We start from the raw sequence: 57,671 nt of genomic DNA on the forward strand, positions 1-57,671 counted from the left end.
ATAGTAAGCGACTTTAATCCCGTTTGCTTTGGCAAATTCTGCGATTTTAAGGTTGAAGCCCGGAAAATCGATCAGGATCAATACATCCGGATGGTAAGCCAGTACATCTGCTTTACAGGCTTTCATGTTCCTGAAAATGGTCCTCAGGTTCATCAACACCTCGGTAAAGCCCATAAAGGCCATTTCTGAGTAGTGCTTTTTCAACTCCCCACCTTCGGATTTCATTTTATCACCCCCATAATAGCGAAACTCCGCAGCTGGATCTTCTTCTTTTAACGCTTTCATTAAGTTGGCGCCATGTAAATCTCCGGAGGCTTCTCCAGCTACTAAATAATATCTCATTATTGGTTGATTTTATAAAAAAAGAAGAGGAAAGCCCATAGGAAAGTGGCACTGATGATACCCCTACCGGTATTTTCCTTGTTTATTTTAAAGAAGTATTGGAGTAATAAAGCGTTAACGGCAATGGAGGCGATCAGCAATAAATCGGCCTTAGCCAAAAAAGCAAAACGGTGCATCAGGTACCAGGAGATGCTAATCAGGATACCGGGAGCCAGTATGCCGACTCCCAGTCCTATAAATACCGAATCTTTAACCCGTTTAAACATCAAATGTCCAGCTGTTCAATATAGGGATGGCATGGTGTGCCGTTAAATCGAATTGTACCGGGACAACAGATACGAAACCGTGTTCTAATGCCCATACGTCTGTATCTTCGCCTTTATCGTTGTTCTGGAAAACTCCCGTTAACCAGTAATATGGACGTTGGTAAGGATCTTTACGTTCATCGAAATCTTCTGCCCATTTGGCATTTGCCTGACGGCATATTTTTATTCCTTTTAAATCAGCTCCTTTTGGGAAGTTTACATTGAGTAAGGTTGCTTGTGGCAGACCGTTTTTCAAAACTTCTTCAGAGATGACTTTAATAAATTTCTTGCAGTGACTGAAATCGGCACCTTCCGAAAAATCATCCAGTGAAAATCCGATAGATGGAATTCCTTCAATCGCTCCTTCTACCGCAGCAGACATCGTTCCTGAATAAATCACATTGATAGAGTTGTTTAAACCGTGGTTGATTCCTGATACACATAAATCTGGTTTCTGACCTTTAAAGATCTTATTTACCGCCAGTTTTACGCAATCTACAGGCGTTCCCGAACATTTGTACATTTCTACGCCTTCATAAAGATCAACGCGGTCAAAACGTAATGGTTTTCCGATAGTAATGGCATGTCCCATTCCAGATTGTGGTCCGTCTGGTGCAACGACCACTACATTCCCCAATTCTTTCATCACTTCAATCAGGTTTTTAATTCCTGGTGCAGTGATTCCATCATCATTTACCACTAATATATTAGGTTTTGAATCTTGCTTCTTCATAATACAAAAATACGAGATTTAGATAGAATGTTGAGGAATAATCTACTTTCCGACTATATTTGAGTTATAACTTATTAAACATGAAGAACAAACTAATGCTACTCGCCTGTTTTTTGATTGCAGGAACGAGTTTAATGGCTCAGTCCGGTTTTCAATGGAAAACGGCAAGTTCGGGTGGATATACGTATAAGTATGTGACCAACGACCCGACAAAATCACGGTTCTACACCTTAAAAAATGGGCTGACCGTAATTTTATCGCCAAATACAAAAGAACCAACTATTGAATTCCGCATGAGTGTAAGAGCGGGAAGTAATACAGATCCACGCTCTGCAACCGGACTGGCGCATTACCTGGAGCATTTGTTATTTAAAGGAACTGACAAATTTGGTACGCTTGACTTCGCCAAAGAGAAACCTTTACTGGATAAGATTGATGCGCTTTATGAGCAATACAATAAGACCACTGATCCGGCAAAACGTAAAGAAATCTATGCGCAGATTGATAAAACTTCCGGTGAAGCTTCTCATTTTTCTATCGCAAATGAATACGATAAGATGATGAAATCTATTGGCGGACAATCTACCAATGCGCATACCTGGTATGAGGAAACGGTTTACAATGAAGATTTCCCTTCCAATGCAACAGATAAATTCCTGGCTTTACAGGCAGAACGTTTCCGTAACCCGATTTTCCGTATTTTCCATACGGAACTGGAAGCTGTTTATGAGGAGAAAAACAGAGGCTTAGATGATGATTCCTGGAAAATTAATGAGAAGACAGCTGAGTTGTTATTCCCTACCCATAATTATGGTCAGCAGACTACGATTGGTACGGTAGAGCATTTAAAAAACCCTTCTTTAGTCGAAATCAGAAAGTATTATAACAAATACTATGTGCCAAATAATATGGCGATCGCCATGGCCGGAGATTTCAATCCGGATGAAATGATCAAAAAAGTTGATCAGGCTTTCTCTTTTATGCAGGCAAAACCAGTTGAGTTATACAACCCGGCCCCGGAAAAACCATTAACGAAAGTTCAGAAACTGGATATCTATGGTCCAAGTGCAGAAAGCGTACGATTGTCTTACAGAGGTTTCGCTGAGAATACGCCACAAAGTTTAATGCTTGACCTGATTTCGAGTATTCTTTCCAATGGCAAAGCTGGTTTACTAGACATCAACTTAAATAAACAACAAAAAGTACTTCGTGCATCCGCAGGTTATCAGCAGATGAAAGATTACGGCATTTTCTTCTTGGTGGCACAGCCTAAACAAGGACAGACTTTAGCCCAGGCGCAACAATTGTTGTTGGATCAGCTGAATATCCTTAAAAAAGGAGATTTTGATGAAAGCTTGATTAAAGCGACTGTTGCCAATCAAAAACTGAGTTTATTACAGTCATTTGATGACAATGCTTTCCGTGTGGAAGCCGTTACCAATGAGTTTATCCTGAACCGTGCTACGAAATGGGATAAGTCCTTGAACGGACAGGATGCGATGGCAAAAATCACTAAAAAACAAGTAATTGACTTCGCTAATCAGTTTTTCAAAGACAATTATGTGGTAACCTACAAGCATAAAGGAGAAGATAAAAGTATTGCGAAAGTGGAGAAACCAACCATTACTCCGGTAGAAACCAATGCTACAGAAACGTCTCCATTCGCTAAAAACTTATTGGCAAAGCCATCTGCGCCAATTGCACCTAAGTTCTTAGATTTCCAGAAAGATCTTAATTTCGGTAAAGATGGTATCGCTGAGGTGATCACGGTAGAGAATAAAGAAAACAGTATTTTCCGTATGTCTTACCGCTTTGATATGGGTGCGTATAACAATCAATTGATGCCTTACGCAGCTCAATATCTTGCATTCTTAGCTACAGATAAATATACCGCTGAACAAATCAGTAAGGAGTTCTATAACATTGCTTGTAATTACACTTTTAATGTGAGCAATGAAGTTGCTACCATTAACATCAGTGGCTTACAGGAGAATTTTGATAAAGCTGTGAGCTTAGTAGAGCATATTTTAACGAATTGCAAAGCAAATGAGCAGGCTTTAACGGAATTGAAAAGCAGAATCCTTAAATCAAGAGACAACAATAAATTAAACAAAGCGGCAATTTTAGGTGGTTTGATGAGTTATGCTCAGTATGGTGCAACTAACCCAACCAATTTCACTTTAACAAATCAAGAGGTTAACAATATGACTTCGGCTGATTTATTGTCGATTTTACATAACCTGAGAAACTATAAGCATGTGATCACTTATTACGGTCCTGAGAACTTAAGTACTTTCAGTGCGAACATCAGTAAGCTACATAAACTGCCTGCAGAATTTACAGCTACCCCAGCGGCAAAGAAATTCGTTTACACAGAAAATGCAAAAAGTGAAGTTTATTTTGCAGACTATGATATGGTTCAATCTGAGGTTAGATGGGTAAGAAATGCTGGCAAATACGAGGCTGATCTTACCGGAAAAGTAACGCTTTTTAACAGTTATTTTGGTGGCGGTATGGGTTCTATTGTGTTCCAGACCATCAGAGAGTCTAAAGCACTGGCTTACTCTACTTTCGCAATTTTCTCTTCTCCTGATCGTGCAGACAAACAATATGCAATGGTTGCCTATGTGGGTAGTCAGGCAGATAAAATGAATGATGCGGTGACAGGAATGAATGAGCTGTTAAATGATCTGCCGAAATCGGAGAAGTCATTTGAAGCTTCAAAATCTAATGCCATGAATGCAATTGAAACCAGCAGAATTACTAAAGATGGGATCATTGCTGCCTATTTTGCGAATAAAAAACTAGGTATCGACCATGATGGTAGAATTGATGAATACAATGAGTTGAAACCTTTGACTTTTACAGATATCAAAACTTTCCATGATACACGCGTGGCCAATAAGCCATACAATTACTGTATCGTTGCTTCTGATAAAAAGGTGAAATTAGAGGATATGGAGAAATTTGGTAAGTTCAACAAATTGACCTTAGAGCAGATTTTCGGTTACTAATCTTTTTAAGTGAGTTACTAACCTTAAAAGCCAGCTTCCTATGAAAAAAAAACGCCGGATCATGAATTGATCCGGCGTTTTTAGTTTTTATATTGCTGACAGCGAATTGCCAGCTGAACTATTTACAGGGATTTTATCCAGGTGACTAGTTCATCACGGGTTTTTCCGGTTTTCTGTTGTAGTTTACCATACATTTCATCTTCTTTACCTTCTTCGTATTTCAGATCATCTTCGGTTAGATCGGCATAAGCTTGTTTCACTTTTCCTTTAATCTCATTCCATTTTCCTTTTAGTTCTAACGAATCCATAGTCTCTTTTTTTAAATGATTAACAATAAATAGATACCTAAAGAACAGCCCCAAAAACTTTTTGTTTGATTTTCTGTAACCTTTTACCCTTTTTGATCATCCTTATTAAAGGAGCTTCCCCGAAAAGGGCTGACCAAAAAGAAACCACAATCAAGACCTGAACCTAACCTGAATCAAATGAAAAAGCTACTCTATTTATTATTATTTACGATCTGTATTTCGCAGTCTTCCTGTACGATGTTCATCAAAGGAGTAAGTAAAAGCATCGTTAAAAAATACGATGACCACACCGACATGAATGTATCCTCTTTTCAGGTGATGGATAACAAAGGAAAAGTACATTCCTTTTCGGATTTATATGCCGGAAAAACTGTTTACTTATATACCTGGGAAAATACAAATGGCGGCCCTCCCCATGATAAAAACTATGATGATCTGAAGGCTCGTTTTGCTCAGTATCCAGATGTAGTTTTCGCGGATTTATACATTGGAGCAGATGAAAAAGCATGGCTTGAATTCGTTAAAAAACATCCGGTCAGCAATTCACTGTTGTTGGTTAAAGATGCGGCTTCGAACCGATTCCTGACTGCATTGGAAGGTTCTACAGAAGTTCCTTGCATCATTAGTAAAGACGGTGAAATACTTTCTTTCAAAGGACCAAAACCACAGGATAAGATCGTGGTAGATTATATTCTCTTCCAGGCCAGAAATGGTGTGGATGGTACGACCTCCGGAAAAAAACTGATCAAAGGTGTGAATAGTAAAGAAAAATTCAAGACGGAAGAATTGAACGATTGGTATAAAAAACATTATAAGGTAAATGAGATCAAGGATTTGTCTTTTGGCATTTCTTCTACGCAGTAAACATCCCTAAGAAAAGATTTTTACCCTAAAAAAAAGGCAGCCAGAGTAAATTACTCCGGCTGCCTTTTTGTATTTGCAATTATTTATTTCTCAGAACGCTGTTCTATTTCTGATTTTTAGCCTTTTCGATGATCTCTTCTACAACCGTTGGATCAAGCAATGTGCTGATATCGCCAAGATTGGAGATGTCACCCTCTGCGATTTTCCTTAAAATACGTCTCATGATTTTTCCTGAACGTGTTTTAGGTAATCCGGTTACGAAAAGAATTTTATCTGGTTTAGCAATAGCACCGATTACACGGGTTACCGTTTGCAGGATATCCTTGCGGGTAAGGTCGGCATCGTTATGGATATTCGGGAAAATTACGAAAGCATAAATACCTTGTCCTTTTACCTCATGCGGGAAGCCTACTACAGCACTTTCTACTACACCTGCGTGCATGTTGATGGCATTTTCTACTTCCGCAGTACCGATACGGTGACCGGATACATTGATCACATCATCTACCCTTCCGGTGATTCTATAATAGCCGTCTTCGTCTCTTAAACAACCATCACCAGTAAAGTAAAGGTTTTCATAAGTAGAGAAGTAGGTCTGCTTGCAACGCTCATGATCGCCATAAGTGGTGCGCAGCATGCCCGGCCATGGGAATTTGATACAAAGGTTACCGTTTACACCATTACCTTCAATCTCTACACCCTTTTCATCCACCAGAATTGGCTGAATACCCGGTAAAGGCAAGGTTGCGAAACTAGGTTTTGTTGGCGTTACAAAGGCAATTGGCGAAATCATGATTCCACCCGTTTCTGTTTGCCACCAGGTATCCACGATTGGACATTCTCCTTTTCCGATGTTTTCATCAAACCAGTGCCATGCTTCTTCATTGATCGGTTCTCCTACGGAGCCTAATACGCGAAGTGAGCTCATATCGATACCGTTTAATGGCTCTAATCCAAAGCTCATTAGCGAGCGAATCGCCGTTGGTGCAGTATATAAGATGTTTACTTTATGTTTTTCTACCACCTGCCACATTCTGGATGCATCAGGATAAGTAGGGATACCTTCGAACATCAAGGTGGTTGCTCCCTGAGAAAGCGGGCCATATACGATATAAGAGTGACCGGTAATCCAGCCAATATCAGCGGTACAGAAGAATACTTCGTCTTTCTGATAGTTAAATACGTTAGAGAAAGTATATCCTGCATATACCATATAGCCACCAATGGTATGTACTACCCCTTTTGGCTTACCGGTAGAACCGGAGGTATATAAGATGAACAACAGGTCTTCGGCGTCCATTTCTTCTGCCGGACAGTTGGTATCTACTAATTTAATTTCATCTTCCCACCAGATATCACGGCCTTTCAGCATAGAAACCGGTGTTCTGGTATGCGTTAAAACGATCACACGTTCTACGGTTGGGCAACCGATCAAAGCATCATCAATTACTTCTTTCAATTGAATCTGTTTATTCCCTCTGAATGCACCATCGGCAGTGATCACCACTTTACATTCGGCATCATTGATTCTATCGGCAATAGATTTGGCAGAAAATCCACCAAAAACCACAGAGTGTACGGCACCAATACGGGCACAGGCCAATACGGCAACGGCAAGTTCAGGAACCATCGGCATGTAAATACATACACGGTCGCCTTTTTTAACGCCATTTTTCTTCAGCACATTTGCGAAACGGCAAACCTGCTCATGTAATATTTTATAACTTAGGGTAATGCTGTCTTTTGTAGGATCATTTGGCTCCCAGATGATGGCAGGCTTATCGCCATTCTCCGCCAGATGACGATCCAGACAGTTTTCCGTGATATTTAATTTAGCTCCTTCGAACCACTTGATGTTTGGCTCTGAGAAGTTCCAGGATAATACTTTATCCCATTTCTTTCTCCACAAGAAATTATCAGCGATACCTGCCCAGAATTGTTCAGGTTGGTCCACGCTCAACTTATAAGTTTCTTGATACTCTTCAATAGAATTAATTTGCATGATTTGGTTTATGTCAACAACTAAAACTCAAATATAACTTTATTCAGTCCCTATCAAAATTTTAATCCGAGGTTTTACTGTTGTTTTAGCCCCGGATTTTAAGAAAAAACCAGAAGATCAGTGTTTTTATTGTCATTTATCAGGTATAAAAGGGAAATCTTTGCGCTTTTTACATACGCTTTGCCCGATTTATCGGACTTGCTATAGGAGATCATTGCAAGTTCTAGCTAAATCACTGGTTTACTGAGAATTTACCTGGATTCTTTTTCTGTCCCGAACCAGCAGATTACTATACTATATATTGATTAGTTACAAAATATTTTTAAACCAAAGCGGATACTCAGGTGTCTATTCTATATCAGTAATACATCAAATCTTTAGCAAACTTTAAATCATCACCAATCTCTTCAGCGATGAGTAAACAACTATACGATCAGATTGCCTCTATATTAAGAAGGGCGGAACTAGCCAACCAGCATTACCAGACGGAATCTTTAAAGTGGAACCTTGATCCACACAAAGCGGAGCATCGGGAAATGAGGGAGGCGCTGAAAGAAATTTATGAGGTACGGATTCCGCTTACAATAGTAATGATGATGAAAGCGATTGCTATTCCAGGCATAAATAATCTGATTTTACATGAAGTATTGCATCCTGATCTCCAGATTGTTCAGCAAGCCTATGGTGTTACCCCTACTTTATACCACATGGAAGAAAATAAATCCGTTTGGTTACAGCAGCTGGAGAAGGAAAAAAAACCGGAGCTGGTACATTACATCAACGATTTCCGGAGATTTGTCTTACAATTTGAAAACCTATTGGGTGATTTAGAAGAATCTGTGGCCTTGTAATCCGTATAAATGTTGTATATTGCGCCCCGAGAGCATCCACGGTAGGGATCTGGGCAGCAGTCCGTAACACGCTGTAAATAAATTCAAAATATTTTAGATACCTACTTGATGATTACAAATATTTTATTGATATTTGCACACTCTTAAAAAAATTAAGAAAACATAATTAACACTATATTTAAAGGCATGTCTAGAGTTTGTGATTTAACCGGAAAAATGGCAATGACAGGTTTTAATGTTTCTCACTCAAACGTTAAAACTAAGCGTAAGTTTTATCCCAACTTACAACTTCAGAAATTTTATATTCCTGATGAGGATCGTTGGATAACACTGAAAGTTTCTACTTCAGCTATCAAAACCATTAATAAAATTGGTATTACTGAGGCGATTAATCGCTTCATGAAAAAAGGATATTTGTAAATAACATTGGTTGATGTGAATCGACCTTAAGATTAATAAAATGGCAAAAAAAGGTAACAGAGTACAAGTTATTCTAGAGTGTACGGAGCATAAAACTAGTGGCATGCCTGGTATGTCTAGATATATCTCTACTAAAAACCGTAAAAACACTACTGAGAGATTAGAATTGAAAAAATTCAATCCAGTTTTGAAAAAGGTAACTGTACATAAAGAAATTAAGTAATACATTTAGTATTTAACTAAATACAATCTATTTAGATCATGGCAAAAAAGGTAGTTGCAACCCTTAAAACGGGAAAAGGTAAAGAATATTCGAAAGTTATTACAATGACTAAATCACCAAGAACTGGTGCTTATTCTTTCAAAGAAGTTATTGTTCACAACGATCACGTTCAAGATGCTATTGCATCCAAAAAATAATTTTAATATTTAATTATATTAAAGCCGTCCCTTTTAAATGGGAGGGCTTTTTTTGTTTAGTTAGACATTGTATGGGTTTATTTGATTTTTTCAAGAAAAAGGAAACTGCTCCCGAGGCGCAGGTAGCGCTGGACAAGGGTTTAGAGAAAACTAAAGAGGGCTTTTTGAGTAAAATCACGAAGGCCGTTGCTGGTAAATCGACAGTTGATGATGATGTGCTCGATAATCTTGAGGAGGTTTTAGTGACTTCCGATGTTGGTGTTACCACCACACTAAAAATTATTGACCGTATACAAGCTCGTGTAGCTAAGGATAAGTATTTATCAACATCAGAATTGCATCGCCTGTTGCGTGATGAAATACAACTGATGCTTTCTGAAAACAACAGCAATGATTTCCGCAAGTTTGAATATGGACAACATAAGCCTTATGTAATTATGGTGGTTGGTGTAAATGGTGTTGGTAAAACGACTACCATTGGTAAGCTGGCACATAAACTGAAAGCGGAAGGACTAAGCGTAGTTTTAGGCGCCGCCGATACTTTCAGAGCAGCAGCTGTTGAACAGATCAAATTATGGGGAGAACGTGTTGGTGTACGCGTAGTGGCACAGGCAATGGGTTCAGATCCTGCTTCTGTTGCTTACGACACTTTGCAATCTGCTGTCGCCAATGGCGAAGATGTAGTGATCATTGATACTGCCGGACGTTTACACAACAAAATTGGCCTGATGAATGAATTGGGTAAAATTAAAAATGTGATGGAAAAGGTAATCCCTTCTGCCCCACATGAAATATTATTGGTATTGGATGGTTCGACAGGGCAAAATGCCTTCGAACAATGTAAACAGTTTACTGAGGCTACCGACGTAAATGCATTGGCCATTACCAAACTGGATGGTACCGCTAAAGGTGGTGTCGTGATCGGAATCTCTGATCAGTTTAAAATTCCGGTAAAATATATAGGCGTTGGCGAAAGCGTAAACGACCTGCAATTATTTGACAAAAAAGCATTTGTAGACAGCTTGTTTAACTAGTTTTTAGTTCAACAGAAGAATTCTACTCCAAATAAAAAATCATGAATACAAAACCCACATCTAAAATCATCCCCCTTAAAAAACCTAAAATCAATGTAATTACTTTGGGTTGTTCCAAAAACCTTTACGATTCAGAAGTTTTGATGGGTCAGCTGCGTGGCAATAGCATGGATGTGGTCCATGAATCTGATAAAATGGGGAAAGATGATATTGTAGTCATCAATACCTGCGGTTTTATCGATAATGCCAAGCAAGAATCAATTGATACGATCTTACAGTACAGTGAGCTTAAAGACGCTGGTAAAATTGCAAAAGTAATTGTGACCGGTTGTCTATCGGAAAGATATAAGCCTGAACTGGAAGCGGAAATCACCAATGTTGATGCTTTCTTTGGTACCAACGATTTGACTAACATCTTACACTCACTAGGTGCAAATTATAAGCATGAACTGATTGGGGAAAGGTTATTGACCACTCCTTCTCATTACGCTTATTTTAAAATTGCAGAAGGCTGTAATCGCCCTTGCTCTTTCTGTGCCATTCCTTTGATGCGTGGTAAACACGTTTCCAGAGATATGAATGAGTTGGTAAATGAAGCAAAAATTCTGGCCGCTAACGGTACTAAAGAATTAATTCTGATTGCACAGGATCTGACTTATTACGGTTTAGACATTTACGGAAAACGTAACCTGGATGAATTGTTAAGACGTCTTTCTGATGTAAATGGTATTGAATGGATCAGATTACAATATGCTTACCCTTCCGGTTTCCCGATGGAAATTCTGGATGCAATGAACGAACGTGATAACATCTGTAAATATCTGGATATGCCTTTACAGCACATCACGGATAACATGTTGAAATCTATGCGTCGTGGTATTACGAAACAAAAGACCATTGATATCGTTAATCAGATCAGAGATAAAGTGCCTAATATCGCTATGCGTACTACTTTAATTTGTGGTTACCCTGGTGAAACAGAAGCTGATTTCGAAGAGATGATGAGCTGGGTTGAAGAAACTAAATTCGATAGATTAGGCTGTTTCACTTACTCTCATGAAGAAAAAACTCATGCCCATGATTTAGTGGATGATGTACCTGCGGAAGTAAAACAGGAACGTGTAGATGCCATCATGGAATTACAACAAGGGATCTCTTATGAGATTAACCAGGAAAAAATCGGTCATACTTATAAAGTACTGGTAGATAGAAAAGAAGGTGATTTCTTCATCGGAAGAACTGAATTTGACTCTCCTGAGGTTGATAATGAGGTTTTAATTGACGCTTCAACAGGTTATGCTGCCAATGGAAGCTTCGTAAATGTGAAGATTGACAGAGCTGAGGATTTCGATCTATATGGACAAATTGTAAAATAAATTTGTGATGTATTGACTTCTGGTTTATTAACTTAAATTCGTAGCAATGCAGGCCAGATACATCTCTTACCAGGAAACCAATGCCTTCTCCAGCGCTGTACTCGATTACATCGACGGAAAGGATCAGTTAAGTGCTTTTTATAAGTACACACCGGACTTTGAAGGCTTTGCTAAAGCCATCGAAAACCGCCATTTTAAAGGAAACAGGGCTGTATTGACCCGAATCCTCAAAAAGCAATATGCGACCATTAAGGCTCCCGCTTTAGTGGAACAAAATATACATCTTTTAGCTGATGACCGGACTTTTACCATTACCACCGGTCATCAGCTTAATATCTTTACCGGCCCACTTTATTTCATTTATAAGATCGTTACTGCCATTAACCTTGCAAAAGAGTTAAAGGAGAAGTTTCCGAATGAAAACTTTGTGCCTGTCTATTGGATGGCTACGGAAGATCATGATTTTGAAGAGATCAACCATGTGAAAATCGAGGATAAAAAACTCAGCTGGAATAAAAAAGCAGCCGGAGCTACCGGAAGATTAAGCACCAAAGACATCACAGAAACCTTGTTGGCTTATAAAGGCTATCTCGGTATTACCGAAAATGGCTTACAACTAGCTGCCCTGGTAGAAAAAGCGTATACACAACATGAAAAACTTTCTGATGCCACCAGAGAACTGGTAAACGGTTTATTTGGGAAGTACGGATTAGTCTGCGTAGATGCCGACGAGCCTGAATTAAAAAAGGAATTTGCACCTATTATGGAGGCCGATATTATTGGTCAGCATAGCTTTGAGCACATTTCGGAGAGCAATGCCGCGCTGGAAGCGAAAGGTTATAAAACGCAGGTAAACCCAAGAGAAATTAACTTCTTTTACATGACAGACCAATTGAGGGAACGTATTGTAGAAGAGGATAACGTCTACAAGGTGATGCATACGTCTATTCAGTTTACGGAAGCGGAATTGAAACAGGAAATCGCTGATTTTCCGGAACGTTTTAGTCCGAATGTAGTGATGCGTCCGGTTTATCAGGAGCTGATCCTGCCAAACCTTGCCTATATTGGTGGTGGTGCAGAACTGACCTACTGGTTGCAATTAAAAGCAAATTTCGACTATTATCAGGTTGATTTCCCTGTTTTGTTGCTTAGAAACTCGGCTTTAGTGATCGATAAACGTTCTGAGCTGAAAATGCAGATTCTCGGTATTAGTCATATAGACCTCTTTAAAGATACAGAAACGCTTAAAAACGACTGGATCAAAGCGCATGTCAATTTACAGCTGACTTTAAGCGATGAACAGCGTACTTTGAGTGCTATATTTGATCAGATCAAGCTTAATGCTTACAAGATCGACAAAACCCTTTCTCAATCAGCTGATGCTGCTAAAACTAAGGCTTTAAAACTGATTGTTAATTTAGAGAAGAAAATGCTTAGAGCTGAAAAGCGAAAGCATGATACTTCCTTATCACAAATTGACAATTTAAAAGGGAAACTTTTCCCGACAGGGGTATTACAGGAAAGAGTGCTCAATATCGCGCCTTTGTATGTTGCCTATGGCGAGGATTTCATTGATTCCCTGATTTTAACTTTCAAACCATTGGACCACCAGTTTACGGTTCTATTTGCTTCATAAAAAATGACTTTTCATACTTTTACAGAACAAAATTTACGTCAGTTTACGGAAAGCGTATTCCTGAAAATGGGCTGTCCGGTAGCGGATGCGCAGTTGGCAGCAGATGTTTTGCTGAAATCTGATTTACGTGGAATAGATTCTCATGGGGTAGCCCGGTTAAGTGGCTATGTCAGATTATGGGAAAAAGAACGCATCAATGCGACACCGAATGTACGTGTGGTTCATGAAACACCAACAACAGCTACTGTTGACGGCGATGCCGGATTAGGTTTAGTGGTTGCTCCTTTTGCCATGAAAGTAGCTATTGAAAAGGCGAAGATTTATGGTAGTGGCTGGGTAGCCGTTAAAAACTCTAATCATTTTGGAATTGCCGGATACCATGCTTTAATGGCGGTAGAACAAGATATGATCGGTGTAAGTATGACGAATGCGAGTCCGCTGGTTGCTCCTACTTATTCAAATGAAAGATTATTGGGCACCAACCCGATGTGTTATGCTTTTCCTGCCGGAAAATACCCACCTGTAGTGGTGGATATGGCTACCGCAGCAGCGGCAAACGGAAAATTGGAGATTGCACAAAGAGCCAATCTACCTGTTCCTGAAGGTTGGGTACAGGATAAGGATGGAAATTCTTCTACGAACCCACATCAATTGAAAGATGGCGGTTCTCTTTTGCCTTTAGGTAGCGATAAAGACCACGGCAGTCATAAAGGTTATGGCTTAAGTGCGACAGTAGATATACTATCGGCTGTGCTTTCAGGTGCCAATTATGGCCCATGGGTCCCTCCTTTTGTGGCTTTTCTGGAACCTTCTGCAAACCCGGTAGGTGAAGGATTAGGGCATTTCTTTGGTGCGATGCGGATTGATGGCTTCCGCCCTGCGGAAGATTTCAAGAATCATCTGGACAACTGGATCGAAAGATTTCAGTCGGCCCGCACAGTTGATCCGGGTAAAAAAGTAATCATTCCAGGTGAACCGGAATATGCTTTTGAGCAGGAAAGAAAAGTTAAAGGCATTCCAATTATTGATGTGGTAGTCAATGATCTGAACGAACTGGCAAAAAAATTAGGAATAACAGGTCTTGTTTAAGGCCTGTTATTTTATTTACTAATTAAAATTGCAATTCTCAACTACCAGAGTTGCTGCACCAAGGAGTGCCGGATCAATTGCCAGTTCAGAGACTTTTATATCAGTATGTTCGGATAACATCGGAATACAGAACTCATTTATGGCCTGTTGAATTGGTGCCATGAGGATTTTTCCTGCGATTGCCCCTCTTCCGCTTAAGACAATCAATTTAGGATTGGTGATGTGAATCAGCGTGGAAATTCCTTTTCCGATCAGGAAAGCTGCATCGGACAGGATGGAAACCGCGAGCGGGTCCCCGGCTTTTGCAGCGACCAGAAAATGATCACCCGGCAATTTAGATTCATCCAGAAACAGGATTTCCAGACTAGAATTTACGCCCGCAGTGATTTGAGTTTTTGCACGTTCTACCAATACCAGTAGAGAAGTATCTACTTCGAGGCAGCCACGTTTTCCACAAGAACAAAGCTTATTACTTTGGGAAAGCGGGATGTGGCTAAATTCTCCGGCATAGCCGCTATGACCTCTAAAAAGACTACCATTGATGACCATACCTAAGCCAATTCCCCAGCCGATATTGAGCACCATCACATCTTTTGTGTCCTTGGCAACGCCGAATTTCATCTCCGCCAATGCGATAAGACTAGAATCATTGTCGATAAACACTGGTAAGTTTAATGCTTTGGCGAGATGTTTAGTCAGGTTTCCATCACCTGGAACTTTAAAAAAGGTATGGTTAATCCCTTCTTCAGCATTCATAAAGCCTGGCATTCCGATACCTATTCCCAAAATCTGATCTGTGGTAATTCCCGAACGGGAAATGTAGTCTTTTAAAAAATCCAGCAACACGGGTATACCTTCTGCACCCTCGCTAAGACTAATTTTCAGCTGTTCAGACTCCATGACCGCCTGATTGAGCAGATCATAGATGACCACCTTGGTGACCAGCTGATCCATTGCGACTGCAACAATATACCGTTGCTTTTCCTTATTCAATAAAAAGGTCAGTGCACGACGTCCGCCTGTAGATGGCGCCAGACCATATTCCAGCACATAACCATCGCTTACCAAGTCATTAATTGTGCTGGTAATTAAAGGCAGACTTTTACTAACGAGTTTACTTAACTCAGTCAGCGTTAACATTTTGTTGTAATACAAATGTTTGATAACTTCTTTACGAAGTTGGTGGTATTTTCTGGTTGTGGCGTTCACGGTCGGTTATTTGGCTAATCAAACTTATAATAATTATTCCAAATAATAACACTACTTTTTAAATTATTTTCTAAGTACCGCCCGCTTTTTATCTAAAAGATAAAAGAAGGTAGCCTACAAAAACTACTTAATCGGGCTAAAAAGCCATAAACCAGCAAATTTACAGAAAGTTATGCCCACAAAAAAAGCCCTGTAGAAATTTAAAAATCTACAGGGCTTTTCGTTTAAAAGAGCGGGTTTATTTTTGCGCCCACCATAAAGGAGTTAACACTTCATCGGCACCATTTAAAGCTTTCAGTGCTTGCTCATAGCCTTTAGCATTGGTATCTTTCAAACCAGAAGGATACTTTAAACGCTGAGGGAAGAACTGCACTTTACTTTCCATGTAATTGCTTTTATTTAATGCCGGTAGATTTGGCAATTCGATTTCTATTGCAGGATTTTCAAAGAAAGGCAGGCCTAAACGTCTTTGATCATTCCATGCTTCTAAAGGAAGCCAAGGTGTTTGTGCAATAAATTTCTGTGTAATAATTTTTGTCAGGCGATCATTTTTAACTGTACCATTTTTATAAAGATCATTTTTAGGATACAATACTTTTGCAACACCGGCTACATCAGTATATCCATTTTTAAAATCCATATCATGACTAGCGGCAGGCTCTGTGATGTGATCCCAGTTTACCGAAGTACCTACCCTGTTGAAGTCATTAGAAGTTAAATAAGTGGCTAAACCAGCAGCTCCCCAATAGGCAAAGCTGGATTTGATCCCTGCTTCATAAGCGGCTTTACCAGCGATTGGTGTTGACCATCCACGTTCTGCGGCTTCAGCCAGTAGGAAATACGTTTCCCAAGGGGCAAAGAACACACGTTTGTTGGCACTCAATCTGAATTTACTAGATAAGCGAGGCATGGTACCGGCATAAGCACGAAGCTCATTTTTAGTCCCTTTAGCACCCCAATCACCAGTGTTGGAAGCATTCCAGTTGAATTTAGCATCAATCTTTTTAACTACATTATTATCCTTATCATTCAATTTTCTAACCGTAGTTATGGCATCATCCTGTCCGATAGGGAAGAAACTGAAGCTTGGATTTTCAAAATCACCAGGAATAATAAAGGTTTTATAAGCACGTGGATCTATAGTTTCCGGCAGACCATCGAACCAATATCCAGCGGAAGGATTATTGGTCATTGAGGTAAAGTGATCATCCAATTTTAAACCCAACCAGTTGGCTGGTTTGATGAATGGCGCAAACTTTGGATCCAGCTGATCGGCGGATTTCACACCACCAAGACCAAGGTAGATATTGTTTAGCGTAGCAGAAATATACTGCGCATTACCGTTTCTACTCATCACACCGGTTAAGTTATCCCAGCCATCTCTTTCCTGCACTTCAAAAGTTTCTGTGCTTTCGGTGATAAAGTTACTACCGGCCGCAGCGTCTTCAAACTCCGCTTTAGCTTTATCCGGATCCACTTCTGATAACCTCATGGCCAAACGCATGCGCATTGAATTCGCATATTTGATCCATTTTGCATAATTGTATTCGTAAGCGGGATCCATTTTTTTCAGGGCAGCAGTATTCACTACAGACACATCAATTTTAGAAGTTGCATCTTTCAATTCCTCCAGCAGGTAGTAATAAATATCTTTCACGTTATTATACTCCGGATTGCTGCTTTGAAAAGCAAGAACAGGAATCGGACCAAAATTATCTGCCATTTCGCTCATCAGATAGGCGCGCCAGATCCTGGCCACCTGTGCCACATTATTGGTATAAGCAGCATCAGTACCTGAAGCTTTTTTATCGGCGGCTATTTTAATTGCAGTATTTGCGTTGTTTAACCAACCAGAAATCTGGTTAAAATAGATGGTGATGTGCGTATCATCATGAGTACCATTAAAAAAAACACCGTTACTTTGTTGGTGACCGGCAGTTTTCCAGATCAGGACAAAAGCTCTTTCCGCTACTTCCGGATTTTGTTGTGCACCGATAATGGAGTTATTCAGGAAATATTCTGGTTGCACCTGATCCCCACTTGCGGCAACAGGGTTCACATTTACCTCATCAAATTTTTTACATGACGTCAGCAACAGAGATGTTGCGAGTAGCGTACATGCGGTTTTTATAATTATTTTCATTAGAATATCTTTTAATTAAGGAAGATCCTCAGGTTAATAAATTTAGAAGCCCAGTGTCAGGTTGAATAAGAAAGTACGGGTAGTTGGCGCAGAAAAGTTTTCGAAACCAGTGGCATTGTTACCTGTAGCATATACTGATTCCGGATCAATCCCGTGCATATCACCATAGATCAACCATACATTGTTGGCTGAAACACCGATTTTAGCTCTTTGCAATGGTGTTTTAGCTAAGAATTTACGTGGTAAATCATAACTGATCTGTACATTTCTCAATCTCACATTGGTTGCATCATAGATGTTTTCCTCAGAGATCCCAAGGTTACCATAGCTATGTATTTTCGCCCAATATCTTTCCGGCGTTACCGCAGTGGTATTCTGAACATATTTGCCACCGCTTAAGATCACACCATTTACGACCATCTGGTCTCTTAAACCATTAGGAGCAGTGATGCTGGCGTTACCATTCTCTTGCAAACCAGCATTGGTTCCCGAGAAAATTTGTCCGCCAAAACGAGCATCTACCAAGAAAGAGAAACCGATTCCTTTATAAGAGAAACTGTTGGTGAAACCCAAAAGACCTGTAGCCTGTTGATTTCCTAACCTTGCATTTTGCGCTCCTCTTTGTGGTAATCCGTTACCATCTAAGATCAGCTGACCATTAAATTCGCTGTTCGGATCTTCCACTCTCATGTACTTGCTACCATAGATTTCACCGTATTTTTGTCCGGCGATACCCAATACGCGAAGGTCATCATAGCCACCCAACGGGTAAGTATTGATTTCACTATTTAAGGAAATGATTTTGTTGGTATTGGTAGAGAAATTCAGCATCATATTCCAGTTTAAGGAATTAGGATTTGTCAATACCTTCGCATCTACCATGGCTTCAAAACCAGTATTCTGGATATTACCTGCATTGATTTTCTTACTTTCATAACCACTCAGGGGATCCATTGGGATGTTCAGTAATTGTCTGGTGGCATTAGATTTATAGTAAGCGATATCGAAACCGAATCTACTTTCGAAGAACCTCATTTCGGCACCTACTTCAAATGCTTTAATCAGCTCACTTCTTACCGAAGGATCATAAAGCACCTTATCTCTACCTGCGATAGGATTTCCGTTTGGATCTTTACCCACCACATAGGTATTGTACAATTGATAAGGAGGAAGGTCGTTACCAACTTCTGCATAGGAAGCCCTTACTTTACCGTAGCTCATCCAGGAAGGCAGGGTACCACCAATTTTGGTGATCATATCAGAAAACACGAATGAAGTACTGATAGAAGGATAGAAATACGAGCGGTTTGCAGCGCTTAAAGTAGAGCTCCAATCGTTTCTAAAAGTCAGGTCAAGGAATAAATACTGGTCCCAGTTTAACTGACCGGATCCGTAAACAGAGTTGATTTGTTTCTTTCTAAAATCTTCGGTTACGCTTGGGAAGCCCACACCATTATTGACAGAGAAGAAATCAGGAATGATAAATTCTCCGGAGCTAGCGCCAATTTCAGATTGTTGGTTTTTCATTAAGTTACCACCTAAGGTTAATGAACCACCTACTTTACTGAACAGGTTATCTTTTTTAGCGGTCAATAAAGCACTAAAGTTAGTTTCTGTAAACGTACGTTTAGAAAGGCTGTATCTACCATTGGTTGAGCTAGGGCTACCTGCATATAATTTAGCATCAGAATTGGTGGTATAAATATCTGCACCAGCTTTAATTTCGGCTGTTAACCAATCTGTAGCCTGATATTTCAGGGAACCATTCATTAAGAAACGATCTCTGATATCCTGGTTCAGGTTATATTGACGCGTCCAGTAAGGGTTCGACTGCGTACCACCGCTATACCATAACATTTTTCCTGCTGCATTTTTTGCTGCGCTAAAATCACGGATATCCATTGATCTTGGCAGGTTATAAATCGTAGAAAAAGCATTTTCATTTCTATTCCCTAATAAAGGTCTGTTTTCGGCATTGGTATTATTGTATTGCACCTTAGTATCGGTTGTCCACTTATCCGTTTTACCAAATTTAGTAACCGCTCTGGCCATTAAATTTGTTCTGGTCAGTTTCACACCAGGGATCACACTTCTATCATCTGCGCGATTTAAAGACGTATAAATAGACGTACCTTTAAACTGTTGCTGGAAGGAGATACCATTATTTAGAGACACACCGTTCTGGAAATAGTTGCCTACGTTATCAAAGCTTTGCAAAGGAGCCTGCTCACCATTCCATTTAGTAACGGTCTGACCTTCGATTTTTGGCCCCCAACTTGTGCTTGCTGCGCGATCATAAAGGCTGTTTGTACCTTGTCCGTAAGTATTTTGCATATCCGGACTCGCCATAATACTTTCTATACCTACAGAAGAAGTTACGGTAATACCCAATCCATTTTGCAGTTTTCCAGATTTGGTGGTGATTAAGATCACACCGTTACCAGCTCTTGAGCCGTAAAGTGCGGAAGCAGAAGGGCCTTTCAGGACCGACATACTTTCAATATCTTCCGGATTGATGTCTGATAAACCATTACCCATATCCAGACCCGGATTAGAGAAATCGTTATTTGCAGCACCGGTAAAGTTATCCATTGGCACCCCATCTACTACGATTAAAGGCTGATTATTACCTGTTAAAGAGTTGTTACCCCTTAGTGTGATTTTAGAAGAACCACCCGGACCAGAACTGGAACGTGTAATTTGCAAACCTGCTACCTTACCGGAAAGCGCGTTTACAAGGTTAGGCTCTCTGGCATTCACTAAAGATTCCCCTTTAATTTCCTGCATGGCATAACCCAGAGATTTTTTCTCTCTTTTGATACCAAGGGCGGTTACCACCACTTCATTTAGTTTATTTGCTTCATCCTCCATCACTACATTCAGCGTAGTTGAAGTACCAACATTTACTTCTTTTGTGGTTAAACCAATTGAAGAGAATACCAATACTGCACCAGACTTCACAGAAATACTGTATTTACCATCTCCATTTGTAGAAGTACCGTTTTTAGTACCTTTTTCTGTGACACTCACTCCCGGGATGGATTGGCCTGATTTTTCTGTTACCGTACCGGTAACCTTTTGCTGGGCATAAGCAGCTATTGTTATTACATTCAATAACAAAACGGCCATACACCTCCTGTACATCTGCTTCATCTTATAAAGATTTAATTGTTAAAATTTAGGTTAATAGTTGTCAATATTATTGTGTTAAATGCTTTTAGCATATTCTTAAAATAAAAAGGCCCACAGCGAGAACTAGTTAAAATCACAGTTTTCGATCACGAGTGTTGCGGCGCCAAGCAGTCCGGAATCCATGTTCAAAGCAGACACTTTAATCTCCGTATGTTCTGCCAACCTGGGGATACAAAACTCGTGGATGGCCTGTTGAACCGGTGCCAGCAACATTTTCCCGGCGCTGGCTCCTCTCCCTCCCAAAACAATAAGTTCCGGGTTGAGGATATGTATTAACGTGGCCAGACCTTTTCCAATCAGAAAAGCTGCATCCGAAAGAATCGTAACGGCCAGGGGGTCTCCCGCTTTAGCTGCTTCCAGGAAATGATCGCCATGGCGATTACTTTCATCAGTAAAACGCTGCTGCAAGCTTGAACTTACACCGCGTTCCATTTCCGATTTCGCCTTTTCCACCAAAACCAGTAAAGAGGTATCCACCTCCAGGCAACCTTGTTTTCCACAGGAACACAACTTATTGCTTAAAGAAAGCGGGATATGGCTAAATTCACCGGCATATCCGCTATGACCTCTAAACAAGCTCCCATTGATGATCATACCTAAGCCGATGCCCCAGCCGATATTAACCACCATCACATCTTTCAGCTTCTTCCCTTCGCCGAACTTCAATTCTGCCTGTGCAATCAGACTGGAATCATTGTCGATGAATACCGGCAATCCCAGTTCTTTAGTCAGGTGTTCCCTTAAACTTCCTTCTCCGGCTACTTTGAAAAAAGTATGATTGATTCCTTTGGCCGCATTTACAAAGCCCGGCATACCAATGCCGACACCTAATATTTGCTCCAGCGGAACACCGGATTTTTGCAGGTAATTTTTAAGGAATCCGATCAGGGTTGTCATAATCCCGGGATCATCATGGAGCGTTAATTGTAGCAATTCAGGTTCCACACGCTGCTCATTTAGTAAATCATACAGGGCTACCTGAGTAACCAACTGATCCATAGCAACGGCGATAATAAACCTTTGTTTTTCTTTATTCAATAGAAAAGTTAATGCTCTTCTACCACCTGTGGAAGGTGCAAGCCCATATTCGAGAATATATCCGTCCGCCACCAGGCTATTCACCACATTGGTAATTAAAGGCAGACTTTTATGTGTCAGGAGACTCAATTCAGTAAGTGTTAACATCTTACTGTAATACAAGTGCTTAATCACATCTGTCCTTAATTGACGATATTTCTTAATACTAGCTGTCAAAGTTTATCATTTAATTGCTCAAACTTAAAATATATTTGCCACAAAACAGGTACACTTTTTAAATTATTTTTAAAGTAATAATGACTTGCGTTTAAATCACATAAAGATTTACCCCTTAAGTGTATAGCGCGCGCTGATTGGAAAATGAAAAGCAATTGCATAAAAAAACGGCTGATGCAAAGCACCAGCCGTTTTTTTTTTAGATTTTTTGGAAGTTTAATTGATTCCGCGGAACAACCTGTTCCATCTGATCTTATTTAAGAAAGATCCATGGTTATCATAGCTCATCCAGATGAACAATGCCTTTCCAACCACATGGTCTTCCGGTACAAAGCCCCAGTAGCGCGAATCCGCTGATCTGTGGCGGTTATCGCCCATCATCCAGTAGTAATCCATTTTAAAAGTATAACTATCTGTAGCCACACCATTGATCGAATAACCATTACCTGATTTCTCCAGTTTATTACCTTCATAAATGCGGATGGCTCTTTCATAAAGCGGCATCGTTGCACTGTCCAGTTTAACTGTCCAGCCTTTTTTAGGGATAATAATTGGCCCAAAGTTGTCTACATTCCAATCTCTTTTTGGATCAAAAGGGAAAATATCCGGATCTCTTTTTCCTGCTGGTTCAACTTGTTCCTGCACCGACTGTACAAAGCTCAGTTTACGAACTTCGGCCATCATTTCTGCGGTACCGGTAAACTGGTAAGTATTTTGGTTCATGGCAGAAATTTCATCAGAAACATTAAAGCCAATATCTTCGAACACTTTGAAATTCACATCAGCAGTTTTAAATACCACTTCATAAGAAATCTGTCCGGTACTTTTCAGTGGATCTGCGCTACCATTCAGGTAAACTAATCCGCCTTTCATGCTGATGGTATCACCTGCAATCGCAATACATCTTTTGATATAATTTTCTCTTTTATCAACCGGGCGGGAGATGATGGTAAACTGACTGTTCACCTGTTTCCAACCCAATGAACGAACCATCTGGTAGTAATCCTGATCCTGGTATTCTACTGCAACCGTATCACCCTGTGGGTAATTGAAGACCACCACATCGTTTCTTTTGATATCAGAAAGACCTGGTAACCTACGGAAATCCCATTTTACACCTTCCCAATACGCTTTAGTACCAGTAATTGGCATGGTATGGTGGGCAAAAGGAAAAGCAACAGGAGTCATTGGAATCCTTGCGCCATAGTTCACTTTACTCACAAATAAGAAGTCACCAACCAATAACGTACGCTCCATGGAAGCAGTAGGAATGGTATAGGCTTCAATAAAAAACACCCTGATAATGGTGGCTGCGATTACCGCAAATAAAACGGCATCGAACCATTCGCGGCTTTTAGACTTTTTCTTACCTGGCTTGGTATCTTTATTCTTTTGCCAGAATTTCCAATTCATATTTTTCTATTTAAAATTAAATATATCGGCTATGTTATAAAAGCCTTGTTTATTTTGCAACCACTCCGCTGCAACTATAGCGCCCAAAGCAAAACCAGCACGGTTATGTGCGGTATGTTTTATCTCAATCTCGTCCACTTCAGAACTATACACTACGGTATGCGTTCCGGGAACATGTTCAATACGGTGCGACTCAATCAACACCTGATCTTTCTTGATGATATCCTCAAAAGGGCTACCCACCAATTCATTTACCCATTCCTTTTTGCTGTCCAGCGCATCAATAATGCCTTCTGCAATGGTCATGGCCGTGCCACTTGGCGAATCCAGTTTTTGGGTATGGTGAATTTCTTCTACCTGCACGTCATAGGCAGGGAAATTGTTCATCACTTTGGCCAGAACCTGATTGATATGGAAGAAGATATTTACCCCGATACTGAAGTTTGATCCATAAAGCAGGGTATTGTTACTGCTTAGGCAGGCATTCTTCACTTCCTGCAATTCTCCGTACCAACCGGTAGAACCTACAACGATAGGCACATTGGCTTCAAAGCAAAGGTAGATATTCGGAATTGCCGCATCCGGAATACTAAAATCTATGGCGACATCCGCTTTCGATAAATTAGCTACAGTTAGCTCATCCTGATTTGAAGAGTTAATTTTCAGGACCACTTCATGGCCTCTTTCCAAAGCAAAACGTTCAATAATCTGACCCATTTTACCATAACCCAATAGTGCTATTTTCATTTTCGTTGGTTCTTTAATAGTTTTAATCCGTTCTTTTAAAAACGGATGGCTAGTTTAACTCCCGGTGCCGGTAAATTTAATCCGTACATGGTGCTGCCACCAAACACCGCATTATTGTTCATGATGGTCGGCGATATTTTTACAGAGACTTCTCCTACATCAAAATATTTCAATCGGGCATCTACATAAGCATCTACGACATTTAAAAGATACAAGCCAACAAAAGAGAAAAGGATGACATCTTTGTTTCTTCTATATGTATCTTTTGCGGTGATCAGATTCTCGCGGGATACATTTTCATAAGTTTTACTAGGAAATCCCTGTGGCAGCTTTACCAGCTCTGGATTTCCACCATTTTCTTTCAATGCCGCTGCATAGGCTGCAGCCTTATCCCGCTCCTGTAATTCGGTAAGAAAGATATGGTAATTTTTATTGTTGTCGATATAAGAGATCGTCAGCAAAGTGGCCCCGGTATAGATACCAGCTACTTTTAACCCGCGATAAAGATTGAAACCACTTCTGATTTGCCCCAATCCCGGTACCAACATCGAGCGTATCATGGCCTGTCTACCGGCAATTTTACCAGGGTTTACATACTTAGGTTTTAAAGTATCTACTTTATTTTTAACTGGTTTAACCAGCGCGCTGTCTTTTTTTAGTGGGGTAACTTCCTGCGCATTCGCGGCGATGGAAGCGACAAACAATAATCCAGACAAAAGAAAAGCCTTTGACATTACCAATCCAATAATTCTAAAATCCTGCTCAGGTCATCTTCCGACATGAAAGGAATTTCGATTGCACCTTTACCGTTCTCCCCTACTTTAAGTTTCACTTTCGTAGAAAACTTGGTAGCGAGGTCTTTTTGTAATTTTTGGTATTCAAAAGACACGCCATTTGGCTGTTTCGGACGTTTAGCGGTAATATCTAAACTATTGATACTTCTCACCAGTTCTTCTACTTTCCTTACAGAAAGACCTTTTTCAATAATCTCGCGGTGGATAAAAAGTTGTTTTTCTACATCTTCTACATTGATCAGCGCACGGGCATGACCCATAGATATTTTCTGATCTCTGATGGAGATCTGAATCGAGGGCGGTAATTTCAGTAAACGAAGGTAATTGGCAACGGTAGTCCGGTTTTTCCCGACACGTTCTCCCAATTGATCTTGTTTTAAGTTACATTCTTCGAGCATCCTTTGAAAAGACATGGCGATTTCGATGGCATTCAGGTTTTCACGTTGAATGTTCTCAATCAATGCCATTTCCAGCATTTGCTGATCATTGGCATTGCGCACATAGGCAGGGATTTCCGTTAGGCCGGCCAGTTTAGAAGCCCTCAACCTACGTTCACCAGAAATCAACTGGAATCTATTTCCCGGTTGTTTTCTAACGGTAATGGGTTGAATCAGGCCTTGCACTTTAATCGACTCCGAAAGTTCAATTAAGGCAACCTCATCAAATTCCGTACGTGGCTGATAAGGATTGGTATCAATATCACTGATTCTGATATGACCAATCGCACTGTTATTGCTATTTTCCTGTCTGTTTTCACTGACAGGATTGACTCCGTTTTTCGGTGGATTCACCGAATCGCTGTCATCTAAAAGCGCACTTAATCCTTTACCTAAACCTGTTTTTCGCTGAAAAGATGTCATTAAAATAGTTTTATATAATTGCTTTATTTACATCCTGCTCTTCCGTCACCAATCCGTTTTTACGAACGATTTCGCGGGCCAGGTTCAAATAGTTGATCGCTCCTTTACAGTTGGCATCGTGCATAATCACGGATATACCATAACTAGGTGCCTCACTCAGGCGTGTATTTCTTTGGATAATCGTATCAAATACTAAGTCCTGGAAATGGGTTCTTACTTCTTCTACCACCTGGTTTGACAAGCGTAAACGCACATCATACATGGTTAATAAAATTCCTTCAATTTCCAATTCCGGGTTTAAGCGATTCTGAACAATCTTAATAGTGTTCAGTAACTTACCTAATCCTTCCAGGGCAAAATACTCACATTGAACCGGGATAATTACCGAGTCCGCAGCGGTCAGTGCATTGATGGTAATCAAACCTAAAGAGGGCGAACAATCCACGATAATAAAATCGTACTGATCTTTCACTTTCTCCAGTACGGCCTTCATTTTATACTCTCTGTTATTGAGGTTGATCATCTCAATTTCCGCACCTACCAGGTCGATATGTGCTGGGAGCAGGTCTAAATTAGGGGTTTCTGTTTTTTGAATGGCATCCATCGGTTCGATATCATTGATGATACACTCGTAGATGCTATTTTTAATACTTCTTGGGTCAAAACCGATACCTGAGGTTGAGTTAGCCTGTGGATCTGCGTCTACCAATAAAGTTCTGTATTCCAGTACGGCTAAACTTGCGGCTAAGTTTATAGATGAAGTCGTTTTACCTACACCACCTTTTTGATTTGCCAATGCAATAATTTTACTCATTTATCTTTTTAATAATTACCAATTATTTACTGAAGGCTTGCTGTTACCTGATTTAAATCTATAAAAAATGCTATTTTTGTATTGATTTAGGCACATTTTAACGATTAGCTAAGATACAAACAATTTGACACTTACTGCATAGCACCAATATAGTGTTTTACACATCTTATTAACAATTTTTTACATGGTAACCATCATTTCCGGAACAAACAGACCTGGTAGTAATACGCTGAAAGTATCAAAATATTATCAAAAAGTACTGGCAGAAAAAGGATTAGAAAGTCAGGTCTTCAGTCTGGAAGCGCTACCGGACAATTTGATTGCTTCAGATTTGTATGGAAAGAGAAGTCCGGAGTTTGAACCGATCCAGGAAATGATGACCAAAACCAGCAAATTCCTGTTCGTAATCCCGGAATACAATGGGAGTTTCCCGGGGGTACTAAAAACCTTCATTGATGCCTGTCAGTTTCCAGATAGTTTTTACGATAAAAAGGCCGCTTTAGTGGGGATCTCTTCCGGGAAATATGGCAACATCAGAGGTATTGATCATTTCGGCGGGGTATGTAGTTACCTCCATTTACATGTACTCCCATTAAGGATTCACATTTCGATTATCAAAACGGAGTTAAATGAGCTGGATGAGATTTTCAAGGAAGACACCTTAAAATTCAGCAACCAGCAAATGGACAAATTTATCGCGTTTTAGTCGGCTTAAACGCCGAAACTAGTCCAGCTTTTCCCTTCATTTCCGAAAACAAAGTAGCCCGGGTACAGCATTTCTGCGATATCTTCCAGTAAAGCCACCAATTCTTCCGGACTTTCTGCAGCCGCAGCCTGATCGTCTAATAAATAAACCCTGTTGTATTCTACAGCAGGCCATTCTTTCTGAAGCAAGGAAGGAACAACACCCATCATTTCTAACATACTGGTATCTTTTTCTACGTAGATGATTACCCTTGCCTGGGTCATATCAGCTTGTAAAACACCACCAGCATCATTAATTACGCCTTCCAAATCACAGTTCAAATGATTTTCGGTATCCAGACAGGCGACTGCTACCTTCTCCATAAATTTTATTTTATGCTGGACAAGATCCACACGCTCCTGAAGCATTTCATTTAACGCTTCATCTTCCACCTTATTTATAACTGCATTTAAAAAAGACATATTGATTTATTTATTACTTTGTGCAAAATTAGTATTCCTACACCGATGCGTCGTATTATCTCCCATATTTTTTACGGATTATTACTGTTTCTCTTTGCTTCCTGTGGCAGAAAGACCGATGATTCCGGCAAAAAAGTCTTTAACATGAACCTGGACCAGAACCTGACTTCCCTGGATCCCGCCTTTGCACGCAATCAAAACGCGCTTTGGATGGTGAACCAGGTTTTCAACGGCCTCGTACAAATCGACAGCAATCTGAACACCCTACCCTGTATTGCCAAAAGCTGGGAAATAGCAGATGATGGCTTAAACTATACTTTTCATTTGAGAAACGATGTTTTCTTTCATGACGATCCGATCTTTCCCGGTGGAAAAGGGAGAAAGGTCATAGCCGATGATTTTGCCTACAGCTTTTACCGCTTAATCGATCCTAAAGTGGCCTCTTCCGGAAGCTGGATTTTTAGTGACAAAGTCAAAGATCAGCATAGCTTCATCGCGCTGAACGACTCCACTTTTCAAATTAAGCTGTACAAACCTTTCCCTGCTTTCCTCAGTTTATTAACGGCACAATATGCCTCCGTGGTGCCAAAAGAAGTGGTAGAACATTACGGAAAGGATTTCCGCTCTCACCCGATAGGCACCGGTCCCTTTAAATTTAAGTACTGGAAGGAAGATGAAGTCCTCGTATTCCTGAAAAATGAAAAGTATTGGGAAAAGGAAAACGGACAGCAATTGCCTTACCTGGATGCGGTAAAAGTGACGTTTATCAGCGACAAGCAAAGTGCTTTCATGAATTTCATCAAAAAGGAGCTTGATTTTTTTGATAAGGTAGATGGCAGCTATCGTGATGATATCCTGACCAAGAGTGGAAAAATGACTCAAAAATACAAAGGGGATTTTCAATTGATCAAAAGCCCCTACCTCTGCACCGAGTACCTGGGCTTTCTGGTAGACACCTCTAAAAGTATCGCTAAAAACTCCCCGGTAAAATATTTAAAAGTAAGGCAGGCGATCAATTATGCGATAGACAAACCGAAACTGATCAAATACCTGAGGAACAGTATTGGGATTCCGGCGACTGCGGGTTTTGTGCCGGAAGGCATGCCTGGTTTCGACAGTACGGTGGTAAAAGGCTACCATTATGAACCTGAAAAAGCGGCGAGGTTATTGGCCGAAGCCGGCTTCCCAAACGGGAAAGGCATGCCAGAGATCACCCTGAGCACTTCTACAACGTATAAAGACCTGATGGAATTTATCCAGGGCGAGTTGAATGCGATTGGCATCAAAGTAAAAATTGACGCCAGTCCGAACGCGAGTTTAAGAGACATGATGTCGAAAAATGCGGTTAACTTTTTCAGGGGCTCCTGGATTGCCGATTATGGCGATGCCGAAAATTACCTGGCGGTATTTTACTCCAAAAACAAAGTACCCAACGGGCCGAACTATACCGGCTATTTCAACAAAGATTACGACCGCTTATTTGAGCGCAGTTATTATGAGAATGATCCGAAAAAGAGATATAAACTTTATCAAAAGATGGACAGCATGGTGATGACTTATGCGAACATCGTACCGATCCTTTATGATCAATCTTTGATCATGTTGCAAAATAACATCAGCGGTTATCCCTTGAATCCATTAAACCTGATGATCTTAAAACACGTTAAAAAGCAATAAAAAAGACCTTTCCGTTTTTAGCGAAAAGGTCTTTTTACTCGTTTAAAAAGGCTTTTAGTTTTGAACGCCTCCCATTCCTCCCTGATCCTCTTTCTTCACGTCATCATTTTTCACTCCTTTTTTAGGCTGTGTAAATTTCAGTTTACCGAAGCTATAGCTGAAATTGACGCCAAATGAGCGCAATGGATAATGGATATTAGTGCTTTGTTCGTAGCCCTTTCCTTTATTTACAGTGTTGATCACTAAATCACGGCTAAAAGGGTTCAGGACATTCAGTCCGATACTTGCTTTTTTCTTCATGATTTCTTTCTTCAATGCAGCACCATAGAAATACATCGCATCTGTTTTACCCTGGAAGGTTCTTTTTGGAGAATTGATCACCCCCCAAAGTTCTGTATTCCATCCACCAGGTAAAGCATAAGCCGAACGTAAAAAGGCCGTATAGTTTACAAAGGTGCCCGTATTTAAATCGCTGGCCTGATTGTTCACTTCATATGTATTTAGTCCTAAATTGGTCATTAAAGTCCATTTTGGCTTAGGATTGTAACTCGCAAAAACGTTCATCCCATAAGACTGACTTTTACCCACATTCAGGTAAGTCGTTAAAAAGCGCTGAGGGTCACCATCTGCTACCGGGAGTGGTAAACTTGCACTTTCAATCACATCTTTTGTAGTCCGGTAAAAAACCGAAGCATTGATCACCGATCCTTTGATAAAAGTAGAATAGCCCAGTTCCATATTTTGGGTGATCTCCGGATCTAATTCCGGATTACCGCGCAAAATATTGAATGGATCACTTTTATTTTCAAAAGGATTCAGATAAAATAAACTTGGACGTTGAATTCTTTTGTTATAACTCAGTTTAACACTTCCTCCACCTTTTAATGCCTGAGAAATTACCGCACTCGGGAACAGGTTCGTGTAATCCTTATCATATTTATCTTTATGACCAGATAAAGAATTGATAGCGGTATACTCTCCTCTTAATCCAGCTTTAGCAGTGATTTTCTTGCCAATTTTGAAACCTAAAACCCCATAAGCCGAAGCTACATTCTGGTCGTAATCAAAATCCTGCAAACTCTCTCCGTAATTACTCTGAATGTTTCTAAAGATCCCTTTTACACCGGTTTCTAAAGTTGTCGTTTTACTCAGTGGATACACATAATCCGACTGCAAAGTATATTCATTATTTTTTCCGGTATTGGCTCCATTGTTAATAATATCGGCAAGCATCACACCTGGATCGCCTGGATTAGCGATATACGGCTCTGGAAATATGATTCTATTGCTGAAATCGCTGGTATTTCTTCCGGTGGTTAGCTGTGCAGAAACACTAAACTCCTCTCCTTCTTTTTTACTTGTTTTTCTGTAATCGATATTCCAATCCAAATTATTGAATCCCATATCCATATCTCTGATATTTAAAGACGGGAAACCATTGGTTAACACGTTTGAGCTACCCGGACCACCATTAGAAAAACGATTGATCTTTACATTACTGCTGATGTTATGGTAGTTATTGAAATCATAATCTAGTCCAACGCTACCATTATAGCCTAAACGAGACCATTTTGAATAGCCCTCCTGCGAGGTCGTATTTATGCTGCCATCTGACGCAACAGACTGATTAAAAGAACGTACCAATGAATTCTGAGGATAAGCATGGTTTACACCAAGGCTTCCGGTAAGCGATAAACGGCCTGTTTTAGCGTTCAGGTTGAAGGCGCCATTGTTAGAGCGTGTACCTACCGAGGTGTTCACACTTCCACTGGTTCCTTCTGCTGACTTCTTTTTGGTGATGATATTGACGATACCGCCAGAACCTTCCGCATCATATTTTGCCGACGGACTGGTGATCACTTCCACACTTTTTATCTGCTCCGCAGGGATCATTTTTAAGGCATCTGCTACACTGTTGGCCATCGTACCAGATGGTTTCCCATTGATCAACACCCTTACCGCAGCACCTCTCATTTGAAGATTTCCATTGACATCTACGGATAACATCGGCACTTTACGCATCACATCGGTCGCATCGCCACCGGCATTGGTAATATCCTGCTCCGCATTGTATACAATCTTGTCTACTTTGTTTTCAATTAATGCGGCCTGACCGCTAATTTCTACTTCTTTCAGGTTGCTTGCCGTTGGACTCAGGTAAATCGTACCCATGCTTAAATCTGGTTTCTCGGGCGTGGTTTTTACCGTCATGACTTTTGTTTTGTAGCCCATAAATCCAATAGACAATTTATATTCTTCCGGACTGATGTTCGACAAGCTTAGTCTGCCACGTTCGTCGGTTACTGCCCCGTTTACAGATTTATTGTCTTTGTTTTTCATTAAGGATACCGTGGCGTAATCAATCGGTTTTTTGGTAACCGAATCCAGAATGACAGCCGTTATCCTTCCGGTAACCATTTTTTTAGCCGTCCCTCCGCCCATTGGAAACTGTGCATTTGCCCCAATCGTCAGGACCAGACCAAAAAATAAGAGTATAAGTTTTTTCATTTTAGTAGTATAATGTATAATAGCATAGGTTAACTGGTTAGCGGCGCGCTATCCGGTTTTTCAATTAGTCTAACGAAGGTATATATTGTTACAAGTCCGGGCCATAGATTTTAGACTTCTGGCAATAATTTTACGGTGAATTGCATTTATTGACCGGTGAAAAGAATTAATGACTACTATTGAGTAGAAAAACTCCTTTTAAAACGGATTTTGTAAATATTTTGTTCTAGCACAGATTGGCTAAAGAAGTTCTGGCTACAGGGCACATTCGCCGGTGCTACAGGGGTGCTGGTAGGGCCCTGATAGGCTTGAAGCCCCAGCATGGCCGGCTTAAAGCTTCCACAGTATTTTATATTCCCGGCATCATTTCAAATCAGTTCCAGATCTTTAGGTACAAAAAAGCTCCGGACTGATGGTCCGGAGCCTGAAATCAATGTATTTATGGATAAATCTATCTGCTCAAATTGACAGGCTAACCTGAAAACCTGTTTAGCTCACAATTTTTTAGATCACAATATTTACAATACGACCTTTCACGATAATCACCTTTTTAGGTGTTTTACCTTCCAGGTATTTTTGCACCTGCTCATCTGCCAATACGATCTCTTCAATCTCTTTAGGCTCTAAAGTCAGGCTTAAATTAAGGTTTAACCTTGTTTTACCGTTTACAGATACCGGATAAGAGAACTCATCTTCTACCATAAATGCAGGATTGAATTCCGGATATTTCGCATAAGATAAACTTCCTGCATCATTACCCAGATTTGTCCAAAGTTCTTCACAGATATGCGGTGCATACGGAGAAAGTACTACAACTAAATCTTCTAATACCTGACGGTTTTTACATTTCAACTCGGTTAATTCATTCACTGCAATCATGAAGCTGGATACAGAAGTGTTGAAAGAGAAACGTTCCACATCATCCTGAACCTTTTTAATGATTTTATGTAATGCTTTTAATTCTGCTTTTGAAGGCACAGAATCAGTTACATTGAATATCCATGCATCATTATGGAATAAACGCCAGAATTTGCGAAGGAATTTAAATACACCTTCAATTCCATTGGTATTCCAAGGTTTACTTTGCTCCAATGGTCCTAAGAACATTTCGTACATTCTCAAGGTATCGGCACCATAACTGGCGATCAATACATCAGGATTTACGACATTGAATTTAGATTTAGACATTTTCTCTACCTCTACACCACAGATATATTTTCCGCCTTCCAGGATAAACTCTGCAGCTGCAAATTCAGGTCTGAACAATTTAAACTGAGGGATATTCAGAATTTCATTTTCAACGATATTCACATCCACGTGTAGTGGAATAGTTTTATAGTCTTTTTTCAGTCCGTAAGAAACTAAAGTATTGGTTCCTTTGCCCTCTTCATCTACCACGCGGTAAACGAAGTTCGATCTGCCCTGGATCATGCCCTGGTTGATCAGCTTTTTGAACGGCTCCTCCACTTTTACATGTCCAAGATCTTTCAGGAATTTATTCCAGAAGCGACTGTACAATAAGTGTCCGGTTGCATGCTCAGATCCACCGATATACAAATCTACATCTTTCCAATATTCGATAGCTTCTTCTGAAGCAAAAGCATTTTTATTTTTAGCGTCCATGTAACGGTACCAGTACCAGCTGGAACCTGCCCAACCCGGCATGGTACTCAATTCATATTCGTATTGATTGTCGTAGCTCCAGTTTTCGGCTCTTGCCAATGGTGGCTCACCGCTTTCTGTTGGCAGATATTTATCAATTTCCGGAAGCAATAAAGGCAATTCTTCTTCCTGAATCAGGTATGGCAATCCGTTTTTGAAATAAACCGGAATTGGCTCACCCCAATAGCGTTGGCGACCAAAAATCGCATCACGCATACGGTAGTTGATTTTCGCTTTTCCTACACCTTCCGCTTCCAACCAGTTATTTAAGGTTTCAGTAGCTTCGGCATAAGTCATCCCGTTGATGAAACCAGAGTTGATATATTTACCTTCTTTAGTCGAATCTGCCTGAGTTTCGATGTCTTTCTGACCGTCCAAAATCTGTACGATTGGTAAGTTGAAATTGGTTGCAAATAACCAGTCGCGCTGATCACCGCTAGGTACGCCCATTACGGCACCCGTTCCATATCCTGCCAATACGTAATCTGCAATCCACAATTGTACGCGTTCGCCGCTTACCGGATTGATCACATATGTACCTGTAAATGCACCGGAAACGGTTTTTACATCGGCCATACGGTCTAATTCCGTTTTTTTCTTCGTTTGAGCGATGTATTTATTTACACCATCCAATTGTTCTGGTTTGGTTAAAGCAATCACTAATTCATGCTCTGGAGCCAATACCAGGTAGGAAACACCAAAAATAGTGTCTACACGGGTGGTAAATACTTCGATAAAGTCGGTGTTTATTCCGGTTAGGTCTGCTGCGCCTTCGATTTTAAAGCGAACGCTTGCGCCAACACTTTTACCGATCCAGTTACGCTGCATTTCTTTTACCGGTTCCGGCCAGTCGATGGTGTTTAAACCTTGCAACAATCGCTCTGCATAAGCAGAAATACGCATGCTCCACTGCATCATTTTCTTTTGCTCTACCGGATGGCCACCACGTTCTGAGTAACCACCGATCACTTCATCATTAGCCAATACCGTTCCCAATGCCGCGCACCAGTTCACAGTACTCTCTCTAAGATAAGTTAAGCGGTATTTTAACAGCTCTTCCTGTTTTTCTTCCGGGGTCATTGTGGCCCAGTCGCTAGGTAGGAAAGACTTAGTATCTTCATCGCAAACCGCTTTTACATCAGCGCTTCCCGAAGCATTAAATTTTTCTATTAAGGTGGTGATGTCTTCCGCACGATCCGTATCCTTGTTATACCAGGAATTGAAAAGTTGCATAAAGATCCACTGCGTCCATTTATAATATTCAGGATCACTGGTACGCACTTCTTTACTCCAATCAAAAGAGAAACCGATCTGATCCAGTTGTCTTCTGTAAGTATTGATGTTTACTTCCGTTGTTAATGCCGGATGTTGTCCTGTTTGAATCGCATATTGTTCTGCCGGTAAACCGAAGGAATCGTACCCCATCGGATGCAATACATTGTATCCTTTTAACCTTTTATATCTGGTAAATATATCGGAAGCAATATAACCGAGTGGGTGACCAACATGTAAACCTGCTCCTGATGGGTAAGGAAACATGTCGAGTACGTAAAATTTAGGTTTTACAGAATGATCTTCTGCTTTAAACGTTTGATTTTTAGCCCAAAACTCTTGCCACTTTTGTTCTATTTCTTTAAATTGATAATCCATTACAGCTATGCCTTATATATAGCGCGAAAATAAGGAAATAAAGGTTGGATCAGAAACCCTTTCTAAAATACTACATTCCAAACCTGCCGAATAGCAGGTGTTTTGGTGATTTATTCTCTGGTGCATTGTAGATACTGTGGTGTCCGGAAGCCAGAAAAGCAACTGTACAGGCAATCGCGACATACCATCCGCAGGAAATCCCGAAGAGTTCAAAAGCCATGATACAACAGGCAACCGGTGTTTTTGCTGCTCCGGCAAATACGGCTACAAAGCCCATTCCGGCAAGCAATCCGACCGGTAAGGGTAGGAAAACAGCTAGCGCACTACCCAATGTTGCGCCAATAAAAAACAATGGGGTCACCTCTCCGCCTTTAAATCCGGCAGCCAGGGTGATGGCGGTCAGCAGTATTTTAAACGCGAAATCCTGTGGTTGCGAAGCGGTTTGAAAAGCATCCACTATCACGGGGATTCCGAGTCCGATGTATTTAACAGTACCCAATAACAACACGACTCCAAGTACAATAAAACCCCCGATTACCTGACGAATAGGTTCATATTTCATCTTTTTGAAAACTTTAGCAAACAAATCAGTCAGCCTGACAAACGAAATTGCGGCAATACTAAAGGCCAATCCGGCCAAAATGCTGTAGAAAACACCCAGCATAGAAATTGGAGGGACAAGATTAATCTGGTAATGGGTATGTCCTACACCCCATAGGCTGGTCACATAAGCGCCGGTAAAAGCAGCGGCAATCGCCGGATAGATAGATTTTTGAGGGATTTTCCCCAATAATAAGACTTCAATTCCAAAAACAGCTCCTGCCCAAGGGGTGCCAAAAACGGAAGCAAATCCGGCACTTAATCCTGCGATGAGGAGAATTTTCCGGTCGGCCGGACGGAGTTGAAAAGGTCGGTGTAATTGGTCGGCAGTAGCGGCGGCCATTTGTAAGGCAGTGCCTTCTCTTCCTGCGGAACCTCCAAACAAATGCGTGACAATAGTACCAAATAGCACTAATGGTGTCATTTTAAATGGAATAATATCTTTAGGATTATGAATCGTGTCAAAAATCAGGTTGTTCCCTCTTACTACGGTTTTCCCTTTATGGTAATAGATCAGACCGATCAAAAATCCTGCTGCCGGTAGCAGATAAATGATTTGTGGATGTAGATCTCTGAAGTCTGTTGCTAAATTCAGGAGGGTTAAAAACAGGGCGGAAAGTGTTCCCGCAGCAGCGCCAACTAATAAACTGAGTATCGTCCATTTTAGTAAATAGCTGAGTATAGTATCATGGTTAAGAAATCGGGGTATCGCTTTAAAAAAACTGGTATTGCTTTCCGTCATAAATAAGCCCGGTAGTTTTCAAAAGAAAAGGGCTTAAAGCAAATATAAAAAAAGCTGCCCATATTCTTTTAGGAACAAAAGGGCAGCTCTTAGCTAATAGGGATGCTATTATCTGTGATCAGACTTTGTGATGATCTTTTACCTGGTTATTTTTTCGGATTTTAATTATCTACGCAGAGAATATTTTCTGGTTTCTTTTGGACTTGAGCCTTCTACTGTTGCCGTAAATTCAAAAGTACTCCCCGTAATGCTGTTCACCGAACTATGCAATACTTTACCAGAAAAGGACATATTGATATCATCAGTGGCTAAAACGGCATAAGATCCAAGGGAACGATCTGCACCAATATTTACATCTAGCTGGTCGTTCTCGTCATTACGGAATTCCATATAATCGGTTGGTAAACCTACATAGGTAGTTGCTGCTCCAGTGCCAATGGTGGTTTCAATTTTACTAACCAGCCATTTTCCTTCTATTTTCTTTTTTAAGCTGCCTGAATCTGCATCGTCTTTTTTACAACCAGTAGCAATTCCGGCAATCATAAATAGTAGCATGGTAACGAAAGTAAGTTGTTTTTTCATAGGGTGATTTGTTAATTTTAATTGGTTTAACGCAATGGGTTTGATTGATATTTATTTGGGCCCGGGCTTTGTCGGAGGCGTGGTTCTTTCGTCCCCTTCGATCGTCCGACAGCAAAAGAACGCTAAAAATCTTACTTTGGTACAAAAATGTTACACAAGTTTTCGCTAAAACGTAAAACTTTGGTTGAAAAACCCGGGCTAAAACCGACAGTTTTAAACTATTTTGCTCGATCAGACGTTGTAGTTTTGAAGATTAAAAAGGGATAAAGGCTATAATTTTAAATTAGTTGCTTATATTTTTTTATTTTCGCACAACATAAAAACACATACATGGAAGAATTTGAAGTTAGCGATGCTTCTAAGAAGACAAAAACCATTTATATCTCTACGATTTTCAGTATAGCTTTAGTGCTATTGATGCTGGGCATGTTGGGTTTAATTTTAGTACATGCTAAAAACCTTTCCAACTACGTTAAAGAAAATATCGTACTGAACATCATTGTAGACGAAGGCGCAAAAGAAGCGGACGTTTTAACTTTCCAAAAGGAGTTAAACGCCAATCCAGCCATCAAAAACACACAATATGTGAATAAAGAAATGGCAGCCAAGAACCTGACCACAGATCTGGGCGAAGATTTCGTGAACTTTTTAGGCTATAATCCCTTGCTTTCTACCGTAGATGTTTATTTGAAAGCAGATTATGCCAACAATAAAAGTATCGATGAGCTAAAAGCAAGTATTGCAAAAAATCCGGTGGTTAAAGAGGTGATATATCAGAGTTCTTTAATCGATATGGTCAATAAAAACATCAATACCATTGGTTTGATTATCCTTGCTTTTGCAGCGATCTTATTGATTATTTCTATTGCTTTGATCAACAATACCATCCGTTTGGCCATTTATTCGCAACGCTTCCTAATAAAAAGTATGCAATTGGTAGGCGCTACCAGAAACTTTATCCGCAAGCCTTTCATTTTGCTGGCCGCATTACATGGTTTAATCGCTGCATTTATTGCGATCTTAATCCTGTTGGGTATTTTATACTATGCGCAAAGAGAAATTCCTGAGATCATCATTCTAAGAAATTATACAGAATTTGGTATTGTATTACTAAGCCTTGTAGGTATTGGTATCTTCATTACAGCCATCAGCACTGCCTTTGCAGTGAGCAAATATTTACGTTTAAAAATTTACGACCTTTATAACTAATGACTGAGAAAAAAACAGCTCCTGTAAATCAGGATAGCAAATCTGAACTTGTTTTTACAAAAAAGAACTACCAATTGCTTTTGATCAGCATTGCGATTGTAGTATTGGGATTCATCTTAATGATGGGTACTACTGATATTTACGACTTCAGAAAAACCACGCTTGCACCAATGACTGTGCTGTTTGGATTTGCCTTTGGAGTTTATGCTATTCTTAAAAAATAACCCGCCTACATGAACTATTTACAGGCTTTTATCCTCGCTATTATAGAGGGGTTAACGGAGTTTTTGCCAGTTTCTTCTACCGGTCATATGGTGATTGCAAGTGCAGTCATGGGAATTGGAAATGATGAATTTGTGAAATTATTTGAAATTGCGATACAACTGGGTGCGATTCTGGCCGTTGTTGTGTTGTATTGGAAGAAGTTTTTTGACTTTAGCAAATGGCAGTTTTATGTGAAATTGCTGATTGCCGTGATTCCTGCTTTAGGTTTCGGCTATTTGTTGAATGATTTTATTGATGATAAATTAGGTAGTCCGGTGTTTATTGCTGTGATCTTGTTATTGGGTGGTATTGTATTGCTCTTCATCGACAAAATGTTCAAAAATCCGACAATCCATCATGAAGCGGAGATTACCAATATGTCGGCCTTTAAAATTGGATGTTTCCAGGTATTGGCTGTCGTGTTTCCAGGGTTAAGCAGAAGTGCAGCCACCATTATCGGCGGTATGCAACAGAAATTAACCAGACATGCTGCTGCAGAATTTTCCTTCTTTTTAGCCGTACCTACCATGTGTGCTGCAACAGGTTATAAGCTTTTAAAAGGCGCACACCTGCTAAATGGAGAAAATATCAAGCTATTGCTTTTTGGAAACCTGATCGCTTTTGTGGTCGCCATCATTGCCATTAAATCATTTATCGGATTTTTATCAAAACATGGCTTCCGTGTTTTTGGTTATTACAGAATCGTGATCGGTGTGGTGATTCTTGCACTTTATTTCGCAGGCATCGACCTGGCGGTATAAATCCGGATCAACCAAACAAAATATTACAAAGAAAACGTATTAAATATAGCGTGTATTGCAATGACAGAGAGTGAAAATAACTTAAATACGAAGACCTTTCCAGACTTTAATTTTGCTGAAGGTGAATTGTTACTCATCAATAAGCCTTATCAATGGACCAGCTTTGATGTAGTTGGAAAAATCAGAAACTCGCTAAAACCTTTAAAAGTTAAGGTGGGTCATGCTGGTACTTTGGATCCTTTGGCCACTGGATTACTGATCCTTTGTACGGGAAAATTAACCAAGCAAATTGATACTTTTCAGGCGGAAGAAAAAGAATATACAGGAACAATGATCCTGGGTGCTTCTACTCCTTCTTTCGATATGGAAACCGTTGTGGATCAGGAATATCCTTTAGATGGGTTAACTGAGGAAGCAATTTATGCGGCTACAGCTCCTTTTACAGGTGATATCCAACAATACCCACCGGCACATTCTGCCGTAAAAGTAAATGGTGAACGTTTGTATGTAAAAGCCCGCCGTGGAGAAGATCCTGAACTTCGTTTGCGTTTTGTGTCGGTTCCGGTTTTCGAAATCACACGTATTGCGCTTCCCGAAGTTGATTTCAGAATTGTCTGTAGTAAGGGAACTTACATCAGGTCACTGATCTCTGATTTTGGAAAACATCTAAACAATGGTGCTTACCTTTCTGTTTTAACCCGTACCCGTAGTGGGAATTTCTCTTTAGAAAACGCGTATGAAGTGGCAGATTTAGTAGCTCACCTGCGTAGTAAAAAAGAATTACCGGCCGCTACTGAAGCGCCTCAAATATAATATGTGATGCAAAGCCATTTTAAAAGTAAGAATGCAAGGTCTATCAAAGACTTCTTATTGATTACTTGTGGCGTGGTATCTGCCTGTTTCGGCTTGAAAAGCTTTTTGATCCCCAGCGGTTTTATCGATGGTGGTGTCACAGGTATTTCTCTTTTGATCAGTACGCTGACCGGTTGGAAACTCTCCTACCTGATCGTACTGATCAATGTTCCTTTTATTATTCTCGGATACAAGCAAATTGGAAAAGCATTTGCCTTTAAAACTGCCCTGGCAATTACCGCCCTGGCTATTTTTCTGGTGGTCCTTCCTTTTAAATCTGTAACCCATGTGCCGCTACTGATCGCATTTTTTGGCGGCTTCTTTCTTGGTGGCGGGATTGGTCTGGCCATGCGTGGCGGTTGTGTGATTGATGGTACAGAGGTTCTGGCCTTATACATCAGTAGAAAAAGCATGCTCACCGTTGGCAATATCATCCTCGCATTGAATATCGTGATCTTTTCTTTTGCCGCGATATTTCTGGGTATGGAAACTGCCATGTACGCGATTTTAACGTACCTATCTGCCACAAATACCATTGATTTCGTCGTGAATGGTCTGGAGCAATATACCGGGGTAACGATCATTTCTGATAAGAGTGATGAGATTAAAGAATACATTATTGATACGATGAAACGCGGGGTAACCATTTATAAAGGTGAAGGCGGTTATGGGGTAAAAAAAGAAATTGATATTCTGTATACAGTACTGACCAAACTGGAAATGGGGAAATTGCAAACGGAAATCAGAAACATTGATCCGGATGCTTTTGTGGTCCAGCAACAGATTGCGGATATTAAAGGAGGTGTAGTATTGAAACGCCAGGCCATACATTAAGGAGTAAAACTGTGGCATCAATAAAAGAAACCTAATCAACAATAAAATAAACCTGCAGCAACAATAACAATCATAAAACAAGCTGATGAAAACATACCACCATCTTTCTGAGTTTAAAAAATTAGACAATGCCGTTGCTACCATAGGAACTTTCGACGGGGTACATTACGGGCATCAGAAGATCATCAAAAGACTTTGTGAACTGGCAAAATCTACCGGTGGCGAGAGTGTGATCCTGACCTTTTTCCCGCATCCAAGAATGATCATCGATCCTGAGAACCAGGATTTGAAACTGATCAATACCATAGAAGAAAAAATAAAGATACTGGAAGGATTAGGCGTAGATCATTTGATCATCACTCCTTTCACCAGAGACTTTTCTAACCTTAATCCTGCCGACTATATTAAAAACATCCTGGTGGACACGATAGGCATCAAACAACTAATTGTAGGTTACGACCACCGCTTTGGCAAAGACCGTAAAGGTGGCATGCAGGAACTCGAAATGTTGTCCAAACAATTCGATTATAAAATTGAAGAAATCGCAGAACAGGATGTAGATGATGTAGGTGTAAGCTCTACAAAAATCAGAAAAGCATTGCTGAATGGTGAAGTGGCCCTGGCCGCAAATTATCTTGGCTATAATTTTTCTATCCATGGCCGGGTAATTAAAGGCGATAAAATTGGTCGTACAATAGGTTTTCCTACCGCCAATATTTTTCTGGAAGAGACTTATAAACTGATTCCTTCGGATGGCATTTATGCCGTTACCATTGATATGGGCAGCGAATCTTATAAAGGAATGGCCTATATCGGGCAACGTCCAACGATTAACGGCATGACCAGAAATATTGAAGTGAACATTTTCGACTTTAATAAAGAGATCTACGGCCAGTATATCACCATGACTTTCCTGGAGTTTTTACGTCATGATGTGAAATTTACTGGTTTGGAAACACTTAAAATCCAGCTTCATCAAGATAAGCTAGATACACTCGCTTACTTCGAAAAAAAGAAGTAAGCGGCAGTTTAAAAGCCTTTTTATTGGGTAAAAAGGCTTTTTTTTGCTATATTTACCTCAATGAGGCTTTTATTATCTGCTATATTTTTCTTTTTCAGCCAGGTAATTTCCTTGCAAACCGCACAGGGAAAAGGTGTAGATCAGGTAAACCCTTATGTGAGCAAATCTAATTTCAGCACCAAAAAGCATTACCTCAACCCGCTGTCTAAAGACCGGACTTCTTTAAAAAAGGCGTTTTTAGAAGACCTTACCTATATCAATCACCAAACACAAAAGCATTCCATTAATCCCTGGTTCTTTCTAAGAAGCACGGATAAAGCTTTGTATATCCCCCTGGTGGTCATCAGGACTTATCATGTATTTCAGAATTTTGGATATTCATATATTTTCAATTTTCTATATCCTAAACATGTTTTTTGGTAGTTGAAAATCATCGAAATCTCATCGATATTATTTCATAACTTTAAAAAAACACATTTTCTATGATACATTTACCCGTATTAATCACCGACTTAGGTTTAATACTTGCCGCAGCTGCGATCACTACCCTTTTATTTAAAAAAATTAAACAACCACTAGTTCTGGGTTATATCCTTGCCGGTTTATTGGTTGGCCCACATATTAACTTTATTCCCACCGTTACCGACAATGCCAGCATCACCATCTGGGCGGAAATTGGTGTTATCTTTTTACTTTTTAGCTTAGGACTGGAGTTCAGTTTCAAGAAACTGGTCAAGGTTGGTGGTTCTGCCTCCATTACCGCCATTGTAGAGGTGGTGTTTATGTTGCTGATCGGCTTTGCCGCTGGTATGGCCATGGGCTGGTCTACAATGGACAGTGTCTTTCTTGGTGGTATCCTTTCTGTTTCTTCTACAACGATCATTATACGTGCTTTTGAAGAGCTTGGCGTGAAACATAAAAAGTTCGCCGGACTGGTTTTCGGAGTTCTGATTGTAGAGGATTTAGTTGCCATCTTGTTATTGGTATTGTTATCTACCCTTGCCGTAAGCCAGCAATTTGCCGGTGCCGACATGCTGATCTCTATTTTAAAACTAGGTTTCTTCCTGATTTTATGGTTCATTGGTGGTATTTTCTTAGTCCCGACTTTCCTGAAAGCAACTAAGAAACTGATGAATGATGAGACTATGCTGATCGTATCCATCGCTTTGTGTTTATTAATGGTGCTATTGGCCGTTAAAGTAGGTTTCTCCCCTGCCCTTGGTGCCTTTATCATGGGTTCCATCTTAGCAGAAACCACGCAGGCTGAACGTATAGAACACCTGACGAAATCAGTAAAAGATCTTTTTGCAGCGATATTTTTCGTGTCTGTAGGGATGATGATCAATCCAAGTATTCTGATTGATTATGCTGTTCCGATTTTAGTAATTACCGTAGCCACAATTCTAGGGAAATTCCTGAGTTCTGGTATGGGCGCGCTGCTTTCTGGTCAGCCACTAAAAACTTCTGTGCAAACGGGCTTGAGTCTGGCGCAAATCGGAGAGTTTTCATTTATTATCGCCACGCTTGGCCTGACGCTTAAAGTGACGAGTGATTTCCTTTACCCGATCGCCGTAGCAGTATCTGCCATTACGACCTTTACAACACCTTATTTAATACAGGCTTCTGAACCTTTTTACAATTTCCTGGAACGAACGCTGCCTAAGAAATGGGTCGAAGCCATCAATAGATACAGTACCAGTACCGCGGGTATTACGACCATGAGCGACTGGAAAGTCCTGTTGAAGTCTTATACTTTCAATCTGATCATTCACTCTGTGATTATTATTGCCATCGTTTTTCTGGGTTCAAAATACCTGCAACCTTTTATTACGGAAAACATCATCAATGGTCACAATGGAATTATCATCAGTTTAATCCTGACTTTAATCATCATGACGCCTTTCTTATGGGCATTGGCCATCCGTAAAATAGAGAAAAAAGCTTATTCTCATTTATGGTTGAATAAAAAATATACACGTGGCCCATTGGTGGCTTTAGAGGTTCTGAGGATTTCATTAGCCTTGTTCTTTGTGGGCTTCCTGATTTATCAGTTCTACAGCAACTGGATCGCCGTGATAGTCGCAATTGCCTTGATTATCCTGGGTATGTTCATCTTCTCCAGAAAACTACAAGGCTTCTATAATAAGATGGAAAGTAGGTTCCTGTTGAACCTTAATGCCCGTGAAAAGCAAAACGAACAACCGGAAATTCTGCCCTGGGATACGCACCTTGCGGAATTAATGGTGGCTCCGGAATCAGAACTGGTCGGCAAAACATTGATTGATTTGTCTATCCGGGAGAAATATGGGGTCAATATCGCACTCATTGAACGTGGAAAAATCATGATTCCTACGCCAGGTAGGGATGAAAGGTTATACCCGAATGACAAGGTTTTAGTGATCGGTACGGATGATCAGCTGGCCGCAATCAAACCTTTATTTGAAGGGATGAAAGAGGAGTTACTGGACGAATCGAATTTCCCTAAAAAAGATATGACACTGCAAAAGATTGTCATCACCAGCAGTTCTCCGGTTTATGGACAGAGTATCCGAAGCTCCGGAATCAGAGAAAAAACGCAGGGACTGGTTGTTGGTGTCGAGAGAAAAGGAGAAAGGATTTTAAATCCGGATTCAAACCTGGTCTTTGAAAATGAAGATATTGTCTGGATTGTAGGGAATAGCAAGAAGGTTCCGGAGTTATTCAGTTAATAAGGAAACCTCCAAAATTTTATATTGCCCCCAAAATTGAGTTTTTGGGGGTATTTTTATGGGACAGTATTTTGCAGCTATAGCTTTATTAGCTTAATTTAGCCTGAGACTCTTAACCGCCTTAATACATTTTAATGAAAATAGATTCCGAAAAAAGTGAGTTTTTAGAGGAGATGCTGGAGCATTGGCAGGAACAAAAGTTGCTGAGTCCGGCTGATGTAGAAAGGTTACGCAACAGTTATGAAACGAAACATTTTGACTGGAGAAGGTTAGCGCAATACTCATTTTGGATTGCCATGGCCTGTGGAGTCATCTCCCTGGGCGCATTATTGGTAGACAATTTCGTGCTCCGCTACCTCGAAAGCCTATATAATACTTCTGATGGCGTCATCAGTCTCATTTCTGCAATTGCTGCAGGTTATCTTTATTTTCTTAGTTTCAAAAGAAAAAAGACAAAGTCTCATCAGGTATTTAGCAATGAGGCCCTGGTTTTTTCTGCGGTCATGCTCACCGCCAATTCGATTGCTTATTTAGGAAAAGCAATTCAGGCTGGTGGTACGCACTTTTCCCTGTTACTGCTACTCGCCGTGTTCATTTATGGTATTCTGGCTTACTTTTTTCAATCGAGGCTCATCTGGGCCTTTATGTTGATTTCCCTCGGTGCCTGGTTCGGAACAGAAAGTGGCTACCTATCCAGAGGAAACTGGTATTTTATCGGCATGAACTACCCTTTGCGCTTTGTGTGCTTTGGCTTGGTATTAACCGCGCTTTCTTTCCTGATGAAAGGTTCTTCAGCTAAAGCAGAAAATTCTCTAAGAAATTTCGGGCACTTTTTCCAGATTACCTATATCATAGGAATGATGTACCTGTTTTTCTCCCTCTGGTTGCTTTCTGTTTTTGGAAATTTCGGAACCTTAGCGGAATGGTATACCGTAAAACAAATCAGCCTGTTCTTCTGGGCCATCATTTCTGCGGTAGCCTGCGTAATCAGTATATTTATTGGTTTAAAATACCGCGATGATATTGCCAGAGAATTTGGCATCACTTTTCTTTTCATCAATCTTTATACCCGCTATTTTGAATACTTCTGGGACAGCTGGCATAAAGCACTTTTCTTTTGCGTGCTTGCTGCCTCCTTCTGGATCATCGGAAGAAAGGCTGAAAAGATATGGAACCTGGAGTTTTTAAAACAATAGGCGCGTCAAATGATACGCATCCGATCCGCAGAACACCTGTTTTGTTTTCTGCGGTCTTATTTGATGGCCGTAGCTATTATTTAAACCCGTAGATATAGATGATTTTAACAATATGGTAAGCCGATAGCGCAAAGAATAACAAGGCAATCCCTTTGTTCACCACATAGCTACTTAAAGTGAATTTCTCTTGAATATACTGTGCAAAACGCGCAAAACCATATAAAGCTAGCGCAGCTCCGATCCCTGATCCTATGCTGAAAATCGTTAAAGAAAGGTAACCAATGTCGATCCACTCTTTAGAAATCAGATAAGTTCCCACAAATAACCAATATGGAATTTGCATCGGATTAACCACTCCCAACAACATTCCATATTTTATACTGTCTTTTTTTGAATAATCGGCCTTAGGCATTTCTTTTCTGGATCTCCAGGTGATAACTCCCAGAATGCCAAACATAAAGACCATGAGTACATCAATAATACTCCCTAACTGAATTTCACTGGAAAGCCACTGCACAAATCTCATCACCCCAAAAGTGAAAAGTATTTCTATCGCAGAGAAGGCACCTATAAAATAAAGTGCCTGCCTGATTCCCCGGGTAATCGTGATTTGAACGACGGTAAGGTTGATATTTCCAGGAGGAATATATCCGACCATGTTCAAAATTATCCCCAAAAACAGTGTTAAAAATAGCATGCGCGAAGATACAATTATTTCATGTGTGCGGCTAAATACTTAGCAGTATATGATGAATTAGCGGAAACCAGGTCTTCTGGTGTACCCTCAAAAACAACATTACCACCTTTATCGCCACCCTCCGGACCAATGTCAATGATCCAATCTGCCGATTTAATCATATCCATATTGTGCTCGATGACCAGAATCGTATTCCCTTGTTCTATCAGTGTATTTAACGCAATCAGGAGTTTCTTAATGTCGTGGAAATGCAGCCCCGTAGTTGGCTCATCAAAGATGAATAAGGTCTTGTTTGCATTGTTTCCTTTGATCAAAAATGAAGCTAGTTTGATACGCTGCGCTTCTCCACCAGATAAGGTATTTGACGATTGTCCCAGATGAACATAGCCCAAACCAACATCCACTAAGGGCTGTAATTTGGTTAAGATTTTAGGTTCTCCTTTGAAAAACGCGACCGCCTCATCAATGGTCATGTCCAGGATATCCGCTACGTTTTTCTCATTATAGGTGATATCAAGTACTTGTTGTTTAAACCTTCTGCCACCACAAGCTTCGCAAGGAAGATAGATGTCGGCCATAAATTGCATTTCAATCTTCACTTCCCCTTCTCCCTGACAAACATCGCAACGGCCACCTTCTACGTTGAAAGAGAAGGCCGCAGGCTTTAATCCGGCAGCTTTTGAAGCAGGTAAGGCTGAAAACAACGCTCTTACGTCATCCCAGGCTTTCACATAGGTGACAGGGTTAGATCTGGACGATCTTCCAATCGGATTCTGATCTACCATTTCTACCTGGCTCACCAATTCGTAATCGCCATAAATCCCATCATAAGCACCGGTTTGCTCCCCAGCATAATTGCCGATCGCTTTTTGTAATGCCGGGTAAAGAATCTTTTTGATTAAACTGGTTTTTCCACTTCCCGAAACGCCACTCACTACCGTAAAAACGCCTAAAGGAAATTTAACATCAATGTTTTTAAGGTTGTTTTCCCTCGCACCTTTGATCAGTACATGGTCTTTCCATGCCCTTCTATGGGTAGGAATCGCTATCTTTTCTGCTCCGGAAAGGTAACGGCCGGTCAGACTGTTTTTATCTTTTATAATCTCTTTATAGGTGCCGCTGAAAACCAAATGACCACCATGAGTACCCGCCTCCGGACCTATATCTATAATATGGTCGGCTGCTTTCATCATTTCTTCTTCATGTTCTACCACCAAAACAGTGTTTCCAACATTTCTTAAGGAAAGTAATACTTCGATCAGCTTATTGGTATCTCTTGGGTGTAAACCGATACTAGGCTCATCCAAAACATAAATAGAACCTACTAAGCTACTTCCTAAGGAAGTGGCAAGGTTGATTCTTTGCGATTCTCCACCAGACAAGGTGTTAGACAGGCGGTTTAAAGTCAGGTAACCTAAACCTACGTTGTTCAGGAACAACACGCGGTTCACGATCTCCGCCAATAGTCTTTTTGCAATCTTCGCATCATTTGAGGACAGTTCCAGTTGATTGAAAAAGTCAAGGATTGTTTCCAAAGGCATCAATACCACATCAATAATTGATCTGTCGTTGATTTTTACATAGGATGCATCTTTGCGTAGTCTGGAACCTTTACAGTCCGGACATACCGTCTTGCCACGATATCTGGACAACATAACGCGGTATTGAATTTTAAAAGCCTGTGCTTCTAATTCTTTAAAAAAGGCATCTAATCCGCCGAAATACTTGTTTCCGGTCCATATTAATTGTCGCTGTTCTTCCGAAAGCTCATTAAAAGGACGGTGTATAGGGAAATTAAATTTATCTGCGCTTTTGATCAGTTTGTTCAACCATTCGCGCATTTTTTCTCCACGCCATGGCGCGATTGCATTGTCATATAAACTCTTGCTCTTATCAGGAATCACTAAATCCTCATCAATCCCAACCACATTTCCGTAACCTTCACACCTTTTACATGCCCCATAAGGGTTGTTAAAGCTGAAGAAATTAGGCGTAGGCTCGTCGAAACGGATGCCGTCAAGCTCAAAACGATCACAAAAATGATTCGATTTACCGTCATGCTCTACGTATAAATCGCCTTTTCCTTCGAAAAACGCAGTTTGTACGGAATCAGCAATGCGACTCAAAGTTTCTTCATCTGTGCTCACTACAATCCTGTCGATCAAAATCCTCACCGTCTCCGAATCCGACAGTTCAAAATCTTCAAATGAAGCATCTTCTAACACGCCTTCGATTTTCAAAATCTCTCCTTTATAGAAAATTCTTAGAAAACCTTTTTGAAGTAATACCGCCAGCTCTTCTTTAATAGACCTGTTGTTGTGTGGAAACAAAGGACAGAAAATCGTTACCGCGCTATCTGGTTCTAAGCCCGAAATAAAATCTACCACCGTGCTAACCGTATCTTTTTTCACGATTTCGCCGGATACCGGTGAAAATGTTTTGCCTATTCTGGAAAACAATAATTTCAGATAATCGTAAATTTCTGTAGAAGTGCCTACTGTAGACCGCGGATTTGAAGTGATCACCTTTTGCTCAATAGCAATTGCAGGTGCTATTCCTTTAATATAATCCACATCCGGTTTGTTCATCCGCCCCATAAACTGACGGGCATAAGAAGATAAACTTTCTACATAACGCCTTTGCCCTTCGGCATATAGCGTATCAAAAGCTAAGGAAGATTTTCCTGAGCCCGACATTCCGGTGATGACCACCAGTTTATTTTTTGGGATTGCAACGTCTATATTCTTTAAATTATGGACTCTGGCACCCTTTATGATTATATGTTGATGTGGATCTTTATCGATTTCGTTATTCATTGACTTCTGGATAGAATACTGCTAAGTTAACCCAAAAAAAGCAATATTGCCATTTTTGAGATCATGCAAAAATAAGGTCCTTCATCCGGTTTTATTTTTTTTTAACAGTTTTTCTATTGGATTCTAATAAAAAAATGGTTCTTTTGGGGAAGTAACAGACAAACTAAACCACTAACTAACAGGAGAAAGATATCGATTAAAACATCTACTAAGTATTTTATAGCAATTAGCAGGGAACTTATTAGTACGGATACTCCTATGAAATTAGAATTATATAGTGATCAGGACTTGGTGAAGTCATATTTGACCGGTGAAGAATCGGTTTTAGAAGAACTTCTCAAAAGACACAAGTCAAAAATATACACCTCCATCTATCTTTTAGTAAAAGATCAATACCTCGCAGAGGATATTTTTCAGGATGCTTTTATTAAAGTGATCAATACGCTCCGATCTGGTCGTTACAATGAAGAAGGTAAATTCTTACCTTGGGTAATGCGAATTGCGCATAATCTGGTCATCGATTATTTTAGACGTGAAAAACGAGCACCGGTTATTACCAGTGCCGATGGCACAGATATCTTTAACTTACTTCAGATTCATGAAGAAAGTGCAGAAGAAAAAATGCTGAGAGAACAAACACATTATGACCTTCGCGCTATGATCCACTTATTGCCGGAGGATCAGAAAGAAGTGCTCATCATGCGTCATTATGCCGATCTCAGCTTTAAAGAAATCGCAGACCTTACTGAAGTAAGTATCAATACCGCATTAGGTAGAATGCGATACGCTTTAAGCAACCTTAGAAAAATGATGAAAGTAAAAGAAGTTTCCTGATTTTTTAAACAGGAACGTATATAGGTATTTCCTCTGGTGACTAAATACGGTGACCAAAGGAAATATCTTAATTTATTTTGATGACAAGGCCATCCGCCAGGATTGCCAGGCAACTAGTTGGAATTTCAGAACAATTTATTGGTTTGCAAAACAGTTCATTGAATTTGCAAAGGAGTTCCCTGGGATTACAAGCCAGTTTATCGAAATCTCAAGCCTTAACTTTAAGCTGCAAATCTCTTTCTTAAGATTTAAGACCAGGTTCTTCAGGTTACAGGCAAATTATAAAGAGATACTTGTTTGATTTAGGCGGACGATTAGCGCGCTAATCTCGCCATAATTCCCGCTTTAAACAGGCAATAATGGTCATCTTAACCTGCAGGATCCAAGAGTATAAAACATGCAACAAACTAGTTACACAAAATGTAGTTTAGGTTAAAATAAATGTATAACAATAACGTTTCTATTAGTGAACGAACATTTATTGTTGCTTATGATGGAAACCTTTACTTCACTTAACAAGTTAAATTGCTTATTGCAAAAGCAGGAAAAACCTGCAGCAGATGCAGTTATAGAAATCGACATGATGTTTTATGACCAAATCAGGCCACAACTGGATGCTTTAAGAAAAAATCCTTCCGATGAAACCATCGCGAAAATTTTAGCCTACTCCAGAGCCAGGTAATTTAAAAACGAATTGAAGCTGTCAGTCCTACTGGCAGCTTTTTCCTTTTAAAGGATTTCTATTCAAATTCTCATTGTTTTTGAGAACGTTACGGATTTTCAATTCATTTTATTGGATTATTTTATAGGATAGATGCGTTACTTCGTACTGCATATCGCAATTCTGCAGTTGACCACGCTGTTTTCTTTGTAATGCCTGTCTCTATCATGTACCCAGGCTCCAGCTTCCCCTTTGCGACTTTGTGATTTATCACCAAAAGGCAAAATTTGTCCAGCTCCCGATTTTTCCTGAGGAATTATTAAACCTTCCTAAGTTCTTCTCGTTATATTTGTCCATGCTCAAGAAAGACCGGTACAAACTTTTTGTAGAACACTTTGCAGCCAAACAGCCAGATGCTGAAACGGAACTGCATTATAATAATCCATACCAATTATTAGTAGCCGTAATTCTCTCCGCGCAATGCACGGATAAACGAATCAATCAGGTAACACCTGCGCTTTTTCAACGTTTCCCGAATGCAAAAGCACTTTCTGAAGTAACTCCTGATATTGTTTTTGATTACATCAGAAGCGTGAGCTACCCAAATAATAAAGCAAAACATCTGGTAGGAATGGCTCAAATGTTATTGAATGACTTTAATGATGTGGTTCCTTCTGATATTGATCAATTGCAAAAGATGCCTGGTGTAGGTAGGAAAACGGCAAATGTGATCGCCTCTGTAATTTATAATGCACCAGCAATGGCCGTAGATACCCATGTTTTCAGGGTCTCCAGAAGAATAGGCTTGTCCGCAGGTAAAACACCACTCGCTGTAGAAAAAGATCTGGTAAAAAGCTTACCTGAACATACCATTCATGTAGCCCACCATTGGTTAATTCTACACGGCAGGTATGTTTGTCTGGCAAGATCACCTAAATGTAGCATTTGTGAAATCACCAATATTTGTAAATATTTTCAACAAAACAATAAAAAAACTAAAATAATTAGCCCACTGGAGGCCTAAGCAAATAATAATTATTTTATTACTTGTTTTACATTAAACAATCGCTATCTTTGCTAAGATAATTAGCATGTAAGTAAAGTTATTTGTTCTTCCAACGGTAATATTTTATCTTACTCCCAGAATTTAACAATATGAGCGTAAACGCAGACAAATTAAAAGCATTACAACTTACTTTAGATAAGTTAGAAAAGTCTTATGGTAAGGGTACCGTAATGAAATTAGGCGACAATGCTGTAGAGCCTATTGAATCTATTTCTACAGGATCTATCAGTTTAGACATTGCTTTAGGCATTGGTGGTGTTCCAAAAGGAAGAGTAATAGAAATTTACGGTCCTGAATCTTCTGGTAAAACAACTTTAGCAACACATATTATTGCTGAAGCGCAGAAAAAAGGCGGAATTGCAGCTTTTATCGATGCAGAACATGCTTTTGATAAAAACTATGCAAAGAAATTAGGTGTTGACGTTGACAATCTATTGATCTCTCAACCAGATAATGGTGAGCAGGCCTTAGAAATTGCTGATAACCTGATCCGATCAGGTGCTATTGATGTAATTGTGATTGACTCCGTTGCTGCATTGGTTCCAAAAGCAGAAATTGAAGGTGAAATGGGTGATTCTAAAATGGGATTACAAGCACGTTTAATGTCTCAGGCATTGCGTAAACTAACCGGAACAATTGCTAAAACAGGATGTTGCTGTATCTTCATTAACCAATTACGTGAAAAAATTGGGGTAATGTTCGGTAACCCGGAAACAACTACTGGTGGTAATGCATTGAAATTCTACGCGTCAGTACGTTTAGATATCCGCAGAACTTCTCAAATTAAAGATTCTGACGAAGTTTCTGGAAACAGAGTGAAAGTTAAAATCGTGAAAAATAAAGTTGCTCCACCTTTCCGAATTGCTGAATTCGACATTATGTTCGGTGAAGGTATTTCAAAAGTAGGTGAGATCATCGACTTAGGTGTTGATTTCAATATCATCAAAAAAGCAGGTTCATGGTTCTCTTACGGAGAAACGAAACTTGGTCAGGGTAGAGATGCAGTAAAACAACTATTATTGGATAACCCGGAACTTTCTGAAGAAATTGAAGCTAAAATCAGAGCTGAAGTTACAGGCGAAAAGCTGGAAGAACTTCCAATACAAGCATAATATTAACCCAGTCAGGGTTAGGATAACAAAAAAGGGCGATCAATTTGATCGCCCTTTTTTGTTATCTATAGCTGAATCTATTAAATTATAGACCGTCAAATTCTTATTGAAGCTTCATATATTTTGCGTCAACATAAATGGCGACGATAATGGCCACAATAATTGCCGCAATCAAAACGGCTAAACCAAGATAATTTTTTTGTTTATCCTGCTTTACCAACCATATGATAAAAATGATGAAGGGAATCAGCATTAAGCCGAAAAAAATAAAACTCGTAGCACTCATAATTAGCTGTTCTTATATTAAAAATTCATCCTGGACATTGGAGCAACATCCTGTTCCACAAAATCTGCATTCAAATACTTCTGATAGCCCGCAATAGCAATCATTGCCGCATTATCCGTGCAATATTCAAAAGCAGGGATATAAACATTCCAACCTAAGTCCAGAGCTGTTTTTTGCAACGTATCCCGTAAACCACTATTTGCAGAAACTCCTCCGGCAATTGCAATCTCCTTAATTCCATATTGCTTTGCCGCTTTCTTCAATTTGTTCATTAAAATCTGAACAATGCTGTGTTGAACCGAAGCGCAAATATCATCTAAATGTTCCGATATAAAGTCCGGATTCTCCTTTTCTTGCTTTCGGATGAAATATAAGATGGAGGTTTTAAACCCACTGAAACTGTAATCCAAATCTTTGATCTGAGGTTCGCCAAATTTAAAAGCTAATGGATTTCCGGATTTTGCATGAAGATCTATCAAAGGTCCACCTGGATAGGGAAGATTTAATATTTTCGCAGTTTTGTCAAACGCTTCACCAGCTGCATCATCCAGGGTCTCCCCCACAATTTCCATATCAAAGTAATCCTTCACCAGCACAATTTGAGTGTGTCCGCCAGAAACGGTCAAACATAAAAAAGGAAATGATGGTTTAGGATCTTCAATAAAATGCGCCAAAATATGCGCATGCATATGATTTACCGCAATTAAAGGTAAATCCAGAGCCAGCGCGAATGATTTCGCAAAGGAAACTCCAACCAGCAAGGAGCCTAATAAACCGGGGCCACGTGTAAAAGCGACACCATTTAGTTCCTTTTTGTCTACATTAGCATCAATTAAGGCTTGCTGTATAACAGGGACAATGTTTTGTTGATGTACCCTTGAAGCAAGCTCAGGGATTACACCACCATAATTTTCATGAATTGTTTGGTTTGCAATAACATTGGCAGTAATTTTGCCGTTGTTACAAATAGCAACCGAAGTTTCATCACAAGAAGATTCTATAGCGAGTATTATTGGCACAATGATTATTATTAAGCTACAAAACTATTAAAAAACTATTAAAAATACTTCTTTGGTTTGTTGCATCAGTGTTATTACTAGTTGCGATTCTATTATTCGCGCTTCAATTCAAGCCTGTGCAGACTTTTGTCGCAAAAAAAGCTGCCGATTATTTATCAAAAGAACTCAATACAACCATATCCTTATCAGGAATTTACATAAAACCATTTAAATCTCTTGTTTTAGAGAACTTACTTGTACTCGATAAACAAAAGGATACGCTGTTAAATACACCCAAATTTTTAGTAGATCTAAATCAGCTTTCTTTAGAAAAAAGAATTGTTGACATCAATACTGTACAACTGAATAACGGAACCTTCTTTCTTAAAACATATAAAGATGGATCTACTAACTTAGATTTCATTATCGATTATTTTGATTCAGGAACTCCTTCCGTTAAAAAGAAGAAGCCTTACAAAGTTACTTTCGACCGGGTTATCCTAAATAACTTCGGTTTTAAATATAAAAACTACAAGTATGACAACCAGGTGAAAGGTGTCGATTTTGAAGATGTACAGCTCAGTAACCTAAATGGTATCCTTGAAAAATTAAACACAACGGATCACATCCTTCAGGCAGAAATCAAAAACCTGACATTTAAAGAAAAGAGTGGCTTTTATCTTAAAAACTTAAGCACCTTCGCTACAGTAGACAGCAATAAAATAGAGCTGGAGCGCTTATTATTAGAGACAAATCATTCCAGGTTAGAAGATTATTTCAAGATGAGCTTTAACCGATACAGAGACTTCAGAGATTACATAAATAAAGTTAAGATGAAGGCTAGTTTTAAAAATAGCCACATCGCTTCCCGTGATGTATCGTTCTTTACGTCTGAACTTGATCAGATGAATTTAGAAATAGATGTAGACGGCCAAATCACTGGTCTGGTCAAAAACCTGCGGGCCAAGAACCTTTCTATAAAAGCAGGTAAAGCAACGCATATTAAAGGTGATTTTAACCTTAAAGGTCTTCCGGTTTTAAAGGAAACTTTTATGGACCTTAAAATTGAAATGGCTGGGACCAACAAAAAAGACCTCGACGAGTTGCTTACCAGTGTGACCGGAAAAAAAGCTAAGAAAATCCCTGAAATAGTCTCCAAATTCGGCAATGTAAACTTCAATGGTTCATTTACTGGCTTCCAAAATGATTTTATCGCCTATGGCGAGTTTAAAACAAAACTTGGACGCCTGGTCTCTGATGTCAATATGAAAATTGACAAACAAGGAGTCCCTTCCTATTCTGGAAATGTCAAAACTTATGATTTTAACTTAGGTAATCTGATTAATGAAAAAAGCCTGGGCAAAATTACAGCAGCACTAAATATTAAAGGCCGGGGAACAGAAATCAAAAATCTGACTGAACGACTGGATGGAGATATTGACTACATTGATTTTAACAACTATAGGTATAGAAATGTTAAAATTGACGGAACTTTTGAAAAGAAGTATTTCGACGGTAGCCTGAAAGTTGATGACAAAAACCTCATTATGGCTTTTGATGGTGGCGTAAACCTAAATGGAAAACTTCCTGAGTTTAATTTTCAAGCTAACATTAAAAAAGCCAGACTAAGAGCACTCAAACTATACAAAGATTCTCTTCAAATAGAGGCTGTGTTTAGTACGAACTTCACCGGAAACAACTTAGATAATATTCAGGGCAATCTTTTATTGCAACATGTTCAATTGAATAATGTCAAAGGTATTTACCATATTGATTCGATACAACTAAGTGCCGGTGGCATAGGAAAAGAAAGAAACTTAACCATCAATTCGGATATCTTAGATGCGAGTATTAAAGGCCAGTACGATCTAAACACACTTCCCTCCTATTTTAAGGCACTTGCAAAAACATATATTCCATCGCTAAAAGCCGACATCATTAATTATAAAGATCAGATCTTCAAGTTCGACCTTAGAATTAAAAAGTTCGAACCTGTTGCACAGCTCCTGGTCCCTGGTTTGGAAATAGAAGATCAAGCTGTTTTTCTTGGGAATTTTGACTCCCAAAAAAGTGTAGCCACCGTAAATGGTTTTGTAAAAAAACTAAAGTATAAAGGCATAGTCGTTAATAATATTATTGTCGATGAAAATACCTCAACTGACCAGCTGCAAGCCATTATTACCTCAGATCGTGTTGACCTTAACGATAGTCTGTACATCAAAAACGTGAATATCTCAAACATTCTTAGAAATGACAGCTTAACTCTCAATGTCAAACTCGCAAACGCTGATGATGCCAACTCACTGGATTTAAATGGGCTGGTAGAATTTGCTACAGATACCATAGGTCGTATCACCATTCTTCCTTCTATTTTGAAAATTAATAATGAGGATTGGAAAATTCAGGAAAAGGTTAGAATTAGCTTCCATGAAGGAAAAACACAAATCAACAATTTTGACCTCAGCAATGGTCCACAGGTATTAACAATAGACGGCGTTCTTTCCAATGACCCCGCAGATATATTATTGGTTGGTTTTGACAAGTTCGACCTTAAAACTATAAATCCTTTTATAAAGACCCTTGGTGTTAAACTCGCAGGGAAATTGAACGGAGAAACAAAGCTGCACCATATACTGAAATCTCCAAAGATTACGGATAATATCACCATAGATTCCCTGAGTTTTAACGATACTTATATTGGAAGTTTAACCGATACCTCCTCTTTTCATCAGGCAGAAAATGTGGCCAATATCTATACTACAATCATGACCCGTGATAAAGAAACCTTAAAAGCACGGGGAAATCTTGATCTCGAGAAAAAAGAAATAGATCTTCATGTTAAATTGGATGAAATAGAAATGGCTGTATTGGAGCCTTTTGTCAAGAAATTGGTTTCAAAATTAAAGGGTAATATTTCTGCTGATCTTGCGGTCAAAGGCCCATTTGAA

At 39.8% G+C, this 57,671-nt stretch carries 48 protein-coding genes (2 of these 48 only partly in view); 26 read left to right on the top strand and 22 right to left on the bottom strand.

Annotated elements, in window-relative coordinates; all coding sequences use genetic code 11:
* The 3 genes in view from lpxB to surE are tightly spaced (each overlapping or abutting the next) and all read right to left on the bottom strand, a layout consistent with a single transcriptional unit that may run on beyond the window.
* Positions 1-342 carry the start of a lipid-A-disaccharide synthase gene (gene lpxB / locus R2Q66_RS16510; RefSeq protein WP_316750971.1) on the bottom strand. It extends 765 nt beyond the left edge of the window, so the window shows 342 of its 1,107 coding nt (coding positions 1-342); it begins with the start codon at positions 340-342; its stop codon lies off the left edge, out of view.
* Positions 342-608, bottom strand: a complete 267-nt coding sequence (locus R2Q66_RS16515; RefSeq protein ID WP_316750973.1) for a stationary phase survival protein SurE — start codon at positions 606-608, stop codon at positions 342-344. The genes lpxB and R2Q66_RS16515 overlap by 1 nt, the downstream gene beginning before the upstream one ends.
* On the bottom strand, positions 601-1,380 hold the full coding sequence (gene surE / locus R2Q66_RS16520; protein ID WP_316750975.1) for a 5'/3'-nucleotidase SurE: 780 nt from the start codon (positions 1,378-1,380) through the stop codon (positions 601-603). The genes R2Q66_RS16515 and surE overlap by 8 nt, the downstream gene beginning before the upstream one ends.
* A gap of 80 nt (positions 1,381-1,460) precedes the next feature.
* Here surE and R2Q66_RS16525 point away from each other — a divergent pair, with 80 nt between their 5' ends.
* Positions 1,461-4,394 (top strand): M16 family metallopeptidase, encoded by a 2,934-nt coding sequence (locus R2Q66_RS16525; protein ID WP_316750976.1) that lies wholly within the window; start codon positions 1,461-1,463, stop codon positions 4,392-4,394.
* A 122-nt stretch (positions 4,395-4,516) separates the two neighbouring features.
* Here R2Q66_RS16525 and R2Q66_RS16530 read toward each other — a convergent pair whose 3' ends face one another.
* The gene (locus R2Q66_RS16530) at positions 4,517-4,702 is read right to left on the bottom strand and encodes a CsbD family protein (RefSeq protein ID WP_316750979.1); all 186 of its coding nucleotides are present in this window, start codon (positions 4,700-4,702) and stop codon (positions 4,517-4,519) included.
* 177 nt (positions 4,703-4,879) lie between these two features.
* Here R2Q66_RS16530 and R2Q66_RS16535 point away from each other — a divergent pair, with 177 nt between their 5' ends.
* Positions 4,880-5,566, top strand: a complete 687-nt coding sequence (locus R2Q66_RS16535) for a hypothetical protein (RefSeq protein ID WP_316750981.1) — start codon at positions 4,880-4,882, stop codon at positions 5,564-5,566.
* A gap of 103 nt (positions 5,567-5,669) precedes the next feature.
* Here the strand turns inward: R2Q66_RS16535 and acs are convergent, their stop codons facing one another.
* Positions 5,670-7,568 (bottom strand): acetate--CoA ligase, encoded by a 1,899-nt coding sequence (gene acs, locus R2Q66_RS16540; protein ID WP_316750983.1) that lies wholly within the window; start codon positions 7,566-7,568, stop codon positions 5,670-5,672.
* A 413-nt stretch (positions 7,569-7,981) separates the two neighbouring features.
* On the opposite strand from acs, the gene R2Q66_RS16545 reads away from it, so the two are divergent.
* The 8 genes from R2Q66_RS16545 to R2Q66_RS16580 all read left to right on the top strand — a co-directional run bounded on the left by R2Q66_RS16545 (position 7,982) and on the right by R2Q66_RS16580 (position 14,394).
* Positions 7,982-8,419, top strand: coding sequence for a hypothetical protein (locus R2Q66_RS16545; RefSeq protein ID WP_316750985.1), 438 nt, complete (start codon positions 7,982-7,984; stop codon positions 8,417-8,419).
* Between the two features lie 186 nt (positions 8,420-8,605).
* On the top strand, positions 8,606-8,839 hold the full coding sequence (gene rpmB, locus R2Q66_RS16550) for a 50S ribosomal protein L28 (protein ID WP_039866682.1): 234 nt from the start codon (positions 8,606-8,608) through the stop codon (positions 8,837-8,839).
* Between the two features lie 40 nt (positions 8,840-8,879).
* Positions 8,880-9,062: a 50S ribosomal protein L33 gene (gene rpmG, locus R2Q66_RS16555; protein WP_008242799.1), complete on the top strand. Its 183-nt coding sequence runs from the start codon at positions 8,880-8,882 to the stop codon at positions 9,060-9,062.
* Positions 9,063-9,100: 38 nt separating this feature from the next.
* Positions 9,101-9,259 carry a DUF4295 domain-containing protein gene (locus R2Q66_RS16560; RefSeq protein ID WP_082461406.1) on the top strand — a complete coding sequence of 53 codons (159 nt, stop codon included), beginning with the start codon at positions 9,101-9,103 and terminating at the stop codon, positions 9,257-9,259.
* 71 nt (positions 9,260-9,330) lie between these two features.
* On the top strand, positions 9,331-10,293 hold the full coding sequence (gene ftsY, locus R2Q66_RS16565; protein ID WP_316750992.1) for a signal recognition particle-docking protein FtsY: 963 nt from the start codon (positions 9,331-9,333) through the stop codon (positions 10,291-10,293).
* Between the two features lie 41 nt (positions 10,294-10,334).
* On the top strand, positions 10,335-11,669 hold the full coding sequence (rimO, locus tag R2Q66_RS16570; protein ID WP_316750994.1) for a 30S ribosomal protein S12 methylthiotransferase RimO: 1,335 nt from the start codon (positions 10,335-10,337) through the stop codon (positions 11,667-11,669).
* Positions 11,670-11,715: 46 nt separating this feature from the next.
* Positions 11,716-13,305, top strand: a complete 1,590-nt coding sequence (gene bshC, locus R2Q66_RS16575) for a bacillithiol biosynthesis cysteine-adding enzyme BshC (protein WP_316750996.1) — start codon at positions 11,716-11,718, stop codon at positions 13,303-13,305.
* 3 nt (positions 13,306-13,308) lie between these two features.
* Complete coding sequence (locus R2Q66_RS16580; RefSeq protein WP_316750998.1) at positions 13,309-14,394, top strand: Ldh family oxidoreductase; 1,086 nt, start codon at positions 13,309-13,311, stop codon at positions 14,392-14,394.
* An 18-nt stretch (positions 14,395-14,412) separates the two neighbouring features.
* On the opposite strand, the gene R2Q66_RS16585 is transcribed toward R2Q66_RS16580, so the two are convergent.
* The 9 genes from R2Q66_RS16585 to R2Q66_RS16625 form a co-directional block, all read right to left on the bottom strand.
* Complete coding sequence (locus R2Q66_RS16585; RefSeq protein ID WP_316751000.1) at positions 14,413-15,603, bottom strand: ROK family protein; 1,191 nt, start codon at positions 15,601-15,603, stop codon at positions 14,413-14,415.
* 238 nt (positions 15,604-15,841) lie between these two features.
* Positions 15,842-17,746, bottom strand: coding sequence for a SusD/RagB family nutrient-binding outer membrane lipoprotein (locus R2Q66_RS16590; RefSeq protein ID WP_316751002.1), 1,905 nt, complete (start codon positions 17,744-17,746; stop codon positions 15,842-15,844).
* A gap of 42 nt (positions 17,747-17,788) precedes the next feature.
* Positions 17,789-20,899, bottom strand: coding sequence for a SusC/RagA family TonB-linked outer membrane protein (locus R2Q66_RS16595; protein WP_316751004.1), 3,111 nt, complete (start codon positions 20,897-20,899; stop codon positions 17,789-17,791).
* Positions 20,900-21,001: 102 nt separating this feature from the next.
* Positions 21,002-22,192 carry an ROK family protein gene (locus R2Q66_RS16600; protein ID WP_316751006.1) on the bottom strand — a complete coding sequence of 397 codons (1,191 nt, stop codon included), beginning with the start codon at positions 22,190-22,192 and terminating at the stop codon, positions 21,002-21,004.
* A gap of 216 nt (positions 22,193-22,408) precedes the next feature.
* Positions 22,409-23,605: a signal peptidase I gene (gene lepB / locus R2Q66_RS16605; protein ID WP_316751009.1), complete on the bottom strand. Its 1,197-nt coding sequence runs from the start codon at positions 23,603-23,605 to the stop codon at positions 22,409-22,411.
* 6 nt (positions 23,606-23,611) lie between these two features.
* The gene (dapB, locus tag R2Q66_RS16610) at positions 23,612-24,352 is read right to left on the bottom strand and encodes a 4-hydroxy-tetrahydrodipicolinate reductase (protein WP_316751011.1); all 741 of its coding nucleotides are present in this window, start codon (positions 24,350-24,352) and stop codon (positions 23,612-23,614) included.
* Positions 24,353-24,387: 35 nt separating this feature from the next.
* Positions 24,388-25,086, bottom strand: coding sequence for a DUF5683 domain-containing protein (locus R2Q66_RS16615; protein WP_316751013.1), 699 nt, complete (start codon positions 25,084-25,086; stop codon positions 24,388-24,390).
* The gene (locus tag R2Q66_RS16620) at positions 25,086-26,006 is read right to left on the bottom strand and encodes a ParB/RepB/Spo0J family partition protein (RefSeq protein WP_316751015.1); all 921 of its coding nucleotides are present in this window, start codon (positions 26,004-26,006) and stop codon (positions 25,086-25,088) included. The genes R2Q66_RS16615 and R2Q66_RS16620 overlap by 1 nt, the downstream gene beginning before the upstream one ends.
* A 10-nt stretch (positions 26,007-26,016) precedes the next feature.
* Positions 26,017-26,820, bottom strand: a complete 804-nt coding sequence (locus R2Q66_RS16625) for an AAA family ATPase (protein WP_316751017.1) — start codon at positions 26,818-26,820, stop codon at positions 26,017-26,019.
* A gap of 184 nt (positions 26,821-27,004) precedes the next feature.
* Between R2Q66_RS16625 and R2Q66_RS16630 the strand changes: the two genes are divergently transcribed.
* Positions 27,005-27,526, top strand: a complete 522-nt coding sequence (locus R2Q66_RS16630; protein WP_316751019.1) for an NAD(P)H-dependent oxidoreductase — start codon at positions 27,005-27,007, stop codon at positions 27,524-27,526.
* 5 nt (positions 27,527-27,531) lie between these two features.
* Here the strand turns inward: R2Q66_RS16630 and R2Q66_RS16635 are convergent, their stop codons facing one another.
* Entirely contained in the window at positions 27,532-27,987 is a 456-nt protein-coding gene (locus R2Q66_RS16635) for a hypothetical protein (RefSeq protein WP_316751021.1), read from the bottom strand.
* A gap of 18 nt (positions 27,988-28,005) precedes the next feature.
* Here R2Q66_RS16635 and R2Q66_RS16640 point away from each other — a divergent pair, with 18 nt between their 5' ends.
* The gene (locus R2Q66_RS16640; RefSeq protein WP_316751023.1) at positions 28,006-29,664 is read left to right on the top strand and encodes an ABC transporter substrate-binding protein; all 1,659 of its coding nucleotides are present in this window, start codon (positions 28,006-28,008) and stop codon (positions 29,662-29,664) included.
* Between the two features lie 54 nt (positions 29,665-29,718).
* Here R2Q66_RS16640 and R2Q66_RS16645 read toward each other — a convergent pair whose 3' ends face one another.
* The 4 genes from R2Q66_RS16645 to R2Q66_RS16660 all read right to left on the bottom strand — a co-directional run bounded on the left by R2Q66_RS16645 (position 29,719) and on the right by R2Q66_RS16660 (position 37,408).
* Positions 29,719-32,172: an outer membrane beta-barrel family protein gene (locus tag R2Q66_RS16645; protein WP_316751025.1), complete on the bottom strand. Its 2,454-nt coding sequence runs from the start codon at positions 32,170-32,172 to the stop codon at positions 29,719-29,721.
* 504 nt (positions 32,173-32,676) lie between these two features.
* A complete protein-coding gene (leuS, locus tag R2Q66_RS16650) occupies positions 32,677-35,484 on the bottom strand; it encodes a leucine--tRNA ligase (RefSeq protein ID WP_316751027.1) in 2,808 nt (935 codons plus the stop codon).
* 70 nt (positions 35,485-35,554) lie between these two features.
* Positions 35,555-36,826 carry a chloride channel protein gene (locus R2Q66_RS16655; protein WP_316751029.1) on the bottom strand — a complete coding sequence of 424 codons (1,272 nt, stop codon included), beginning with the start codon at positions 36,824-36,826 and terminating at the stop codon, positions 35,555-35,557.
* A gap of 165 nt (positions 36,827-36,991) precedes the next feature.
* Positions 36,992-37,408, bottom strand: a complete 417-nt coding sequence (locus R2Q66_RS16660) for a hypothetical protein (RefSeq protein ID WP_316751031.1) — start codon at positions 37,406-37,408, stop codon at positions 36,992-36,994.
* A gap of 330 nt (positions 37,409-37,738) precedes the next feature.
* Between R2Q66_RS16660 and R2Q66_RS16665 the strand changes: the two genes are divergently transcribed.
* The 9 genes from R2Q66_RS16665 to R2Q66_RS16705 all read left to right on the top strand — a co-directional run bounded on the left by R2Q66_RS16665 (position 37,739) and on the right by R2Q66_RS16705 (position 46,253).
* Positions 37,739-38,617: a cell division protein FtsX gene (locus tag R2Q66_RS16665; RefSeq protein WP_316751033.1), complete on the top strand. Its 879-nt coding sequence runs from the start codon at positions 37,739-37,741 to the stop codon at positions 38,615-38,617.
* Positions 38,617-38,841: a DUF3098 domain-containing protein gene (locus R2Q66_RS16670; protein WP_316751035.1), complete on the top strand. Its 225-nt coding sequence runs from the start codon at positions 38,617-38,619 to the stop codon at positions 38,839-38,841. The genes R2Q66_RS16665 and R2Q66_RS16670 overlap by 1 nt, the downstream gene beginning before the upstream one ends.
* 9 nt (positions 38,842-38,850) lie before the next feature.
* Entirely contained in the window at positions 38,851-39,642 is a 792-nt protein-coding gene (locus R2Q66_RS16675) for an undecaprenyl-diphosphate phosphatase (protein ID WP_316751037.1), read from the top strand.
* A gap of 60 nt (positions 39,643-39,702) precedes the next feature.
* Positions 39,703-40,455: a tRNA pseudouridine(55) synthase TruB gene (truB, locus tag R2Q66_RS16680; protein ID WP_316751040.1), complete on the top strand. Its 753-nt coding sequence runs from the start codon at positions 39,703-39,705 to the stop codon at positions 40,453-40,455.
* Between the two features lie 6 nt (positions 40,456-40,461).
* Positions 40,462-41,328 (top strand): YitT family protein, encoded by an 867-nt coding sequence (locus R2Q66_RS16685; protein ID WP_316751042.1) that lies wholly within the window; start codon positions 40,462-40,464, stop codon positions 41,326-41,328.
* 85 nt (positions 41,329-41,413) lie between these two features.
* Positions 41,414-42,349: a bifunctional riboflavin kinase/FAD synthetase gene (locus R2Q66_RS16690; protein ID WP_316751044.1), complete on the top strand. Its 936-nt coding sequence runs from the start codon at positions 41,414-41,416 to the stop codon at positions 42,347-42,349.
* A gap of 60 nt (positions 42,350-42,409) precedes the next feature.
* Positions 42,410-42,772 (top strand): hypothetical protein, encoded by a 363-nt coding sequence (locus R2Q66_RS16695; RefSeq protein ID WP_316751047.1) that lies wholly within the window; start codon positions 42,410-42,412, stop codon positions 42,770-42,772.
* 59 nt (positions 42,773-42,831) lie between these two features.
* The gene (locus R2Q66_RS16700) at positions 42,832-45,057 is read left to right on the top strand and encodes a cation:proton antiporter (RefSeq protein ID WP_316751049.1); all 2,226 of its coding nucleotides are present in this window, start codon (positions 42,832-42,834) and stop codon (positions 45,055-45,057) included.
* A gap of 134 nt (positions 45,058-45,191) precedes the next feature.
* Complete coding sequence (locus R2Q66_RS16705) at positions 45,192-46,253, top strand: DUF2157 domain-containing protein (protein WP_316751051.1); 1,062 nt, start codon at positions 45,192-45,194, stop codon at positions 46,251-46,253.
* Positions 46,254-46,329: 76 nt separating this feature from the next.
* On the opposite strand, the gene R2Q66_RS16710 is transcribed toward R2Q66_RS16705, so the two are convergent.
* On the bottom strand, positions 46,330-46,911 hold the full coding sequence (locus R2Q66_RS16710; RefSeq protein WP_316751053.1) for a lysine transporter LysE: 582 nt from the start codon (positions 46,909-46,911) through the stop codon (positions 46,330-46,332).
* Between the two features lie 53 nt (positions 46,912-46,964).
* Positions 46,965-49,766: an excinuclease ABC subunit UvrA gene (uvrA, locus tag R2Q66_RS16715; protein WP_316751054.1), complete on the bottom strand. Its 2,802-nt coding sequence runs from the start codon at positions 49,764-49,766 to the stop codon at positions 46,965-46,967.
* 258 nt (positions 49,767-50,024) lie between these two features.
* Between uvrA and R2Q66_RS16720 the strand changes: the two genes are divergently transcribed.
* The 4 genes from R2Q66_RS16720 (at position 50,025) to recA (ending at position 53,439) form a co-directional block, all read left to right on the top strand.
* Positions 50,025-50,600 carry an RNA polymerase sigma factor gene (locus R2Q66_RS16720; RefSeq protein WP_316751055.1) on the top strand — a complete coding sequence of 192 codons (576 nt, stop codon included), beginning with the start codon at positions 50,025-50,027 and terminating at the stop codon, positions 50,598-50,600.
* Between the two features lie 490 nt (positions 50,601-51,090).
* Positions 51,091-51,282 carry a hypothetical protein gene (locus tag R2Q66_RS16725; protein WP_316751056.1) on the top strand — a complete coding sequence of 64 codons (192 nt, stop codon included), beginning with the start codon at positions 51,091-51,093 and terminating at the stop codon, positions 51,280-51,282.
* Positions 51,283-51,616: 334 nt separating this feature from the next.
* Positions 51,617-52,285 (top strand): endonuclease III, encoded by a 669-nt coding sequence (gene nth, locus R2Q66_RS16730; protein WP_316751058.1) that lies wholly within the window; start codon positions 51,617-51,619, stop codon positions 52,283-52,285.
* A gap of 131 nt (positions 52,286-52,416) precedes the next feature.
* Positions 52,417-53,439 (top strand): recombinase RecA, encoded by a 1,023-nt coding sequence (gene recA / locus R2Q66_RS16735; protein WP_316751060.1) that lies wholly within the window; start codon positions 52,417-52,419, stop codon positions 53,437-53,439.
* A gap of 303 nt (positions 53,440-53,742) precedes the next feature.
* On the opposite strand, the gene tsaD is transcribed toward recA, so the two are convergent.
* On the bottom strand, positions 53,743-54,744 hold the full coding sequence (gene tsaD, locus R2Q66_RS16740) for a tRNA (adenosine(37)-N6)-threonylcarbamoyltransferase complex transferase subunit TsaD (protein WP_316751062.1): 1,002 nt from the start codon (positions 54,742-54,744) through the stop codon (positions 53,743-53,745).
* Between the two features lie 116 nt (positions 54,745-54,860).
* Here tsaD and R2Q66_RS16745 point away from each other — a divergent pair, with 116 nt between their 5' ends.
* Positions 54,861-57,671, top strand: partial view of a translocation/assembly module TamB domain-containing protein gene (locus R2Q66_RS16745; RefSeq protein ID WP_316751065.1) — the 5' portion only. The gene runs 1,566 nt beyond the window's last position; 2,811 of the gene's 4,377 nt are visible here — the first part of the coding sequence; its start codon is at positions 54,861-54,863; its stop codon lies off the right edge, out of view.

This window comes from Pedobacter gandavensis (assembly GCF_032677645.1).
GTDB lineage: Bacteria > Bacteroidota > Bacteroidia > Sphingobacteriales > Sphingobacteriaceae > Pedobacter > Pedobacter gandavensis_A.

What these genes read in the sequence shown, in the direction of transcription:
- R2Q66_RS16515 (WP_316750973.1), bottom strand. Translation starts at nt 608, where the DNA reads ATGTTTAAACGGGTTAAAGATTCGGTATTTATAGGACTGGGAGTCGGC.
- surE (WP_316750975.1), bottom strand. Translation starts at nt 1,380, where the DNA reads ATGAAGAAGCAAGATTCAAAACCTAATATATTAGTGGTAAATGATGAT.
- R2Q66_RS16525 (WP_316750976.1), top strand. Translation starts at nt 1,461, where the DNA reads ATGAAGAACAAACTAATGCTACTCGCCTGTTTTTTGATTGCAGGAACG.
- R2Q66_RS16530 (WP_316750979.1), bottom strand. Translation starts at nt 4,702, where the DNA reads ATGGATTCGTTAGAACTAAAAGGAAAATGGAATGAGATTAAAGGAAAA.
- R2Q66_RS16535 (WP_316750981.1), top strand. Translation starts at nt 4,880, where the DNA reads ATGAAAAAGCTACTCTATTTATTATTATTTACGATCTGTATTTCGCAG.
- acs (WP_316750983.1), bottom strand. Translation starts at nt 7,568, where the DNA reads ATGCAAATTAATTCTATTGAAGAGTATCAAGAAACTTATAAGTTGAGC.
- R2Q66_RS16545 (WP_316750985.1), top strand. Translation starts at nt 7,982, where the DNA reads ATGAGTAAACAACTATACGATCAGATTGCCTCTATATTAAGAAGGGCG.
- rpmB (WP_039866682.1), top strand. Translation starts at nt 8,606, where the DNA reads ATGTCTAGAGTTTGTGATTTAACCGGAAAAATGGCAATGACAGGTTTT.
- rpmG (WP_008242799.1), top strand. Translation starts at nt 8,880, where the DNA reads ATGGCAAAAAAAGGTAACAGAGTACAAGTTATTCTAGAGTGTACGGAG.
- R2Q66_RS16560 (WP_082461406.1), top strand. Translation starts at nt 9,101, where the DNA reads ATGGCAAAAAAGGTAGTTGCAACCCTTAAAACGGGAAAAGGTAAAGAA.
- ftsY (WP_316750992.1), top strand. Translation starts at nt 9,331, where the DNA reads ATGGGTTTATTTGATTTTTTCAAGAAAAAGGAAACTGCTCCCGAGGCG.
- rimO (WP_316750994.1), top strand. Translation starts at nt 10,335, where the DNA reads ATGAATACAAAACCCACATCTAAAATCATCCCCCTTAAAAAACCTAAA.
- bshC (WP_316750996.1), top strand. Translation starts at nt 11,716, where the DNA reads ATGCAGGCCAGATACATCTCTTACCAGGAAACCAATGCCTTCTCCAGC.
- R2Q66_RS16580 (WP_316750998.1), top strand. Translation starts at nt 13,309, where the DNA reads ATGACTTTTCATACTTTTACAGAACAAAATTTACGTCAGTTTACGGAA.
- R2Q66_RS16590 (WP_316751002.1), bottom strand. Translation starts at nt 17,746, where the DNA reads ATGAAAATAATTATAAAAACCGCATGTACGCTACTCGCAACATCTCTG.
- R2Q66_RS16595 (WP_316751004.1), bottom strand. Translation starts at nt 20,899, where the DNA reads ATGAAGCAGATGTACAGGAGGTGTATGGCCGTTTTGTTATTGAATGTA.
- lepB (WP_316751009.1), bottom strand. Translation starts at nt 23,605, where the DNA reads ATGAATTGGAAATTCTGGCAAAAGAATAAAGATACCAAGCCAGGTAAG.
- dapB (WP_316751011.1), bottom strand. Translation starts at nt 24,352, where the DNA reads ATGAAAATAGCACTATTGGGTTATGGTAAAATGGGTCAGATTATTGAA.
- R2Q66_RS16615 (WP_316751013.1), bottom strand. Translation starts at nt 25,086, where the DNA reads ATGTCAAAGGCTTTTCTTTTGTCTGGATTATTGTTTGTCGCTTCCATC.
- R2Q66_RS16620 (WP_316751015.1), bottom strand. Translation starts at nt 26,006, where the DNA reads ATGACATCTTTTCAGCGAAAAACAGGTTTAGGTAAAGGATTAAGTGCG.
- R2Q66_RS16625 (WP_316751017.1), bottom strand. Translation starts at nt 26,820, where the DNA reads ATGAGTAAAATTATTGCATTGGCAAATCAAAAAGGTGGTGTAGGTAAA.
- R2Q66_RS16630 (WP_316751019.1), top strand. Translation starts at nt 27,005, where the DNA reads ATGGTAACCATCATTTCCGGAACAAACAGACCTGGTAGTAATACGCTG.
- R2Q66_RS16635 (WP_316751021.1), bottom strand. Translation starts at nt 27,987, where the DNA reads ATGTCTTTTTTAAATGCAGTTATAAATAAGGTGGAAGATGAAGCGTTA.
- R2Q66_RS16645 (WP_316751025.1), bottom strand. Translation starts at nt 32,172, where the DNA reads ATGAAAAAACTTATACTCTTATTTTTTGGTCTGGTCCTGACGATTGGG.
- leuS (WP_316751027.1), bottom strand. Translation starts at nt 35,484, where the DNA reads ATGGATTATCAATTTAAAGAAATAGAACAAAAGTGGCAAGAGTTTTGG.
- R2Q66_RS16655 (WP_316751029.1), bottom strand. Translation starts at nt 36,826, where the DNA reads ATGACGGAAAGCAATACCAGTTTTTTTAAAGCGATACCCCGATTTCTT.
- R2Q66_RS16660 (WP_316751031.1), bottom strand. Translation starts at nt 37,408, where the DNA reads ATGAAAAAACAACTTACTTTCGTTACCATGCTACTATTTATGATTGCC.
- R2Q66_RS16665 (WP_316751033.1), top strand. Translation starts at nt 37,739, where the DNA reads ATGGAAGAATTTGAAGTTAGCGATGCTTCTAAGAAGACAAAAACCATT.
- R2Q66_RS16670 (WP_316751035.1), top strand. Translation starts at nt 38,617, where the DNA reads ATGACTGAGAAAAAAACAGCTCCTGTAAATCAGGATAGCAAATCTGAA.
- R2Q66_RS16675 (WP_316751037.1), top strand. Translation starts at nt 38,851, where the DNA reads ATGAACTATTTACAGGCTTTTATCCTCGCTATTATAGAGGGGTTAACG.
- truB (WP_316751040.1), top strand. Translation starts at nt 39,703, where the DNA reads ATGACAGAGAGTGAAAATAACTTAAATACGAAGACCTTTCCAGACTTT.
- R2Q66_RS16685 (WP_316751042.1), top strand. Translation starts at nt 40,462, where the DNA reads ATGCAAAGCCATTTTAAAAGTAAGAATGCAAGGTCTATCAAAGACTTC.
- R2Q66_RS16690 (WP_316751044.1), top strand. Translation starts at nt 41,414, where the DNA reads ATGAAAACATACCACCATCTTTCTGAGTTTAAAAAATTAGACAATGCC.
- R2Q66_RS16695 (WP_316751047.1), top strand. Translation starts at nt 42,410, where the DNA reads ATGAGGCTTTTATTATCTGCTATATTTTTCTTTTTCAGCCAGGTAATT.
- R2Q66_RS16700 (WP_316751049.1), top strand. Translation starts at nt 42,832, where the DNA reads ATGATACATTTACCCGTATTAATCACCGACTTAGGTTTAATACTTGCC.
- R2Q66_RS16705 (WP_316751051.1), top strand. Translation starts at nt 45,192, where the DNA reads ATGAAAATAGATTCCGAAAAAAGTGAGTTTTTAGAGGAGATGCTGGAG.
- R2Q66_RS16710 (WP_316751053.1), bottom strand. Translation starts at nt 46,911, where the DNA reads ATGGTCGGATATATTCCTCCTGGAAATATCAACCTTACCGTCGTTCAA.
- uvrA (WP_316751054.1), bottom strand. Translation starts at nt 49,766, where the DNA reads ATGAATAACGAAATCGATAAAGATCCACATCAACATATAATCATAAAG.
- R2Q66_RS16720 (WP_316751055.1), top strand. Translation starts at nt 50,025, where the DNA reads ATGAAATTAGAATTATATAGTGATCAGGACTTGGTGAAGTCATATTTG.
- R2Q66_RS16725 (WP_316751056.1), top strand. Translation starts at nt 51,091, where the DNA reads ATGATGGAAACCTTTACTTCACTTAACAAGTTAAATTGCTTATTGCAA.
- nth (WP_316751058.1), top strand. Translation starts at nt 51,617, where the DNA reads ATGCTCAAGAAAGACCGGTACAAACTTTTTGTAGAACACTTTGCAGCC.
- recA (WP_316751060.1), top strand. Translation starts at nt 52,417, where the DNA reads ATGAGCGTAAACGCAGACAAATTAAAAGCATTACAACTTACTTTAGAT.